Below are 54,728 nucleotides of genomic sequence, written 5' to 3' on the forward strand. Positions count from 1 at the left end.
GTCGTCGCCGAAGCGAGGCGGCAGCCGAAGGTGAGGGGGCGGCTCCGGACACGCGCCTCGTCCTGAACCGCCCCCTCACCGCCGCTCCGGCTTCGCCTGCGCTTCCCGCACGGACGACGAGGTCCGTGCGGGCCTCTCCCCGCAAGCGGGGCGAAGGGACCCGCGCTTCGTCCGCAGATGTGTGAGCGTCGTAGCCCGTGCAGGAGAGGGGGCAGCAGAGAGGCGTGGATCCGGCCGCAGCTTGCGACCGCAAAAACCCTATTCCGCCGCCTCGACGAACACCGTTCCGGCCCGCGGCAGGTCGAGGGTCTCCCAGGTCTCGGCCAGCGCCGCGGCGAGGCGGGCGATGTGGGCCGCGTCGTGGAACGGCGACGGCGTGATCCGCAGGCGCTCGGTGCCGCGCGGGACCGTCGGGTAGTTGATCGGCTGGATGTAGATGGCGTGGCGTTCCAGCAGGTGGTCGGCCGCCGCCTTGCACAGTTCCGCATCCCCGACCATCACCGGAACGATGTGGGTCTCGGTCTCCAGCACCGGCAGGCCGGCTTCGGTCAGCGCCGCCTTGGTGGCGGCGGCCTGCGCTTGGTGCGCCTCGCGCTCGGCTTGCGAGCGCTTCAGGTAGCGCACCGAGGCCCGGGCGGCCGCGGCCACCGCCGGCGGCAGGGCCGTGGTGAAGATGAAGCCCGGGGCGAAGCTGCGCACCGCGTCGCAGATCGCCGCCGAGGCGGTGATGTAGCCGCCGACGCAGCCGAAGCCCTTGGCGAGCGTCCCCTCGATCACGTCGACCCGGTGCATCACGCCGTCGCGCTCAGAGATGCCGCCGCCGCGGGGCCCGTAGAGGCCGACCGCGTGGACCTCGTCGAGATAGGTCATGGCCCCGTAGCTGTCGGCGAGGTCGCAGATCTTGCCGATCGGCGCGATGTCGCCGTCCATCGAGTAGACCGACTCGAACACGATCAGCTTCGGCCGGTCGCCGGCGGCGCGGAGCAGCTCCTCCAGGTGCTGGAGGTCGTTGTGGCGAAAAATCTTCTTGTCGCAGCCGGAATGGCGGACGCCCTCGATCATCGAGTTGTGGTTGAAGGCGTCGGATAGGATCAGGCAGTTCGGGATCAGCTTGGCGATGGTCGAGATGCCGGCCTGGTTCGAGACGTAGCCCGAGGTGAAGACGAGGCCGGCCTCCTTGCCGTGCAGGTCGGCGAGCTCGCGCTCCAGATCCACCAGCGGCGAGTTGTTGCCGGCGATGTTGCGCGTGCCGCCCGCCCCGACGCCGCAGCGCGCGGCGGTGTCGGTCATCGCGGAGACCACCTCCTTGTGCTGACCCATGCCGAGATAGTCGTTGGAGCACCACACGGTGATCTCGGTGGTCTTGCCGTCGGGCTTACGCCACTTGGCCGTGGGGAAGCGGCCGGAGATGCGCTCGATATCGGCGAAGACGCGGTAGCGCCGCTCGCCGTGGAGCTGGTCCAGGGCGCCCCGGAAGTACCGCTCATAGCCAGAACCGGCGCGCGTCGAACCCGCTTGGGCGGGCATCGTGCTGGGCATCCGGGTGACGGTCATCGAGCGTCCTTCGCGTGTGCGGCCGTGCGGGCGGTGCCATCGCGGCACCCAAGTCCCGCGATCGAGGTCCGGCCTCGGTCCAGTCCTTCGCGTGAGGGGCGGAAGATACGCGCGGATCTGGAACTGGTTCAAGGTAAGGTTCCGACATCGCTGCCCTGCGCCCGTTGAGAGGCGGGGACGAACTCGCTAGCCTCGCGGGCGGCTTCAACCCACCCGAACACGGCGCCAGATCCTTGAGCACCCGCCCGTCTTCATGCCGAATGGCCTGCCCTGGTGCGGGATCGCGTGTCTCAAGCCTGCGGCGACGAAGGGCCGCGCGATGAGCGAGAGCAAGGATGCGCGCGCCGAGCGCCTGAAGGCGGCGCTCCGGGAGAATCTGCGGCGCCGCAAGGCGCAGGGGCGCGGGCGCGCCGAGACCGGGTCGTCACCGGACGCCGACAGGTCCGGCCCGGACGAGCGCGATTCCGGCGGTCCAGATTCCGACAAATCCGGTCTATAGGGGACGGCCAAGCCTGGGCGCCGCGGCGTCCACCAGGAGAACGGCCGGCCGCGCGCCAGGGAGGTGCGCCGCCCGAGGACACATGATGGACCGCATTCACATCACCGGCGGCGCGCCCCTCAACGGCGTGATCCCGATCTCGGGCGCCAAGAACGCGGCGCTGCCGCTGATGATCGCGAGCCTGCTCACCGGCGAGACGCTGGAGCTGATCAACGTCCCCCGGCTCGCCGACATCTCTGCCCTGACCCGGATCCTCGGCAATCACGGCGTCGACCACATGGTCGTCGGCAAGCGCCCCGGACAGACCACCGAGACCGGCCAGACCATCCGGCTGACCGCCTCGAACGTCATCGACACCACCGCCCCCTACGACCTGGTCTCGACCATGCGGGCGAGTTTCTGGGTGGTGGCGCCCCTGCTCGCCCGGTTCGGCGAAGCCAAGGTCTCGCTGCCGGGCGGCTGCGCCATCGGGACCCGGCCGGTGGACCTGCTGATTATGGCCCTGGAGCGGCTCGGGGCCGAGATCGAGATCGATGCCGGCTACGTGGTCGCCAAGACCAAGAACGGCCTGCGCGGGGCCGAGATCAATTTCCCCAAGGTCACGGTCGGCGGCACGCATGTGGCCCTGATGGCGGCCTCGCTCGCCTACGGCACCACGGTGATCGAGAACGCCGCCCGCGAGCCCGAGGTGGTCGACCTCGCCGAATGCCTGAACAAGATGGGCGCCAAGATCCGCGGCGCCGGCACGCCCCGGATCGAGATCGAGGGCGTCGCCCGGCTGAACGGCGCCCGCCACGCGGTGCTGCCCGACCGCATCGAGACCGGCACCTACGCCATGGCGGTGGCGATGACCGGCGGCGACGTGATCCTCAAGGATACCCGGGCCGAGCTGCTGCATTCGGCGCTCGACGTGCTGTCGACCACGGGGGCCGAGATCAGCCAGGTCGAGGGCGGGATCCGCGTGCGCCGCAACGGCGCCGGCATCGCGGCCGTCGACGTGACCACCGACCCGTTCCCGGGCTTCCCCACCGACCTGCAGGCGCAGTTCATGGCGCTGATGACCCTGGCCAAGGGCCAGTCGCATATCCGCGAGACGATCTTCGAGAACCGGTTCATGCACGTGCAGGAGCTGGCTCGCCTCGGCGCGAAGATCCGGCTCGAGGGCGACCTCGCCATCGTCGAGGGCGTCGAGCGGCTCAAGGGCGCGCCCGTGATGGCGACCGACCTGCGCGCCTCGGTCTCCCTGGTGATCGCCGGCCTCGCCGCCGAGGGCGAGACCCAGATCAACCGGGTCTACCACCTCGACCGCGGCTTCGAGGCGCTGGAAGCGAAGCTCGGGCGCTGCGGCGCGCAGATCGAGCGGGTGCGAGCATAAGTCTGGGCCTGATGCGGGGTCGCCGCTCCTAGGGTGATTGCATACCTGTGGAAGTTCCGAACCGATTGAGGAATAGGACTTCCGTCCGCAGTGACGCTGCGCACGTGTAGCGAATCGCTTGTTCCCAATCTGGAAACATACTATGCAGGATGGATGCGGATCATCGCATTCAGCACGCTGCGCGCCTTCGCAGCTTTGCATCCGCAGGCGCAGCCGGCGTTGTTGCGCTGGCATCGCATAATCAAGGACTTGGTCCCAAATGCCATGTCCGACATTCAGGGGGTCTTTCCAAAAGCGAAAGTGCTGAATGGTGATCGTGTACGTTTCGAGATCGCGGGCGGTCAGTATCGCCTGATCGCAGCCTTCGATTTTGAGAAACAGATCGCCTTCGTGAAGTTTCTCGGCACGCACCAACAGTACGACTCAGTCGATGCCCTCACCGTCTCACAGTTCTAGGAGACCGCCCGTGGAGATCAGGCCGATCCGCTCGGAAGCGGACCACCGGGACGCGTTGCAGGAAATCGAGCGCCTTTGGGGCTCCCCACGGGGAACGCCGGCCGGCGACAAGCTCGATGTGCTCGCCACGCTCGTGGAAGACTACGAAGAGCGGACCTTCCCGATCGCGGCGGCCGATCCGGTCGAGATCCTGCACGCCGCCATCACCGATATGGGCCGCTCGCAGGCGGAGCTGGCGCGTCTTCTCGGCTCGCGCGCACGGGCCTCGGAGATCTTGAGCCGGAAACGGCCCCTGAACCTCGCGCAGATCCGCGCCATCAGCGAGGCCTGGCACCTGCCGATCGCGCTGCTGGCGGCGCCGTATCGTCTCGAACACGACGCCGCCTGAGCCGCCTCAGCCCCCGATCTGCCCGCGCTTGTAGCCGAAGCCCGGTATCTCGCAGCCGCAGGGCGCGTTGTACGGGGCGGGCCGCGTCGGGCAATCGCCCCGGGCCGTGACGCAGAGGCTGCCGCTGCGCCAGCGCCGGTCGTAGCGCGGTCGATCATAATCGTCGTCCGGGGGCGGCGGAGGCGGAGGCGGGCGCCGACGCGGGCGGTCGTAATCGTCATAGAGCGGCGGCGGCGGGGGCGGAGGCCGGCGGGGCCAATCGTCCTCCGGTGGCGGCGGGGGCGGGGGGCGCCGGCGGCGATCGTACTCGTAGCGATCCGGCCCGGGGCGGCCGAACACGTAGACATCCACGTCCGGGCCGACCTGCGCGCGCACCGGGGCGGCGACCAGCGGCGCCAGGGTCAGGGCGGCCAGGGCCGCGAGCGGGATCCGTTTCACCATTGTCGTCCTGCCTCGAATCGTCGTCTCGGTCGTCCGGCCGGCCTTCCTGACGGCACCCGGCCGGCCTAGCTTGAGTCGGATGAACCATCGCTGAGACCGCCGTCCCGGCCCCGGCCGTTGCCCGAGCGGGGTCGGGCCGCTACCTACGGCGTGCCGCGAGGCCGCCGCCGTCGCTGTCCGCCCGCGCCCCGTTATCCCCGAGGATCCTTTCATGGAGCTGCTCAAGCTCGCCGCCCTCGATACCGAGGACCTGACCGTGATCTCCGCGCATCTCCAGGACGCGATCCTGCGGCCGGAGGATCTGACCTACCTGGCGGGTGAGCATCGCTTCCTGATGGTCGTGCGGCGCTTCGACTGGACGCCGGACGTCCCGCCGCGTCGGCGCCTGGCAGGGGTGCACTTTGAGCGCGTCCTGCGCGTGAAGTCCCGCGGCCTGGCCCCGGGGGACGCGATGCCGATGAGCCTGCTCGCCCTCACCTTCGAGGCGACCGACCCGCCCTCCGGCCATATCGACATGGTGTTCTCCGGCGGCGCGGCGGTCCGGCTGGAGGTCGAGTGCATCGAGGTCCGGATGAAGGATCTCGGCCCGGTCTGGGAGGCGGTCGCCCGCCCCGGCCACGAACTCGATGGAACGACCGCGCCCGGCCCGGCGGCCTGAGACAGACGAAAGACACCCGATGGTCCGGCTCGACAGCCAAGCTCCGAATTTCGCCGCCGATTTCGCGCGGCTGCTCACCGCGAAACGCGAGATCGCCGAGGATGTCGACGAGGCGGTGCGCGGCATCATCGCTGAGGTCGTCGCCCGCGGTGACGCGGCCCTCGTCGAATTCACCCGCCGCTTCGACCGGCTGGGCGCAGACTTTTCCGCCGACGCCCTGCGGATCACCGAGGCCGAGATCGACGCGGCCGTGGCGGCCTGCCCGGCCGAGGCCCTCGGCGCCCTGCGCCTCGCGGCGGAGCGGATCGAAGCGTTCCACGCGCAGCAGAAGCCGCACGACCACCGGGCGACCGACGCGCTCGGCGTCACCGCCGGCTGGCGCTGGACGGCGCTGGAATCGGTCGGCCTCTACGTGCCGGGCGGCACGGCGAGCTACCCCTCCTCGGTTCTGATGAACGCGGTGCCGGCCCGGGTGGCGGGGGTGCCGCGGATCGTCATGGTGGTGCCGACGCCGGACAATACCCTCAACCCGCTGGTCCTGGCCGCCGCCCGGCTCTCCGGGGTCCACGAGGTCTACCGGGTCGGCGGCGCTCAGGCGGTCGCGGCGCTGGCCTACGGCACCGCCAGCATCGCGCCGGTCGCCAAGATCGTCGGCCCGGGCAATGCCTGGGTGGCGGCGGCCAAGCGCCGGGTGTTCGGGCAAGTCGGGATCGACATGATCGCCGGCCCTTCCGAGGTGCTGATCCTCGCCGACGGCCACGCCAACCCCGACTGGATCGCCGCCGACCTCCTGGCCCAGGCCGAGCACGACACCGCCGCCCAGGCGGTGCTGATCACCGACAGCGCCGAACTGGCCGAGGCCGCGGAAGCCGCCGTCGAGCGGGCGCTCACCACCCTGCCCCGGGCCGAGATCGCCCGGGCGAGCTGGCGCGATTACGGCGCGATCATCCGGGTGCGGGATTTCGACGAAGCGGTGCCGCTGGTCGACCGGCTCGCCCCCGAACACCTTGAGATCGAGACCCAGGATGCCGAAGCGCTCGCGGGCAAGATCCGCAATGCCGGCGCGATCTTCTTGGGGTCGCACACGCCGGAGGCGATCGGCGATTACGTCGGCGGCCCGAACCACGTGCTGCCCACCGCCCGCTCGGCGCGGTTCTCCTCCGGCCTCGGCGTCCTCGATTTCATGAAGCGGACGACGATCCTCGCCTGTACCCCGGAGAGCTTGCGGACGCTCGGCCCGGCGGCGATAACGCTCGGCCGGTCGGAGGGTCTGGAGGGCCACGCCCGCTCCGTCGCGATCCGGTTGAACCTGTGAGGTCTTGGGGATGGCCGAGAAGCAGCGCGGGCCGAACCGCCTCGCCAAGGTAAGCCTGGACGAGGCGTCCATCGCCCGCGGCAACCCGGATCAGGAACACGAGCGGGCGATCGCGCTGTTCGACATCCTGGAGGACAATTCCTTCACGATCCCGGGCCGGGAAGGGCCCTACATGCTGACGCTCGGCCTCGTCGAGAACAAGCTGTCCTTCGCGATCAGCACCGTGGACGGCGAGCCGGTGATGACGCACCTTTTGTCGCTGACGCCGTTCCGACGGGTGATCCGCGACTACGAGATGATCTGCGAGAGCTACTACAACGCGATCCGCACCGCCTCGCCGTCGCAGATCGAGGCGATCGACATGGGCCGGCGCGGCCTGCACAACGAAGCCTCCGACACGCTCAAGCAGCGCCTCGACGGCAAGGTCGATCTCGACCACGACACGGCGCGCCGCCTGTTCACCCTGATCTTCGCCCTGCACTGGAAAGGCTAGGGCGCCTTCCGGCCCCGAGCGGCGATGGCTGAGCCTTTCCCCGAGACCACCCCGAAGAAGCGGCGGGTCCAGTCGGTCCTGTTCATGTGCAACTTCAACGCCGTGCGCTCGGCCGCGGCCGAGGCGATCGCGCGCGCCTATTTCGGCAAGTCGACCTACGTGCAATCGGCCGGCGTGCGCTCGGGCGAGCCCACCGACCCGTTCATGGTCGCGGCGCTCGACGAGGTCGGCATCGACGCGACTCGGCACCGCCCCCGCACCATCGAGCAGCTGGAGGATTGGGAGGGGCTGAACTTCGACCTGATCATCACCCTCTCGCCGGAGGCCCATCACCGCGCCCTCGCCCTGACCCACACGATCGCGGCCGATGTCGAGTACTGGCCGACGCCGGACCCGACCCTGCTGCAGGACGCCTCCCGCGAGCAGCGGCTCGACGCCTACCGGGACGTGCGCGACGGGCTCACCCGGCGGATCAAGGCGCGGCTGAAGACGTAGCGTCGACGCGCTCGACCCGCGACAGCAGGCAGCCCGGCCGCGCCGTGTGGACGTTGACGAAGGCCGTGCGCGGATCGTCGAGGGCACGCAGCAGCGCCGCATCGACCTCCGCGCCGGGACAGACATGGCCGAGGTCGTACAGGCACAGATCCTCCGCGTCATAGGCCCGGACCGATACGAGGGTGTTGGCGCGGATGATCGGGGCGACGACGTCCGCCGCGGCGAAGCCCGGACAGGTTTGCGCGTGCAGAAAAATCGGGCTCGGAGTCCAGTAGATGCCGCGCGGGCGCCCGAGATCGTAGGATCCGAGCAGCATCGGCTCCCCCGGCTCGGCGCAGCACAGGCAGCGCCGGCATGGAAACCCGCTCGCGCTCGTCGCCGTGACCCGCCGCACCGGATTGTCGAAATCGTCGCGACCGCTGCGGCGGAAACGCTCCGCGACGGCGTCGTCGATCGGAATGCAGCGGTATCGGGTCATGTCGCTCTCCCTGTCCCCGGCACCGTGGCCGTTTATCGGGGGAAAGGCGTCCTGTTCCTTGCTGTCGCGTCTCGCCGCGCGCATCGAAGGTCCTGGGATCCACGGCCCCCGATGGTCCCGACACTTCACCACCGAATGTTACCGCGGCGGACACATCGGTTCGACGCAATCTTCCGCGCACCTCAGATCTTGCTATAGATTACGTATCAAGAAATTTCTCAGGGGAAAATGCTATGCCGAAGTCGCGATTTATTACAACAATCACCGGCGCGATCGTCTTATATTGCACCTCCGCATACGCGCAATGGAGTCCGATCGGCGGCCTATTGAATGTTCCGGTCACACGGGATTGCTCGGAGACGTCGGGAAATATTGCGTCCGCCAAGACCGACAGCCTGTTCCTATGCCCGGCTCGAGCAGAGATAGTCGATTCCCAAGTCAATGATGCCAGTCATTTTTATATCGTCCACGAATACGGCCTTCTCGCCATCCGAACGACATCGGATCGACTGGCGGATTGCTGGGCAGCACATCAACTCGCCGGTGCGCCCAATGGACGACATTACGTCAAGCAATGGATTACGCACTGGACCAGTTACGGCGTCACCCGCCCGAATTTTGGAACACCCGCACAGCGGATCGCCAATGTCCGGGCGTGCTGCGCGTGCGGAATATGAACCCTAAAGTCTTTATGGGATTGTGCCTGCGCCTCGGCACCTCACCCCCTGCTGCCGACCAGCCAGGCTCTGATGCGGCCGGCGAGCATCGGGCGGGCGCGGGCGATGTCGTCGTCGTCGAGAAGTGGGGAACGCGCCAGGGCCGCGAGATAGGCGTCCTCGGCGCCGCGGCAGGCTCGGAACGCGGCATCCGCGGCGAGATCAGGATCCGTGAGCGCGGCTTGAATCCGGAAGTTGCGGCTGAGGCAATCGCGCCAGCCGCCATGGCGCATCTCGGTTTCGCTGTCAGCGCGAACCGGCCCTGAGACGAGCAGCGTCGCCGCGAGAAGCAGGAGCGATGTGAAAGACGCAGGGGGCATGGATCGGGCACTCGGTCCGGGGACAGGGTGACGCCGACAGGGTTAGCGAAGCGTTAAGGTCCGCAGCGGAACGGACGCAGGATTGCCCGGACAGATGACCAGGCCGCGAGCCCCCTGCCCGTTCGATCCGCGAAGCCGGCAGGGCGGGCGCGATCAGCGGTTGGCGGTGGTGACCGGGGAGGTGACGCCGCCGAGCGACACCCAGGCCGTCGCATCCTGACTCTCGCGCTTGATGAACACGTAGCCGGTCTTGTGCCAGGGCACGATCGCGTTGGTCTTGTTGTCGAGGACCATGTCGCCGCGGTCGGTGATCAGGGTCAGGACCGCGTGGCCCTCGCCCTTCTCGTCGATCACCACGGTCATGCGCATCGCCCGCCGGGGCAGGCCGGCCTCGGCCAGCAGGTGCCGCTTGAGCAGCTGGAAATCCTCGCAGTCGCCGATGCCGTCCTCGGCGAGGTCCCAGCGGTCGGCGACGTGGAGGTGCTCCATGTCGGTCTGCGGCTCGACCGACTTGTTCACCCGGCGGTTGACCGAGACGATCGTCGCCCAGGTCGCCGGGGTCAGGCTGATGCGGGCCGGCTCGCTCCGGTCGACGGCGCATTCCGCCGCGTAGGACTGGCAGAACGTCACCCAGGCCGCGATCGGCCGCGCCGCGCCCTGCGGCTCGGCTCCGACCTGCAGGGACGGCAGGCTCGCGAAGGTCTGCGCCTGCACCGCTCCGGTGCCGAGCCCGGCGAAGCACAGAGCCGCCCAGGCCAACCCGGCCAGAACGCGACGGCGGCGGGAGACCCGACGCGGTGCGGCGCCAGCGACCGAACCCTGCACCTTGGAAGCCGCGAACCGCATCGCCGTGACCCAACCGTTAAGCTCTCGTTAACGAAAGCTCTCACGCCGGGGGGCCGGCGGCAATCGGCGGATTAACAAAAGGTTAATGCTGTGCGCAACGCGGATGACGTAGGAATATCTCGGCCTGTGGCGCCGACGCCTCCCAGTAAGCCCGAACCACGCGAAAACGTGAAGATTTCCAACGGTCTTGGGAAACGGTGATCGCCGTTGATCACCGCCGCCACCGCAGAACCAAAATCCGTGGGCGGCTGGAGGAACGCTCATGCCATGCACAGCCGATGTGCGCGGGGGGTTCGCCCGCGCGGCACGCGTGATCGGACTCCTGACCGCCGGTCCGGCCTCGGCCGCGAACCCGGACCCGTCACCGGCCCCGCAAGCGAGCCCCGGCGATCTCCAGAGTGATGGCCCGACGCAGCCGGCCAAGATGCAGGACGGTCAATACACCGATGCGAACGGCGATCCGACCTATCATGTCACCGAGGGCGGCAAGAAGGTCGACTGGTACACGATGTCCGGATGCCTCCGGTACAACGCCAACTGCATCGTCTGCCACGGCCCGGACGGCATGGGCTCGACCTACGTGCCCTCTCTGGTCGATGCCCTCAAGGGCATGGATTACGCCCATTTTTCCGGCGTCGTGAGCGGCGGCAAGAAGGACGTGAATGCGTCCCAGGAGCTGGTCATGCCGGCCTTCGGGGATAACCGGAACGTCATGTGCTACCTGCCGGACATCTACACCTACCTGCGCGCCCGCTCGGACGGGGCGCTCGGCCGGAACCGTCCGGCCGAGCACGAGCCGAAACCCGCCGCCTTCGCCAAGGCGGAAGATGCCTGCATGAAGTGAGGCGCGACGCCGTTCGGCGCTCCCCGGCACCGCGATCCGGCGGGGCGACGCCCCGTTGCGCCGCTCGGTTGCGCACGACATACTCTCGGCAAGACTCTTGAAGAGCGAGCAAAAAACTCGCCGCGGGGGGCGCTAGGGGGTGAACCGTGGCTCGAGGGACGGGAGGCCGCCGCCATCTGTGCGGTATCTGGACGGCCTGGACGGGGGCGGCTTCCGCCTCCGACGCGGTCTCCGACATCGCGCGGGCGATCGGCGCCCCGGCCCTGTCCCAGATCGTCGCGTTCTTCTCCGCCGACTATGATCCCGAGATCCTGGCCGTTGCCATGGACGCGCAATTCCCCGGCGTCCCGGTGGCCGGCTGCTCGATGTCGGGGGGCATCGCCCCGGCCGGCGGGCTCGACCGCGGCCTCGTCGTCATCGCCTTCCCGGCCGAGCGCTTCCGCATCGTCTCAACGGTGCTCGACGCCATCGACCATCTCGACGTCGAGCGCACCGCCTCGGCCGTGCGGGCCCTGCGCCGGACCCTCGACCCGGCGGGTCCCTGCCGCGAGGCCGATGCGCCTTCCGCCGACCGCCGCTTTGCCCTGTCGCTGATCGACGGCCTCGCCAACGCCGAGGAGACCGTGGTCTCGGCGATCGCCTGGGCCCTCGACGGCATCCCGATCGTCGGCGGCTCGGCGGGCGACGACCTGCGTTTCCGGGACGCGGTGCTGCTGCATGGCGGCCGGATCCACCGCAAGGCGGCGGTGCTGGTCCTGGTCGAGACCGACTTCCCGTTCGAGATCTTCAAGAGCGACAATTTCGAGCCGACGCAAACCAAGTTCGTGGTCACCGCTTCGGACGGTGAGCGCCGCACCGTCCACGAGCTCAACGCCGAGCCGGCGGCGCGGGAATATGCCATGGCGATCGGCCTCGACCCCGAGGGTCTGTCGCCGATGAGCTTTGCCGCCTCCCCGCTCGCCGTGAAGGTCGGCGGCGAGTATTTCTGTCGCTCGATCCGCCGCATGAACGAGGACGGGTCACTCAGCTTCTTCTGCGCCATCGACGAGGGCGTGGTGCTGACGCTCGCCGAACCGCGCGACATCGTCGCCTCCACCCGGGACGAGCTGGCCCGCCTCGACACGGTGGTGGGCGGCGTCGACCTGATCATCGGCTTCGAATGCGTGCTGCGCCGGCTCGATGCCGAGAGCCGGCAGGTGGGCCACGGCATCGCCGACCTGTACCGCCGCTACAACGTCGTCGGCTTCGAGACCTTCGGCGAGCAGTACCGGGCCATGCACCTGAACCAGACGTTCACCGGCATCGCCATCGGCAAGGGGCTTTCCGGGCGTGAAGAGACCGGCGACGCCCCGGCCGCATCATGACCCTGCACCCGAGCGGGCTCGAGACCGACGAATCCCTGCGCCGGCGGATCGAGAAGCTGGAGCGGATCAACGCCGCGCTGATGTCCCATGTCGAGCGCAGCATGGACCAGCGCGGCAGCGCCTACTCGCTGTTCCAAACCGCGATCATGCTGGAGGGCCGCGTCCGCACCCGCACCGAGGAGCTGACCGGGCTGATGCACCGCCTGGAGCGCTCCAACGAGGCGCTGGCGGCGGCGAAAGAAGAGGCCGAGACCGCAAACCGCTCCAAGACCCGGTTCCTGGCGGCGGCGAGCCACGACCTGTTGCAGCCCGTGAACGCCGCCCGCCTGTCGATCTCGGCGCTCGAAGACCTTCCCCTGCCACCCGAGGCGCGCACCATCGCGGGCCAGGTCGAGCGCGGCCTGCAGACGATCGAGGACCTGATCAAGACGCTCCTGGACATCTCCAAGCTCGATGCCGGCATCGTCCGGCCGCAGCTGCAGCCGGTGTTTCTGCCCGACCTGCTGGCGGAGCTGGCGGAGAGCTTCAAGCCGTTCGCCGAGCGGAAGGGCCTGCGGCTGGCTGTGCGCTGCCCGGACCTCACCGTCACCAGCGACGTGATGCTGCTCCAGCGCATCCTCCAGAACCTGGTCTCGAATGCCATTCGCTACACGACGACCGGCGGCATCGTGCTGGCGGCGCGGCGACGGGCCGGCGGGGTCCGGGTCGACGTGACCGATACCGGCTGCGGCATCGCCGCCGAGGAGCGCGACCTCGTGTTCGAAGAATTCTTCCGCGGCGGCGCCCGGACCGGCAGCGCGGAGGAGCCGGGCCTCGGCCTCGGCCTGTCGATCGTCCGCCGCATGGCCCAGGCGCTGGACCACCCCCTGATCCTGGCCTCCCGGCCCGGCCACGGCACCCGCGTGACCCTGGGCCTGCCGCTGAGCGAGGTCCCGGCCGCCACGGCGCCCCCCGCCCCCGTGGCGACCCGGCTCTCGGGCGCCCATGTCCTGGTGGTCGAGAACGATGCCGCGACCGCCGACGCCCTGGCGCGCCTGCTGCAGAACTGGGATGCCCGGGTCTCGACGTTCCGCGATCTCGCCGGCGTGCGCGGGGCGCTGGAGGCCGGGGCTGCGCCGCCCGACATCCTGGTGCTCGACTACCATCTCGACGACGGCGCCTGCGGCCTCGACGTGGCCGCCTATCTCCGCGGCCGGTCCGCGACCCCGCTCCCGGTGATCGTCACCACCGCCGACCATTCCGAGGCGATCGAGGCGCGGGTGGCGGCGGCCGGCGCCGAACTGGTCCACAAGCCGATCAAGCCGGCCCAGCTCCGCTCGCTGCTGACGTACATGCTGGCCTGACGAACAATCTCGTCCGCGCCGTGACATAGAACACGCCGCGCCCCTCGACGCTGTGCCGCGCCTGCGCGAGAGGAAGCCGGCCTCCGCGGCGCGTCCTGCGCCCGGATCGTCCCACGCAATCGACGTCGCCGGCCCTCCGGGACGCCGCAGGAGCGCGCGCATGGCGCAGGTCCCGGCCGGTACAGGCGCCCCCGCCCAGCATGACGGCTTGCCGCCGCGGGAGCGCGTCCTGGCGATGGCGGCGATCGGGCTTGCCATGACCATGGCGGTGCTCGACGGGGCGATCGTCAACGTGGCCCTGCCCGTGATGGCGAAGGACCTGGCGGTGAAGCCGGCCGACGCGATCTTCGTGGTCAACGCCTATCAGGTCGCCGTGACGGCGAGCCTGCTGCCGTTCGCGTCCCTCGGCGACATCTTCGGCTTTCGGCGGGTCTACCTGCCGGGCCTCGCCGTGTTCGTGGCCGCGTCGCTGGCCTGCGCGGTCGCGCCGAGCCTGCCCCTGCTGATCGTCGGGCGCATCGTCCAGGGGCTCGCCGGCGCGGCGATCATGAGCGTCAATATCGGCTTCGTGCGCTTCATCTACCCCCACCGCATGATCGGCCAGGGCGTCGCCAACGTGGCCCTGGTGGTGGCCGTGGCCTCGGCCGCCGGCCCGACCGTGGCGGCCGCGATCCTGTCGGTGGCGACCTGGCCCTGGCTGTTCCTGGTCAACATCCCGGTGGGGCTGCTCGCCCTGGCGGTGGCCTCGCGCACCCTGCCGGCGACACCGGCGAGCAGACGCCGCTTCGACTGGGTGAGCGCCGTGCTCAACGCGCTGACCTTCGGCCTGCTGATCATCGGCATCGACGGGCTGGGCGATCCGGAGGGCCAGGCCATAGCCGCCGCCGAGCTGGTGGCCGCCCTGGTGATCGGCGCGGTGTTCGTGCGCCGCCAGATCCGGCTGCCGGCGCCGCTGCTGCCGGTGGATCTCCTGCGGATCCCCGCCTTCGCCCTGTCGATGGCGACTTCGGTGGCCTCGTTCTGCGCCCAGATGGTGTCCTACGTCGCGCTGCCGTTCTACTTCCAGGACGTGCTGCATCTCTCCGGCACCCAGACCGGCTTCCTGCTCACCCCCTGGCCGATCGCCGTGGCCGCCATGGCTCCGGTCTCGGGGCGGCTCGCCGACCGCTACCCGCCGGGGCTGCTCGGCGGCATCGGGCTGGCGATGCTGGCCGCCGGCCTCGTCGGCGTGACGCTGCTGCCGGCGGCGCCCGCCACCCTCGACATCGTCTGGCGGCTGACCCTGTGCGGGCTCGGCTTCGGGCTGTTCCAGTCGCCCAACAACAAGGTGATCGTCACCTCGGCGCCGCGGGAGCGCGCGGGCGGCGCCAGCGGGATGCAATCGACCGCCCGGCTCACCGGCCAGTCCCTGGGCGCGGCCCTCGTGGCGGTGATCTTCGGGCTGACTCACGAGCTTGGGCCTGAGCGGGCCGTGACCCTGTCGCTCTCCTGCGCGGTGGCGCTCGCCGCGATCGGCGGCTGCGCCAGCGTCCTGCGGCGGGGTAAGGGCGGTTAGGCGGGCCGGGCATGCCACCGACCGGCACGGCACGCGTTGGCGAAGATCCACGCCGTCTCGTCCAACCCCGGAGCCTCCGCCCATGGACCTCGACCTCACCGGCAAGAAGGCCCTCGTCACCGGCTCGACCGGCGGCATCGGCTACGCCATCGCCAAGGAACTCTGCGATCTCGGCGCAGAGGTCGGCATCAACGGCCGCACTGCGGAGCGGGTCGAGGCGGCGCTGACCAAGCTCCGCGGCGAGGCCAAGGCCGGCCGCGCCTTCGCGGCACCGGGCGACGTCGCCACCGCCGAAGGGATCGATGCCCTCGTCCGGGCGCTGCCGTCGGTCGACATCCTGGTCAACAACACCGGGATCTTCGAGCCGAAACCGTTCTTCGAGATCCCGGATGCGGACTGGCAGCGCTTCTACGACGTGAACGTCATGAGCGGCGTGCGCCTGTCGCGCGCCTACGCGCCGGCCATGGCCGAGCGCGGCTGGGGCCGGGTCATCTTCATCTCCAGCGAGTCCGGCATCAACACGCCGACCGAGATGGTCCATTACGGAATGACCAAGACCGCGCAGCTCGCGATCTCCCGCGGCCTCGCTCAGACGGTCGCCGGCACCGGCGTGACGGTCAACAGCGTGCTGCCCGGGCCGACCCTGTCGGAGGGCGTGGCAGAATTCATGAAGCAGATGGCCGGAGGTGCGGCCGATGCCGACCTCGACGCGATGGGCCGGGCCTTCGTGGCCGAGCATCGCCCGTCGTCGCTGATCAAGCGTCTCGCGACGGTGGAGGAGGTGGCAAACCTCGTCGCCTATCTCTGCAGCCCAGCAGCGAGCGCCACGACGGGCGCTGCGCTGCGGGTGGATGGCGGTGTCCTGCAGGGTCTCGCGTAGACCACCTCGATTGAAACGGTCCTTGGCACAGGGCCATCGAGCCCCGGTTGATCGAGAGCCACCGGTCCGGCCGAGGGGCCGGACACGGGCTTAGACAATCAAGACTTCAGGTGCGCCGCGAGATGCTTGTTCATCTCGAACATCGAGCACTTGTCCTTGCCGAAGACCTTCTTAAGCTTGTCGTCGGCGAGGATCTCGCGCTTGTTCTCGGGGTTCTGCAGGTTGTGCTTCTTGATGTATTCCCACACCTTGCTGACCACCTCGCCGCGGGCCAGCGCAGCAGTGCCGACAATCGCGCCGAGCTCGGCAGACGGCTTCAGCGGCTGCTGCAGAGCGTTCGGCTTGGCGCCGGCGGTCTTCGCGGCGGCGGGCTTGGCAGCCTTCGCGGGAGCGGCCTTGGCAGCCTTCGGCTCATCAGCCTTGGTGGTCTTGGCCGCCTTCGGCGCAGCCTTCTCGGTCTTCGTGGCCATAAACTTCCTCCGGTTCTCGGGCCGCAGGCCGGGGCATGAGCGCCCCACGGCCGAGCCAGCATAGCAGCAACTAAGCGGTGCTGCCGCCGTTCCAAGGGGAAATCGCCTTCGGAGGGGCATCATCCACAGGGCAGGCGCGGAAATCCACACCGGAACCGGCCGATTTGCACCGCGGCGAAGATGATTTCGTCAGAATCCGCCGGTCGAAACCTGCTCTTAACGATCCGGCGCCAGCAATACAGTCATGTTTACCCCGGTTCTCACGCTCGCGCTGCTGCTCGCCACCGGGCTCGTGCTCTGTCTTGGTCTGGGTGTCCGGTCCGAACCGGCCGCGCCCGGCCTGGAGCCGGGCCGCCACTTGGTCTGAGCACCGAAGCCGCTATCCGCTCCGGCGGGATTGCCGCACCGCGCCGCCCGGTGCATCTGCCGGCGCCATGATCGATCCCATCACACCCATCACCCTGGAAAGCACCGCCCACGTCGTGCAGGTGGCGCTGAGCCCGGTCTTCCTGCTGTCCGGCCTCGCGACGCTGCTCAACGTCTTCGGCGCCCGGCTCGCCCGGGTCGCCGATCAGGCCGAGCGGGTCTCGACGCGGCTGGCCGGCGCCGGCGAGGCCGAGCGGATCATCCTGGGCCAGCGCCTCGACCGTCTGCACACCCGCTCGCTGGCGCTGGACGCGGCGGTGTTCCTGGCCGCGCTCGGAGGCGTCGCGACCTGCGGCTCCGTGCTGACCCTGTTCGTCGGGGCCCTGCGCGACAGCACGGTGGCCAGCCTGCTGTTCGGCCTGTTCGGCGCCGCGATCCTGTGCACGCTGTGCGCGCTGTGCGCCTTCGGGTTCGAGATGCTGCTGGCCAGCCGGTCGGTCCGGGACCGGATCAACCAGCGCCGGGCCAATGCCGGGATGCTCGCGGATCTGTGATCGACCGGAACCCGTTCCTGCCCGGGCGTTTAGTCAGCAGGGCCGGATCCAAGTCCGGCCCCGTCCGCGTAACCCGGGAGTCATCATGCCGACGGATCTGCCCACCGAGCGTCCCGTGAGAAAGACGGGCTCCCTGGAGCTCGATCCCACCGGCGAGGGCATCGCCATCGACGAGACCGCCCGCCTGATCGCGTCCAACAAGGTCGAGGGCACGGCGGTCTACGACCGTGAGGGGAAGCACCTCGGGGCCGTGTACAACTTCATGGTCGATAAGGTGACCGGACAGGTCGCCTACGCGGTCCTGGCCTTCGGGGGCTTTCTGGGGCTCGGCGAGAACCATCACCCCTTGCCGTGGAAGGCGCTGACCTACAGCACCGAACTCGGCGGCTACGTGGTCGACATCGATCCCGGCAATCTCGCCGGCGCCCCGAGCCACGGCCCAGGCGAGGACGCCTTCGCCGATCCGAACTATCGCGGGAAGATCGAGGATTATTACGGGGTGCGCGCGCCAACGGCGTGAGCTTTGTGCGCGGGCGACACACGTCTTCTCCCTGCGGCTACCGCCTGCACAGATCTGGAGCGCTGTCGCTCTTACAGGTCGCTACGAGCCCCCTCTCCCGTGCGGGAGAGGGTTGGGGTGAGGGACCAGGTCTTTCCGGAGAGGTCGCATCCCTCACCCTGTCCCTCTCCCGCACAGGAGAGGGGACCCGCGCCCGTCACGAGTAACGCTGTGGCCTGCTCGGCGAGAGAACCCCGCATGAGGCCCGTAGCTTCGTGGGAAAGCGCGGCCCGTCCGTGCACCGCGCCCCCTTCCGGATGCTGCCCTTAGAACTTCCCGCCCAGCCCGACGCTGCCGCCGGGCGAGAGCATCGGACCCATCGCGTTGCTGCCGCCGCTGCTCGCGGCGTTGCCGCCCTCGATATCCTCGCGCCGGATCCGACGCTCGCCGGCGCTGGCCGATTGCGTCGCGCCGCCGGCGCTCCGCGGGATCGCGAGCTGCTTGGTCGGGGTCGTCTGGAGCGGCTGCCCCTCGGCATCGACCGCTACGTTCTTGGCCTCGCGGTTGGGCAGGGAGCCGCGCAGCGACGGCGGCAGGCCGACCTCCGTCTCCGGCATCACGCCACCCCCGCCGCCGAGCGCCTGACAGCCGGCCACCAGGCCGGCCAGGGCGGCGCCGAGCGCGAGGCCGCGCGCTGCGGCGCATCCCGACGAGGTGAGGGTCGACATCGTGTGGTCCTCGCAACAGGCCGCGGTGGTCTCCACGGCTCACATGGCTTTCTGACCCGCTGTCTACGCTGGGGTTGCGGCGAAAACCAGACACCCGTGGGGCGGTGCGAACCGGAGGTTGCCGCACGACAGCGGCGCGGAACTTGCGGACCGGCTGCGACGATCCATAACTTCGCCCAGGTCCTTCGGCAGAGATCTGTCCGCAGGCGGGGTCACGCCGGCGGCGGGCCCGAACCCGGCCGATACGGTCGCGGTCGTGCCGGCCCGCCGGCGGGGCCCGGCCCTTCCTCAGAGGACGCAGCGTGTTCAGAACCAACCGGATGATCGCGGCCATGACGATCGCCCTGTGGGCGTCGGGAGCCGTGGCGCAAGCCCCGTCCACCGGGGGCGACGGCGCATCCGGCCAGGCTCCGCCCCCGAGCCCGCCCGCCGCCCAACCGGTCCCGGGCGCGACCACGGGAACGGCGCCCGCGGCGCCACCAGCCCCCGCCACGCAGGCGGCCCCGACGAACACCGCGCAACAGCCGCAGCAGGGGACGCCGGCAACGGTCCTCGACACCCAGGATTACGAGAGCCTGCTCGGGCGCAGCGTGCGCAGCGCCGGCGGCGACGAGCTGGGGCGCGTCATCGACATCATCATCGACAAGGACGGGCATCCCCGGGCCGCGATCATCGATTTCGGCGGCTTCCTCGGCGTCGGCACCCGCAAGATCGCCGTGGATTGGCGCGCCCTGCGCTTCACCGCCGACGGCAACAAGGAGCGCAAGCTGTCGGTCGCGCTGAGCCGCAACCAGGTTCGCGTGTCGCCCGAATACAAGGCCGGCGAGCCGATCGTCGTGCTCGGCCCGGCGAGCCCCGCCGCCGCCGCACCCGAGGGCGACCAGGCGACGACCGCGCCGCCGCCTGCCGGCCCCGCCGTGCCGGCTCCCGCCCCGACGGCGCCCGCTGCCGCGACCGCGCCTGCTGCCCCGCCGCCGGCTGCGCCGGTTCCCGTCCCCCCTCCGGAAAAGGCCCCGGATAAGTGACGGTGGCCCGATTGAAGGCAAGACCCGCCGTTTCCCCCCGCGAGCGCGAGGTCTCCCGACAAGACCCCCGGTCGCGGCCCGTCCGCCTGAAGGATCCTTCGGCCGAGGTCGCGCGCGAGCCGGCGCGGGCCGCCGCGGAGGCCGTGCCGGTGGACCGAACGCTGTCGGCGGTGAGCCGCCACGGGCTCGACGCCTTCGCGTTCTTCGTGGCCAACCTGCAGACCGGGTTCGGGCCGTTCCTGGCCGTCTACTTCTCGCAGGCCAAGTGGACGCAATCCGATATCGGCTTCGCCCTGACGGTCGGGAGCCTCGTCGCCCTGCTTGGGCAGGTCCCGGGGGGCGCTTTCGTCGACGTGGTGCGCTCGAAGCGCTTCGCCGCCGCAGTGGCGGTGATCGGCATCTCGGGCAGCGCCTTCGCCCTGGCGGTCTGGCCGAGCTTCCCGGTGGTCCTTCTGGCGATGGCGGTCCATTCGGGGGCGAGCTGCGTCCTGACCCCGGCGATCGCGGCGATCAGCATCGGGCTGGTCGGGCGGGCGCGGGCGGGCGAGCGCCTCGGCCGCAACGCGAGCTTCGCGGCGCTCGGCAACGCGCTCGGCGCCGCCGGCATGGGCGCCATCGGCTATTATCTCTCGAACGGCGCCGTATTCTACCTGACCGCGGCCCTGGTGGTGCCGACGATCATCGCGCTCAGCCGCATCCGCGCCCAGGAGATCGACGCCAACGTGTTCAAGGAGCCGGCCGCCCCGGCGCAGGCGCCGGCCGCCTCCGGCAAGGACGGGATCCGGGCGCTGCTGACCAACCGCGGGCTCCTGTGCTTCTCGGCCTGCATGGTCCTGTTCTTCCTCGCCAACGCCGCGATGCTGCCGCTGGTGGGCAGCGTCCTGACCCTGCGGGCGAGCGAGACCGCCACCGCCCTGGTCGCCGCCTGCATCATGGTCCCGCAGGCGGTGCTCGCCGTGAGCGCCCCCGCGGTCGGCCGGGCGGCGGAGCGGTTCGGCCGCTACCCGGTGCTGCTCCTCGGCTTCGGTGCCCTGCCGGTGCGCGGCCTGATGCTCGCCTACACGACCAACCCCTACGGCCTGGTCGCCATCCAGGTGCTGGACGGGATCTCCGCCTCGGTGCTCGGCGTCATGGTCCCGCTCGTGGTCTCGGATCTCACCCGGGGGACGGGACGTTTCAACCTGGCGCTCGGCGCGGTCGGCACCGCGATGGGCGTGGGCGCCGCCCTCTCGACCTCGCTCGCCGGGATCATGGCCGACCGTCTGGGCAGCCACAGCGCCTTCCTGGGGCTGGCCTTCATGGGATTTGCCGCCTTCATGCTGGTGGCGCTGATCATGCCCGAGACCCGCCAGCCCCCGGAGGCGGCGTGACCCGCGGCACCGGATTCGCTTGCGTGTATCCGCGCCGCTCAAGCGGCGTTCAGGTTTGATCGATAAAAGCGCGCGGGAGGTGCGGGCCGGTGCAACATATGGCAACGCTGTCGCGTTGCCGCTGCGGGTCTGTCTGCGCCCGCGTTGCACTCCGCCTCAGCCCGCACCCGCCAGTGCCGCGTGAATACGGAATGGTCACCGCGATGGAAGAGCTGCACCAATACGCTGAGAGGCCCTTCGCCTTCGTCGGGCGATACCTCCGGCGCCGCTGGGTGCCCCACCTGGTGATCTTGATCTCTGTGCTCGGCGCGGTCGGGTTCTCGGTCTCGACCGACTACGCCCTGAAGGGCGTCGTCGATGCGCTGACCAAGGGGCCGGGACCGGGCAACACCCTGGTCTGGGGGGCGCTCGCCGTCCTGATCGGCTTCATCGCGGCCGACAACATGCTCTGGCGCGTGGCGGCGCTGACCGGGGCCTTCACCTTCGTGGGCGTCACCGGCGACATCCGCCGGGACCTGTTCCGGCACATGACCGGCCATTCCCCGACCTTCTTCTCCGACCGGCAACCGGGCACCCTAGCGTCGCGCATCACGGCGACCTCGAACGCGATCTTCACGGTCGAGAACATGTTCGTGTTCAACGTGATGCCGCCCACCGTCGCGGCCTTCGGGTCGATCGCCTACATCGCCACGGTCAACACCACCATGGCGGCGATCCTGGCCGGCGTGTTCGCCGCCGTCGTCGTGCTGATGTTCAAGATGGCCGCGGCCGGAAAGCCGCTGCACCACGACTTCGCCGCCAAGGCGGCCTCGGTGGACGGCGAGATGGTCGATCTCGTCGGCAACATGTCGCTGGTGCGCGCCTTCTCGGGCTTCAAGCGCGAGGGCCAGCGCTTCGAGGGCACCATCGCCACCGAGATGCGCGCCCGGCGCTCGTCGCTGCTCTATCTGGAGAAGCTGCGCATCGTGCACGCGGTGCTGACAGTCTTGGCGGTCTTCGGCCTGCTCTACTGGGCGATCCAGATGTGGGAAGCCGGCCAGGCGACCAACGGCCAGGTGGTGCTGGTCTGCACGCTCGGCATCCGCATCCTGGCGGCCACCCGCGACCTCGCGGTGGCCCTGGTCGACGCGACCCAGCACACCGCCCGCCTCGCCGAGGCCCTGCACACCCTGCTTCAGCCCCACGACCTCGTCGACCATCCGGAGGCGAAGCCGCTGACCGGCCAGGGCGCGAAGATCGAGTTCGACCACGTCGCCTTCAACTATCCGGACGGGCGCCCGGTCTTCACCGATTTCGACCTGGCGATCGAGCCGGGCCAGAAGGTCGGCCTCGTCGGCAAGTCCGGCGGCGGCAAGTCGACCCTGTTCTCGCTGCTGCAGCGCTTCTACGACGTGAAGAGCGGCGAGATCCGCATCAACGGCCAGAACATCGAGCGCGTCACCCAGGAATCCCTGCGCGAGGCGATCACGGTCGTCCCGCAGGACGTGTCGATGTTCCACCGCTCCTTGCGCGAGAACATCCGCTACGGCCGGCCCGACGCCACCGATGAGGAGGTCTGGCAGGCCGCCGAGGCGGCGCGCTGCACCGAGTTCATCCAGGCCCTGCCGGAGGGGTTCGACACCATGGTCGGCGACCGCGGCGTCAAGCTCTCGGGCGGCCAGCGCCAGCGCATCGCCATCGCCCGCGCGATCCTGAAGAATTCGCCGATCCTGCTGCTCGACGAGGCGACCTCGGCGCTCGACGCGGAATCCGAGCAGGCGATCCGTCAGGCGCTGGCCAACCTGATGAAGGGCCGGACCGTCATCGCCATCGCCCACCGCCTCTCGACGCTCCAGGACTTCGACCGGATCGTCGTGCTGGAGGGCGGCCGCATCATCCAGGACGGTTCGCCCGACAACCTGACCCATCTCGACGGCTTCTTCCGCGAGCTGATGAAGAAGGAATCGATGTCGATGTCCCTGGCCGCCGCCTGAGCGGCGAGCCCGGCCGTGCCCGACATCGACAGCGTCGTCCGGGAGATCTCGGAGGAGATGGCGCAGCGCTCCGACCGGGGCGCGGTGGCCGACTACATCCCCGAACTGGCCCGGGTCGATCCGAACCAGTTCGGCATCGCGGTGATCGATGCCGACGGCCGGGTCACGGCCGGCGGCGACAGCGAGACGCCGTTCTCGATCCAGAGCGTCTCGAAGGTGTTCACCCTCACCCTGGCGCTCGGCATGGCCGGCGACCGGCTGTGGAAGCGGGTTGGGCGCGAGCCCTCAGGCAACCCGTTCAACTCGATCGTGCAGCTGGAGCGCGAGCGCGGGGTGCCGCGCAACCCGTTCATCAATGCCGGCGCCATCGCGGTGACCGACCTGATCCTCTCCGGCCACGAGCCCCGGGAGGCGCTGGGCGAGATCCTGCGCTTCATGCAGTTCCTGGCCCAGGACCCGACCATCACCATCGACGAGCGGGTGGCGGCCTCGGAGAAGCGCACGGGTTTTCGCAACACCGCGCTCGCCAACTACATGAAGTCCTTCGGCGTCATCGAGAACCCGGTGGATTACACGCTGGGCGTCTACTTCCACCACTGCGCCATCGCGATGAGCTGCCGGCAGCTCGCCACGGCCGGGCGGTTCCTGGCCCATAACGGCCGCAACCCCTCGACCGGCCACAACGTCGTCTCGGCCGAGCGGGCACGCCGCATCAACGCGATCATGCTGACCTGCGGCCACTACGACGGCTCGGGCGAGTTCGCCTACCGGGTCGGCCTGCCGGGCAAGAGCGGCGTCGGCGGCGCCATCCTGGCGGTGGCGCCCGGCAAGGCCTCGATCGCGGTCTGGTCGCCGGGCCTGGACGCGGCTGGCAATTCCCATCTCGGCCGCGTCGCCCTGGAGCGCCTGACCCAACGGATGGGCTGGTCGGTGTTCGGGGCTTGAGGCGCGTTCGGCTTCAGAGCGCCACCGTCTCTGCGAGATCCACGCGGACGCCCACTGCAAGCCGAAGGGCCTATCCCGCCAATCCCCCTCATCCTGAGGTGCCGCGAAGCGGCCTCGAAGGAGCCCTCCAGCCGGCACCGCGATCCCTGGATGCCTCCTTCGAGGCCTTCGCTTCGCTTCGGCACCTCAGGATGAGGGTGTTGGGTCGGAGGGGCGCCGGTCAGGCCCAGACGCGCCCTCGGACGGGTCCTGTCTTGCGAGGAAGCCGTTGCGCAGCAGCGCCTTTCCGGCCTCGACGTCTCCTGCATGGAAGAGGTCGATCGCCTCGGCCAGGAGCGCCGCTCGGAAAGCCGGGTCGCGCCCGGCCCGCGCTCTCGCCGCCTCCTCGAAACTCCGATGCAACGTCGTCCGGCGAACGGCCTCCGCCCAAGATCTTCGAGGATCGCGTCGTATGCTATCCGGGATGCCCTTCGCCAGCCGAACCGGCCAATCCCGGCGCAGCTCGGACACGCTCGCCCTGCCGGTGCACCAACGAACCCTTGCAGGCGTGACAGTTCCAAGGCAGTGGCGAGCGCATAAGCGACAATGCTCGGTATGGGAGGCGCGCGCGGATGGCGACGACACGGATCGCGCAGCCTGACGGACCCGCCCTGGACCCCGGTGCCATCCTGGCCCGCCTCGACCGGCTGCCGCCGACTCGCACGATCTGGCGCTTCGTGGCTTTGCTCGGCCTCGGCTTCTTCTTCGAGCTCTACGACCTGCTGTTCACCGGCTACGTCGCCCCGGGCCTCGTGAAGGCCGGGATCCTCACGCCGACCACCCCCGGGCTGTTCGGCGCGAGCGGCGTCGCGAGCTTCGTGGCCGCCCTGTTCACCGGGCTGTTCATCGGCACCCTGGTCTGCGGCTGGCTGGCCGACCGGTTCGGCCGCCGGGCGATCTTCACGTGGTCGCTCCTGTCCTACACCGCCGCCAACGTGGTCATGGCCTGCCAGACCGAGGCGTTCGGGCTCAATCTCTGGCGGCTGATCGCCGGGATCGGGCTCGGCCTGGAGATGGTGACCATCGGCAGCTACCTGTCGGAGCTGGTGCCGAAGGGGATCCGCGGCCGCGCTTTCGCCCTGTGCCAGGGTATCGGCTTCACCGCCGTGCCGGTGGTGGCCTTCCTGTCCTACCTGCTGATCCCGACGGCGCCGCTGGGGATCGACGGTTGGCGCTGGGTCGTGCTGATCGGCGCCACCGCGGCGATCGGGGTCTGGTGGCTGCGCGCCGGCCTGCCGGAGAGCCCGCGCTGGCTGGTCGAGCGCGGGCGGCTGGCAGAAGCCGACGCGGTCCTGCGGCGCCTCGAAGGCCAGGTCGCCGCCGAGTACGGCCGCCCCCTGCCGACGCCCGCTACCCCCGAACCCGTGCAGCGGCGTGATGCCTACGGCGACTTGTGGGTGCCGCCCTATCGGCGCCGGGCGCTGATGATGGCCGGGTTCAACGTCTTCCAGACGGTGGGCTTCTACGGCTTCGCCAACTGGGTGCCGACGCTGCTGGTGGCGCAGGGCATCACCATCACGTCGAGCCTCGCCTATACGGCGCTGATCGCGCTCGCCGCACCGGTGGGGCCGCTGATCGGGCTTGCCATCGCCGACCGGTTCGAGCGCAAGCACGTCATCGTGGCTGCGGCACTGGTCTACATCGCCTGCGGGCTGGCCTTCGCGCAGACCCGGGACGTGTCGGTGATCGTCGCGCTCGGGATCGGCCTGACGCTGGCCTCCAACGTGATGTCCTACAGCTTCCACGCCTACCAGGCCGAGCTGTTCCCCACCGGCATCCGGGCCCGGGCGGTGGGCTTCGTCTATTCCTGGAGCCGCTTCTCGGCGATTTTTACGGGGTTCGTCATCGCCTTCGTGCTGCGCGAGGCCGGCACCCCGGGCGTGTTTTTGTTCATCTCCGCGGCGATGCTGGCCGCGGGGCTGCTGGTCGGGCTGCTGGGGCCTCGCACCCGCGATGTGGCTTTGGAGAAGATCGCGGGGTGAGGCTCGCCTCCGTGCAAGCCCGAATCGTGCTAGCCTCACGGCATGGTCGCACAGCCGAAGCCCCGGATGACGGTCGACGAGTTCCTGGTCTGGGCCGAGGACCAGCCGGGACGCTACGAGCTGGTCGAAGGCCAAGTTGTCGCGATGTCGCCGGAGCGGGTTCGGCATGCGGAGGTCAAGGCCTCGGCTTATCTCGCCCTCCGATCCGCTCTGAGCCGGACGCGGCTTCCCTGTCGCGCGCTGCCGGACGGGATGAGCGTGCGCATTGACGACACGACGGTCTTCGAGCCCGACGCCCTCGTCTATTGCGGCGCGCGTGCGGACCCGGACGCGATCGAGATCCGCAATCCTATCCTCGTGATCGAGGTGCTGTCGCCCAGCACGGTCACAGTCGATTCCGGCCGCAAGCTCTCCGGCTATTTCAGCGTCGCCAGCGTCGCGCATTATCTGATGATCGACCCGGTCAAGCGCCTGGTGATCCACCATGCGCGCGGCGCCGATGGCCTGATCGCGACCCGGATCGCCAGCGAGGGCGCCCTCGACCTGAGCCCGCCCGGCCTGAGCCTGTCCGTCGCCGAGCTGTTCGCCGATCTCCCGCCCCCAGGAGATCCCGCGGCTTGATCCGATCCGAGGCGGATGTCACAGCGGCGCAACCGCGAATCAGGACGCCCGGATGACCACACCCCTCGATCTCCTCGTGCTCGGCAACGCCATCGTCGACGTGATCGCCCGCACGGACGACGCCTTCCTGGCCGCGCAAGGCGTCACCAAGGGCGCGATGCAGCTGATCGACGAGGAGCGCGCGGAGGCTTTGTTCGCCGCGATGGGCCCCGCCACGATCGTCTCGGGGGGCTCGGGGGCCAACACCGCAGTTGGCGCGGCCTTGCTCGGCGCCAAGACCAGCTTCGTCGGCAAGGTCCGCAACGACGAGCTCGGCGGCCTGTTCGGCCACGACCTGAAGGCCACCGGCGTCGGCTTCTCGGTGCCGCCGGCGAGCGAGGGGCCGGCCACGGCCCGCTGCTTCGTGCTGGTGACGCCGGACGGCGAGCGCACCATGAACACCTATCTCGGCGCCTGCCAGGGGCTGAACCCCGAGGACGTGGACCGGGCGCTCGTGGCCTCGGCCCGGGTGGTCTACCTCGAAGGCTATCTGTGGGATCCGCCCGCTGCCAAGGACGCGTTCCGCAAGGCCGTCCAGATCGCCCACCAGGCCGGCAACGCGGTGGCGCTGACCCTGTCGGACGCGTTCTGCGTCGGCCGCTACCGGGACGAGTTCCTGGGGCTCGTGCGCGACGGCAGCGTCGACATCCTGTTCGCCAATATCGGCGAGCTCCAGAGCCTCTACCAGACCGACGACCCCGAGGCCGCCGTGGCCGCGCTCCGCGACGAGCGCAACGCCCGTGGCCGGCATCTGCTCGGCCTGGTCACCCGCTCGTCGGACGGCGCCCTGGTGGTGCAGGGCGGCGAGGTCCGGTCGGTCGAGGCGAGCCCGGTGCGCGAGGTGCTGGACACGACCGGGGCCGGCGACCTGTTCGCCGCGGGGTTCCTGGCCGGTCATGCCCGCGGGCTCGACAACGTCACCAGCGCCCGCCTCGGGACGCTGGCGGCCGCCGAGGTCATCCAGCATATCGGCGCGCGCCCCCAGGCCGACCTCGTCGGTCTGGCCAAGGAGCGCAAGCTGCTCTGAGCGGACCCGTTCAAGCCGCCCGCACCGTCGCGAGGAAGTGGGTCACCTCGGTCCGGAGATGCTCGGACCGGAGCGACAGCTCGGAGGCCGAGGTGAGCACCTGACTGGCCGCCGCCCCGGTCTCGTTGGCGGCGCCTGCGACCCCGGAGATGCTGCTCGTCACCTCGCCGGCGCTCGAGGCCGCCTCGGTGACGTTGCGGGCGATCTCCTGGGTCGCGGCCCCCTGCTCCTCGACGGCGGCGGCGATCAAGGTCGCCACCGCGCTGATCTCCTGGATCCGCCCGCCGATGCGGCCGATCGCCGTGACCGCGTCGTCGGTCGAGGCCTGGATCCGCCCAATATGGCCGCTGATCTCGTCGGTGGCCTTGGCGGTCTGGCTCGCCAGCTCCTTCACCTCCGCGGCCACCACGGCGAAGCCCCGCCCGGCCTCGCCGGCGCGCGCCGCCTCGATGGTCGCGTTGAGCGCCAGCAGGTTGGTCTGGCCGGCGATGGTGGTGATCATCGTCACCACGTCGCCGATCCGGGCCGCCGCGCCGCTCAGCTCCTGCACCAGATGGGCGGTCGAGGCGGCATCCTCGACGGCGGCCTGGGTCAGCGCCGCCGCGTTCGAGACCTGGCGGCCTATCTCCTGGACTGAGCTTTCCAGTTCCTCCGCAGCCGAGGCGGCGGTGTTGACGTTGGCGGCGGCGAGCTCGGCCGCGCTCGCCACCCGCAGGGACTGGCTGGCGGCGCCGGAAGCCGTGCTGGTCATGGTGGTGGCCGTGGCCTGCAACGCCGCGGCGGCCCCCGAGACCGTCCCGATGATGCCGCCCACGGCGCCCTCGAAGGCGTCGGCGATCTGGCGCATGCCGGTCTTGCGCTGCTCCTCGGCGGCCTGCCGCGCCTGAGCGGTCTCCGCCTCCAGGGCGTGCGCCCGGATCAGGCCGTCCTTGAAGACCTGCACGGACGCCGCCATGGCGCCGATCTCGTCCTGCCGTTCGGCATAGGGAACGGCGACGGACAGGTCCTGCGCGGCCAGCCGGGTCATGATGTCCGTCATGGTGCGGATCGGGCGGGCGACGCCCCGCAGGATCAGCCAGAAGGCTCCGGCCGTCGCGGCCAAACCCGCGATCAGAACGGCGACCGTCACCGTCCAGGCGGTGGTGTAGGCGTCCTCGGCGCGCTTCGTCGCGGTCTGCGTGCCCTCGGCATTGACCTTGGCGAGATCCGCCAACGCTCCGAAGGCGCCCACCAGAGGGCCGCGGGCCGGCGCGATGGCGTCGCGGGCTGCGGTGCGGTCACCGCGCTTGAGCGCGGCGACGATGGCCTCCCGGGACGCCAGATAGGCCTGCCACCGCGCCTCGAACGCGTTCCACAGGCCGGTCTCGCGCGGCGATCCGATATGCGACCGATACCGCTGGAATTTCTCCGGGATGGCCGCATCCATCTCGGTAAATTCCGCGTCCAGGTCGCGGTTTTCGGCGCTGTCCTCGGCGATGACCTTGCGGATCGTCGTGGTGTGGTACCGCAGCGCCAGGAACTGCAGCTCGTCCAGCTCGTGATTCTTCACGTTCCAGACGTCCCGCATCTCCCGGGCCGAATCATGCACGTCTTTGATACTTACAATATTGCATAATGAATTTACGACCAGAAGAACAAGACCGATACACGAAACCAGGAACAACCGGACCGTTATGCTGCGACCGAACCGCATCTCACTCTCCACCCCCGCGTCACTGCGTAAGATATTACCGCGCCAGCGTGACAAGATGGATTTAAAGACAGCGCTTTGATTTAAAAAATCGGTGACCGACAGACGGCATGACGAACAAATTCCCTCGCAGGCTCGCTTTATAGCCTGACACGATTCCCTTGAGCCCAATTGGAAGTAGAGAACCGGCGATCGCCGCGACGGCCTGCCGGATCACGGCCGCAGCAGCACCTTCCCCACCGCCGCCCGGCGGGTCAGCAGGCCGAAGGCCTCTGGGAAATCGGCGAGCTCGTAGGTGCCGTGGACCTGCGCGGTGAGCTTGCCCTCGGCGACCCAGGCGAGCAGCCGGCGCTGGTCGGCCCGGTGCGCCTCCGGCTCGCGGTCGAGGAAGGCGCCCCAGTGGACGCCCTGCACGTCGAGCTCCTTCAGGAGCATCAGGTTGAGCGGCAGGCGCGGGATGCCGCCGGCCGCGAAACCGATGACGAGGTAGCGGCCGCGCCAGGCCAGCGCCCGCAGGGCCGGCTCGGCGTAGTCGCCGCCGACCGCGTCGTAGACCACGTCGACCCCGCCGCCGCTGATCCGGCGCAGTTCGTCCTTCAGGGTCGTGGGATCGTAGACCAGGGTGGCCTCGGCGCCGTGGGCGCGGGCGACCGCGAGTTTTTCCTCCGAGGAGGCGCAGGCGATCACCCGGGCCCCCATCAGGCGGCCGAGCTCCACCGCGGCGAGGCCGACGCCGCCGGAGGCGCCCAGCACGGCGAGCCACTCGCCCGGCTTCACCTGCGCCCGGTTGGCCAGCGCGTGCAGCGAGGTGCCGTAGGTGATGGTGAGCCCCGCGGCCTGCGCGTCCGGCACGGCCTCCGGCACAGGCGTGAGTTTCGCCGCGTCGATGGCGATCAGCTCTGCGCAGCAGCCATGGCCGGCATGGACGATCACCCGATCGCCCACGGCGACGCCCGAGGCCCCCTCCCCCAGCGCCTCGACCACGCCGACGCCCTCGCCGCCCGGCGAGAACGGCAGCGGCGGCTTCACCTGGTAGCGGCCGGCGACGATCAGCGTGTCGAAGAAATTGAGGGCGGCGAGCCGGATCCGCACCAGGGCCTGCCCGGGGCCCGGCACCGGATCGGGACGCTCCACGATCGCCAGATGCTCCGGCCCATCGAGCTTCGTGCACAGCAGCGCCCGCATCCTGTCCTCCCGGTTGGTTCGTTTCGTCTGTTCAGGCTAAGACGGGTCGCGCGGTCAAGCCGTTCCGATCATCTCGCGGATGCGCGCGCCCAGCACCTCGACCACGAACGGTTTTGTGATCACCTGCATGCCGGGGTCGAGCTGGCCGTTGCCCAGCACCGCGTTCTCCGCGTAGCCGGTGATGAACAGCACCTTGAGGCCGGGGCGCGTGGCCCGCCCGGCCTCGGCCATCTGCCGGCCGTTCATGCCGCCGGGCAGCCCGACATCGCTGACCAGCAGGTCGATGCGCACGTCGGATTGCAGCACCTTGAGGCCGGCGACGCTGTCGGCCGCCTCGATCGCCGTGTAGCCCAGATCCTCCAGCACCTCGGTGACCAGCATGCGCACGGTCGGCTCGTCGTCGACCACCAGCACGGTCTCCCCCGGCGCTGCCCGGGCCGGCGCCCCCGGGATGGCGTGTGGATCCTCCTCCGCCACGTCGCCGCGGTGGCGGGGCAGGTAGAGGCAGACATGGGTGCCCCGGCCGACCTCCGAGACGATCCGCACCTCGCCACCCGATTGCTGGGCGAAGCCGTAGATCATCGACAGGCCGAGGCCGGTGCCCTGGCCGATCGGCTTCGTGGTGAAGAACGGCTCGAACACCTTCGCGACGATCTCCGGCGGCATGCCGGTGCCGGTATCGATGACGCGCAGCACGAGATACTGCCCCGGCGGCATGTCCAGGCGGCGGGCTTCGCGCGCGTCGAAGGTGGCGTTGACGGTCTCGATCGTGATCCGGCCGCCCTCCGGCATCGCGTCCCGGGCGTTGATGCACAGGTTGAGCAGCGCGTTCTCGAGCTGCGGCGGGTCGACCAGGGCCGGCCACAGGCCGGCATCGGCGGCCACCGCGACGGTGACGGCGGGGCCGACCGTGCGCCGGATCAGCTCCTCCAGGCCGGCCACCAGCCGGTTCACGTCGGTGGGTTTCGGGTCGAGGGTCTGCCGGCGGGAGAAGGCGAGCAGGCGGTGCGTGAGGGCGGCGGCGCGCTTCGACGCGCCCTGGGCGGCATTGATGTAGCGATCCACATCCATGACGCGGCCTTGGGCCAGCCGGGTCTGGATCAGCTCCAGCGAGCCCGAGATGCCGGCCAGCAGGTTGTTGAAGTCGTGCGCGATGCCGCCAGTGAGCTGGCCGACCGCCTCCATCTTCTGCGACTGGCGCAGGGCCTCCTCGGCGGCCGCCAGGGCGTCGGCGCGCTCGCGCTCCCCGGTGAAGTCGCGCCCGACCGCGTTGATCACCCCGTCCCCGGGCCGGGCCGCCCAGGTGATCCAGCGGTAGCTGCCGTCCCAGTGGCGGTAGCGGTTGTCGAAGCGCGCGAGGCTCCCGCCCTCGGACAGCTGCCGTGCGCCCTCGCCGGTGCGATCGAGATCGTCCGGATGGACGAAGTCGATCAGGTTGGTGCCGACGAGCGCGTCGGCGCGCCAGCCCAGCACCTCCGTCCAGGCCGGGTTCACCGCGGTGATCGTCCCGTCGAACAGGCAGCGCAGCATCATGTCGGAGGAGAGGGTCCACAGGGCGTTGCGGTCGGCGGTGCGCTCCTCGACCTGCCGGGCCAGGGAGGCGTTGAGGTCGCGCAGCTCCGCGAGCGCCGTCTCCAGCCGGGCTTGGCTCTCCGCGAGGGCGGCATCGGCCAGGACGCGGCCGGTGGTCTCGTTGGTGAGGATGAACAGCCCGACGACCTTGCCGTCCGCGTCGAGCACGCGCGAATACGAGAAGGTCCACCACGTGTCCTGCGCGCCCCGGTCGGTGTCGAGCCGCCACGGCAGGTCGATGAACCGTTCGGGCCGGCCATCCATGGCGGCCTCGATGATCGGCTTGGCCTGTGCCCAGCCATCGGCCCAGACCTCATCGAACCGCGCGCCCATGGCCCAGGGCAGCCGCGGCCCGAGCAGGGGAACGTAGGTGTCGTTGAAGAAGAAATGCAGATCCGGCCCCCAGGCCAGGATCATCGATTCCGGCGAGTTGAGCACCAGCGACAGGGCGGCGCGAAACTCCGCCGGCCAGGCTTTTGGGGGGCCGAGGGGATGGCCGGACCAGTCCCGCGCAAGAATCAGCCGCGCGGCCTCGCCGCCGCCGGAGAGGAAGGCCAGGGAGTCGGTCACGGGGCGATTGTGATCTGCATCATGGCTAATGCCGCGTATGACCGTCTTCGACCGTACTTCCAAGGCCGCGCAGCCTAAATAGAAGATCGCTCGCCATGCCCCATGCTCAGCGCTTCCGCCTGATCGAAGACGATGGCGCGGCCCGCGCAGCCGCGGAACAGTTGTTCGCGGTCGTCCGCCGCACACTTGAGCCGGTCCTGCCGGCCGCGACGGAGATCCTGCACGTCGGCGCCACGGCCATACCGGGCTGCTTGACCAAAGGGGATCTCGATATCGTGGTCCGGGTCGAGGGCCAGGACTTCGCCGCCGCGGAAAGCTGCCTCGCGGCACGCTTCGCGCGCAACGACGGTTCAGTCCGCACCGATGACTTCGCAGCCTTCGAGGATGCCGGCCGGATGCCGCATCTCGGGATCCAGCTCACCGTCAAAGGCGGGCCCTTAGACGTCTTCCACCGTTTCGCCGCGGCCCTGCGCGCTGATCCCGAACTGGTGGCCCGCTACAATGCGCTGAAGCGCGCCCACCATGATCACCCGATGACGCTGTACCGGGCCGCCAAGGACGCGTTCATCAGCGACGTCCTGCGATGCTGCCCGTAGCCGCCGCATTCGCGGCGCGACGAGGGGTTGAGCCCCCGGATCGCGCCGGCGAACGCTGTCAATGCGCCTCTTGCCAATTCCCCGCCGCCTTGGCCTCCACCACCAGCGGCACCCGCAGCGTCAGAGCCGGCGCCGGGGCCTCCTCCATCACGCTGGAAATAATCGGGATCGCGCGCTCGACCTCATCCTCGGCGGCCTCGAAGACCAGCTCGTCGTGCACCTGCAGCAGCATGCTGACGTTGAGTTTTTGGGCGGTGAGCGCCCCCTCGATCCGGGACATGGCCCGGCGGATGATGTCGGCGGCCGAGCCCTGGATCGGGGCGTTGATCGCCTGGCGCTCGACGCTGGCGCGCTCGGAGGGGTTGTTGGAGCGGATCTGCGGATAGTGGCAGACCCGGCCGAACAGCGTCGTGACGTAGCCCTTGTCCCGGCAGATCTTTTTGGTGGTGTCGATGTAGTCGCGGATGCCCGGGAACTGCTCGAAATACTGCTTGATGAACGCCGACGCCTCCTCCCGGCCGATGCCGAGCCGGTCGGCCAGCCCGAAGGCCGAGATGCCGTAGATGATGCCGAAATTGATGGTCTTGGCCCGGCGCCGCAGGTCCGGGGTCATGTCCTTGAGCGACACGCCGAACATCGCCGAGGCGGTCGCCGCATGGATGTCGATGCCGTCCTCGAACGCTTTGCGCAGCTCCGGGATGTCGGCCATGTGGGCGAGGAGCCGCAATTCGATCTGCGAGTAATCCGCTGAGATCAGCCGGTTGCCCGGCGCGGCCACGAAGGCGCGGCGGATGCGGCGGCCCTCCTCGGTGCGGATCGGGATATTTTGGAGGTTCGGCTCGGAGGAGGACAGGCGGCCCGTCGTGGTCGCCGCCAGCGAGAACGAGGTGTGGACCCGGGCCGTCTCCCGGTCGGCATGGGTCTGGAGCGAATCCGTGTAGGTGGATTTCAGCTTCGAGAGCTGGCGCCACTCCAGGATTTTCTTGGGGAGGGGATGCCCGGCCTGGGCCAGTTCTTCGAGAAGGGTCGCGGGCGTCGCCCACTGGCCAGAGGGCGTCTTCTTCGCCCCCGGCAGGCCCATCTTCCCGAACAGGATGTCGCCGATCTGCTTGGGCGAGCCGACCGAAAATTTCTCGCCGGCATCCTCCTGGATCTCTTCCTCCAGGCGGACCAGGATCTGCGAGAAATCGCCCGAGAGCCGGCTCAGCATCTCGCGGTCGACCCGGATGCCGCGCTGCTCCATCCGGGCGATCACCGGCAGGAGCGGCCGCTCCAGGGTCTCGTAGACGGCCACGCGCCGCTCGGCGACGAGGCGCGGCTTCATCATCCGCCACAGGCGCAAAGTGACGTCCGCATCCTCGGCCGCGTAGGCCGTGGCCTTGTCGATGGCGACCCGGTCGAAGCTGACCTTGTTCCGGCCCGTACCGGCCACATCGGAGAACGTGATCGGCTGGTGGCCGAGATGGCGGCGGGCCAGCTCGTCCATGCCGTGGCCGCCCTTGCCGGCATCGAGCACGTAGGAGATCAGCATCGTGTCGTCGAACGGCGCGATCTCGATGCCGTAGCGGGCGAGCACGACCCAATCGTATTTCAGGTTCTGGCCGACCTTCAGCACCCCGGGATTCTCGAGGAGCGGCTTCAGCCGGGCGATGGCGGCGTCGAGGGGGATCTGGCCCGGCACCGGCTCGGCCACGTCGGAAGCCGCCGCGCCCTCGCCGAACAGGTCGGTGGAATCGGCCTGCACCTTCGCGGCCTGGATATGGGCCAGCGGGATGTAGCAGGCCCGGCCGGTGGCGGTGGCCAGGGAGACGCCGACCAGCCCGGCCTTGTGCGCGTCGAGGGCGTCGGTCTCGGTATCGACTGCGACCACCCCGGCCTCCTCGGCCTCGGCGATCCAGGCGTCGAGCTGCTCCAGGGACGCGACGGTCTCGTAGGCGGCGGTGTCGAACGGCGCCACCGCCTCCGCGGCGCGTGCGGCGACCACGTTGCCCGGCGTCGCCTCGATCGGCGCCCGGGGCTTGGCCGGCGCGTCCGGCAGGTCGAGATCGGCGAAGGGATCGACCTCACTGCCCTCGGGCGGGGCGGCGCCCGGGGGCCGCTCAGCGCCGGCCGCCGCGGTCTCCGGGTCCGGCGGCACGGAATCGCCAAAGAACGGCACTGCATCGCTGCCGCCGGCGCCGTTGCTGGAACCATGGGGCTTGGCGCCCGGCAGCAGCGCCGGATCCGGCTTCACCGCCTCGGGGTCGACATGCAGCATCTGAGCGATGCGGCGGGTCAGGGTGTTGAACTCCATCGCCTTCAGGAAGCCGACGAGCTTTTGCGGGTCGGGCTCGGGGACGCGCAGGTTGTCCAGGTCGACCGGGACCGGCACGTCCTCCACCAGAGCCACCAGCTTGCGCGACAGCTTGGCTTGATCGACATTGGCCAGCAGGGTCTCCCGGCGCTTGGGCTGCTTGATCTCGCCGGCCCGCTCCAGCAGCGCCTCGAGGCTGCCGAACTCCTTGATCAGGGCCGCGGCGGTCTTCAGGCCGATGCCGGGCACGCCGGGGACGTTGTCGGAGGTGTCGCCGATCAGCGCCAGCGCGTCGCCGATCTGGTTGGGCTGCAGCCCCTCCCACTTGGCGATGATCGCCTCGACATCGAGGTTGCGCTCGGGCCGGTAGCCGGCCTTGCCCTTGGCGCCGGATTCGAAATCGTAGAACCGGACCAGCGGCCCGACGAGCTGCATCAGGTCCTTGTCGGAGGAGACGATGATGACGCCGGCGCCCCTTGCCTCCGCCTGCCGGGTGTAGGTGGCGATCAGGTCGTCGGCCTCGTAGCGCTCCAGCTCCACCGCGTGCAGGCCGAAGGCCCGCACCGCGTCGCGCATCAGCGGCATCTGCCGCTTCAGGTCGTCGGGCGCGTCCGGGCGGTGGCCCTTGTAGTCCGGGAACATCTCCTTGCGGAACGAGCCCTCGGACTTGTCGAAGACGATGCCGAGATGGGTCGGCATCGTGCCGGCGGCCCCCTCCTGGATGAACTGCGCGATCTTGGTGCAGAACAGCCGCACGGCGCCGGTGGGCAAGCCGTCAGAGGGCCGCGAATTGTACTTCTGGTCCTGGTTGATCGACTGAAAATAGGCCCGGAAGATGAACGAGGAGCCATCGACCAGGATCACCTGATCGCCCGGGCCGACTTTTTTGGGACTTGCGGCGGCGGTCTCGACGGTCATGGGCGCTCGACAGTCATGGGCGAAGGCGTCTCGGGGCGATCAGGGCTCGGGCGCGCGGTCCAGCTCGGCCCGGCAGGCCGCAACGAGGTCGGCCAAGCGCTCGTGAACGGTCCGCCAGACGTTGTCCAGCATGACCCGGTGATAGCCGTGACGGTAGACGTTGCCCGCGTCTGCGATGTCGCGCCACGGCACGTTCGGGTGCCGCGCCCGCATCTCGTCCGTCAGACGGCGGCTCGCTTCCGAGATGATTTCCAGGCAGCGAACCACGGCATAGTTGGTTCGCAGATCCGCCTCGAACGCCTCGAAAGTCATCCCCGCAACGAAATGCTCGGCGGACCGGGCGTTGACGATGATGTCCTCGCACGCGTCCAGCGCCCGCTCAGAAGGCTGAAACGGCATCGCGCTCGGCCCTCTTCCGGACGCGTTCCTTGAGGCCCTGGCGGTCCGCCACGTCGACCGGAACCGGGAACAGGTCGTCAATGAACCGGCACAGGCCCACATAGGTGAACAGGTCACGTACCCGCTCCGGGTCGATCTCGATCATCACATCGAGGTCGCTGTCAGACCGGGCCTCGCCGCGGGCGACGGAGCCGAACAGAGCCGCGTGTCGGACGCCGCGGCGGCGCAACTCCGCCTCGTTGGCACGCAGGATGGCGAGGGCGTCGTGGCTGTCCATGGCAGAGGGGCCGGGCGGATGCGATCGGCAGCAGGTTAACAGAAACTGGGCGATAGGGCGCCAGCCCCGATATCCGCATACACACCAGGTTGGCGAGGCACAGCAGCGATGGTCGATCACGCGGCCAATTCGCGCCCGATCTCCTCCACCCGGCGCAGGTCGTCCACGAAGGCCGCGTAGGCCTCCGCCTTGGCCTCGTCGGGCAGGCGCAGCAGGTAGGACGGGTGGACGGTGATGAAGCCCTGGAAGCGGTTGTCGAGCCGATCGAACCGGAACGGGCCGCGCCCCCGCGTGATCGGAACCGCCTTGCCGGTGAGCGCCAGCACGGCGGTGGCGCCGAGCGCGACCACAAGCTTCGGGGCCACGAAGTCGAGCTCCCGGTCGAGCCACCAGCGGTAGTGGCTGACCTCCCCGGCCGTGGGCTTCTGGTGGATGCGGCGCTTGCCGCGCTCCTCGAACTTGAAATGCTTGACCGCGTTCGTGAGGTAGCTCGCCCCCCGGTCGATCCCGGCCTCCGCCATGGCCCGCGAGAGCAATTGCCCCGCCGGCCCGACGAAGGGTCGGCCCTGCCGGTCCTCCTGGTCGCCCGGCTGCTCGCCGACGAAGGCGATGGTCGCGCCGACCGGCCCCTCGCCGAGCACGGCCTGCGTGGCGCCCGGGACCAGCGGCTCGGTCCGCTTGATGATCGCGTTCAGCTCGTCGAGGGTCTTCGGATCCTGGTCGGCCATGGCGGCGACGGCGCGGGCGGGTTCGCGGCGTGTGGGCAAGGTCGGCTCCCTCTCGATCATGGCTTCGGTCCGCCCCGCCGCCGCCCGGACGAGGGCGGGGATCGCGGCGGTCTCGGGCATGTTGCGCCAGTATTTTTTGGGCATCTCCGCCCGCATCGCCCGGAGATTGGTGCGGGCCGGGTTGAACGTGCTCTCGTAGTAGGTCTGCCAGCCGGCCTCGAAGCCGTCGCCCTCGGGCAGCGCCGCCCGGTCCCCGGGTGGGCCGTAGGTCAAGGTGTCCGTATCCCAATGCGCCGAGCCGTCGGGCGTCAGGATCGACCAGCGCATGCCGCGAAAGCGCGCGACGAAGAACGGCGCGGCCGCCTCCAGGATGTGATGGTCGGGCTCGAACCACGCCACGAAATGCTCGCCGCCCGAATCCTCGGCGCGGCGGAAGCGCAGGAACGCGTGCATCTTGTGCAGGTCGCGCCCGATCGCCTTCGCCATCCGGTGCAGGCGATGGACCAGCGGATCGCTGCCGACCTCCATCAGGTGCCGCTCGCCCTGGCAGACCCGCCAGATCAGGGCGTAGAGCAGGCCGTAGCGCTCGGGATCGCGGTGCGGGATCACCTGGGGGATCAGGCCGGCGACGGCTTTGGGCAGGGCGAGCGGTGCGCTTGCAGCCTGAACCGACTCGGCGCCGAACAGACCGGGCGAATCCGTCACCGACCACGCCACCGCCTCGGGGGGGACGCCCTGCGCGACGAGGCGGCGCGCGGCATCGCGGAAGCCGGTGAGATCGGCACCCGGACGCAGGAGGATGCTCTGCGGCCGACGCGCATCCCCTCCCCCCATTGCGTGGGAGGGTGGGCCTCGCGTCAGCGAGGGTCGGGAGAGGGGCAGCGCGACGTTCGTGGATGGGGCAATCGTAGCGCACTGTCTGGAATCGTCGCTCCCCTCTCCCGACCCGCTTCGCGGGCCACCCTCCCCCGCAGAGGGGGGAGGGAAAATCGCGGTTCCGGCCTTCATCAAAACAGGCTCAGCTGCCGCGCTGGCTCGACCAGGCGTTCGCGCAAGTCGAGCCGGTCGGTGAGCCCGACCGGGCGGTGATCGGCGGCGATCAGGAACGGGCGCGCCCGCTTCAGCCCCGAGGTCAGCCGGGCGACGTCGTCGAGGCGCAGGGTCGCGTGGCGGCGCGCCGTGATGATCTTATCGACCGCCTTGGCCCCGAGGCCCGGCACCCGCAGCAGCCATTCCCGGTCGGCCTTGTTCACGTCCACGGGAAACTTTTCGCGGTGCTTGAGCGCCCAGGCGAGCTTGGGGTCGATGTCGAGGGCGAGCATGCCACCCTCAGAGGCGTCGGCGACTTCGTCGGGGGTGAATTCGTAGTACCGCAACAGCCAATCGGCCTGGTATAGCCGGTGCTCGCGCTGGAGGGGCGGCGGCTTCGGCGGCAGGATCGCCGAGCCGTCCGGGATCGGGCTGAAGGCCGAGTAATAGACCCGCTTCAGGCCGACGCTGCCGTAGAGATGCGCGCTCTTGCGGATCAGGGCCTCGTCGGTGGTGGCATCGGCCCCGACGATCACCTGGGTCGAGTGCCCCGCCGGGGAGAAGCGCCGCTTCTCGGCTTTGGCCTCGACGATGCGCTCGCCGATCTGCGCCATGGCGTTCTGGATCGCGGCGCCGTCCTTCTCGGGGGCGAGGCGCTCCAGGCTCGCCTCGGTGGGCAATTCGACGTTGATCGAGAGCCGGTCGGCGTAGAGGCCGGCCTCCTCGATCAGCCAGGGGCTCGCCTCGGGGATCGACTTGAGATGGATGTAGCCGGCAAAGCCATGGTCGCGCCGGAGCGACTTCGCCACCCGGGTCAGCAGCTCCATGGTGTGGTCGGGCGACTTGATGATGCCGGACGACAGGAACAGGCCCTCGATGTAGTTGCGCCGGTAGAAGTTGAGGGTGAGGTTCACGACCTCCTCGACGGTAAACTTCGCCCGCCGCACGTTCGAGGATCGCCGGTTGATGCAATAGGCGCAGTCGAACAGGCACCAGTTGGTCAACAGGATCTTCAGCAGCGAGACGCAGCGCCCGTCCGGCGTGTAGGCGTGGCAGATGCCCGCCCCGGTGGTTGAGCCCAGCCCATCCTTGCCGGCCGCGCGCTTCGGCGCCGCCGAGGAGGCGCAGGAGGCATCGTACTTGGCGGCATCGGCCAGGATGCGCAGTTTCTTGGCCAGGGTTTCATCCATCGAACAGACAATGAACGACACGCCCGAAGAGGCAAGACCGACCCGCGCCCGGCCCCCGTCCGCGATGCCGCACCCCGGGGTAAACAGTACTTCGCGCACGATTCCGCCAAGGAGGCGCCCATGCAGGACACAGCGCAATCACCGGATCGCCCAGATCCCGGCTACACGCAGGACGATTGGGATGCGGTCTGCGACAATCCCGTGATGACCGACGCGGAACTGGCCGAACTGCGACCGGCGAGTGCGGTGCCGGAGGTCTTCCGTCTGCTGCCGAAGCGCGGACGGCCGAGCGCCGAAGCGGCCGAAGGCTCGGGCCTGATCGATCACTCCACCTCGTCCGGGTCGGCATCGACCACCCGGCGGGCGAGGTCATAGGAAAAGCCGGCCCGGGCCAGGGCGCCGAGGTCGCGGTCGCGGTAGAGCTCCCGCGTGTCGGGCCGGCGATGCGTGCCGAGGCGTCGCCGCTTGGCGTAGGCGCGGGCCGCCTGCAACTCGATATCGGCGGCCTCCGCCTCAGGGATCGCCTCGCGCTCGGCCCGCATCGTGGCCTCGACCACGTCGCGGGGCACCCCCTTGGCGGCGAGCTTCGCCGCGGCGCCCCGGCTCGACGTGCCGCGCCGGCGCAGCGTGGCGAGCCGGGTATCGGCGAAGCGGACATCGTCCACCAGGCCGGCCGAGACCGCCCGCGCCACGGTGGCGGCGATCATCTCGGCGAAGGCGGACGGATCCTCGCCGCGCAGACGGGCGCGCTTGTCGACGCGCCGGCTCAGGGTCCGGCGCAGCATCTCGGTCGAGGCGCTGTAGCGCTCCAGGTAGTAGAGCGCGACACGCTGCAGCCAGGCCGCGCTGACCGGGCCGGGCGGCCGACGCTCCGTAGTGCGGGTTCCTGGCCCGGATTCTGCAACGTTTGGTGGTTTCACCGGTTCTTCACGATCTCGACAGGTTTGCGTTCCATGACGTGGGGATGGAACGCGCGCAACGCGACAGGCTCGGCCATGGTCCGGAGCATAGTCCTTCGCCCGATCTCACCCACGGCCCGTGGCGGCGACGCCTGCGCGTCGCGGCGACGATCCTGATGCGCCGCGAGTGGCTCCTCGTTCTGGTCGCCCTCGGGCTGGCCGCGGTCGCGGCCGGCATCGTCTATCTGTCGCGCCCGACCACCCTCACGGTGGCGGTCGGCCCCCAGGACGGGGCCGAGGCCACCCTGATCGAGGCCTATGCCAACGCCCTCGACCGGAGCCGCGAGGATGTCCGGCTCCGGGTCGTCCGCTTCAGCGACGTGCGCGACAGCGCCCTGGCGCTCCAGCGGAACCGCGCCGACCTCGCGGTGGTGCGGCCCGACGTGTTCCTGCCCGAGAACGGCCTGACCCTGGCAATCCTGCACGACGAGGCCCTGGTGATCGCGGCGCCGGAGGGGGCCGAGATCGAGGACGTTCCGGCGCTCGCGCGCAAGCGCCTCGGCATCGTCGTGCGCCACGGCGCCGATCTGCCGTTCCTGACGAACCTGCTCTCCTTCTACGATCTTTTGCCGGACAGCCCGGCTGAAGATCAGCCGGAGGGAAGCCACGCGGCCGGTGAGACGGAGATCGCGGCCGGCCACGTGCAGGTGGTGCCGCTGAAGATCGGCGACGTCACGGCGGCGCTTGCCGAAAAGCGCGTCGACGCGGTGGCGGTGATCGCGAGCCCCGCCTCGAAGACCGCCGGCGCGGTGGTGCGCGCCATCGAGCTGGGCTCCCCCGACCGCAAGATCGGCTTCGTGTCGATCCCGGACGGGGACGCGATCCTGCAGCGCTTTCCGGAATTGCAGGCGGTGACGATCCCGGCCGGGACCTTCGGCGGCCGCCCGAAGCGCCCGGACGAAGATGTCCGCACCGTCGGGGCGTCCTATCGCCTGATGGCGCGGGGCTCGGTCAGCCGGGTCGCGATCGCCTCGGCAACGCAGCACCTGTTCGAGTGGCGCTCGCGGCTCGCCGCGGCGGCTCCCGCCGCCAAGCTGATGAAGGCGCCGGATTTCGACACCACGGTCGCGGCGACCTCGGCGCGCCTGCCGAACCATCCCGGCGCCGTCGACTATTTCGAGCGCGAGCAGCAGACCTTCCTCGATCGCTATGAGGATTACATCTACCTGCTCGCCTTCTTCGGCGGCACGATCGGCTCCGGCATCGCCTGGATCGGCCAGCGGCTGGCCCGCAAGCGCCGGGAGCGCATCGACATCGTGCTCGACCGCCTGCTCGACATCATGCGCGAGGTGCGGGCCGCCACCAGCACGGCCGAACTCGACGAAATCGCGATCGAGACCGACGGGCTCGTGGCCGATGTCGTCTGCTACGCCCGGGAGCGCAGCATCGACGCCCGGACGGTGAGCGCCCTGATCCTGGCGGTGGACGGCGTCCACGCCGCCATCGCCGATGCCAGGCGGCGGGCCGAGGGTTCTACCCCCGGCGTGACCACCCGATCGCGCACCGGCCGGCTCCTGGCCCTCAACCTGCCGGCCGCGGAGTGATGGCGCCCGTCCGCGCAGAAGCATCGGACCGTGGCCCAGGTGCCCTCCTGGCTACGAGCGGGCATCCGGGCCAGAGGAACCGCTGTGCGCGGCGCATCACCGCACGGCTGGCGGCGTAGGCATATCATGCTAACGGGAGGCATGTTCGATCCCGTCGCCGCCCTCGAAACGGTCCTTGAAAACCTCGACCGCGAAGCCCGCGAGCCGACCAAGCTCCGCGCTGCGCTCGTGCCCGAGCTGCGCCGGGTCATCGAGGAGGGCCACCGCGCCGCGGAGGCGCAACTGCTCGAGGACCGCAATGGCCTCCGTTGCGCACAGGCCCTGTCGGAGCTGACCGACGCCGTGGTGCGGACGATCCACGACGCCGTGGTGCGTCAGCTCTACCCCAACGACAACCCGTCGACCGGCGAGCAGCTCGCCGTGGTCGCCACCGGCGGCTACGGCCGGGGCACGATGGCGCCCGGCTCCGACATCGATCTGCTGTTCCTGCTGCCCTACAAGCAGACCGCCTGGTCCGAGAGCGTCGTCGAGGGGATGCTCTACGTCCTGTGGGATCTGAAGCTGAAGGTCGGCCACGCCACCCGCTCCGTGGAGGAATGCCTCCGCGAGGCCAAGGCCGACATGACGATCCGCACCGCGCTCCTGGAAGCGCGCTACCTGTTCGGCACGCGGATCCTGTTCGAGGAGCTGGTGACGCGCTTCGATGCCGAGCTGGTGGTCGGCTCGGCCGCCGAATTCGTGGACGCCAAGCTGCGCGAGCGCGACGCCCGGGTCTCGAAGGCCGGCTCCTCGCGCTATCTGGTCGAGCCCAACGTCAAGGACGGCAAGGGCGGCCTGCGCGACCTGAACACGCTGTTCTGGATCGCCAAATACACCTACCGGGTGCGCGACCAGATGGAACTCGTCGGCGCCGGCCTGTTCACGCAGGAGGAATACGCGCTGTTCGAGCGCTGCGACGAGTTCCTGTGGCGGGTCCGCTGCCACATGCACTTCGTCACCAAGCGGTCGGAGGAGCGGCTGTCCTTCGGCCTGCAGCCGCGGATCGCCGAGCGCTTCGGCTACGAGGCGCGCGGCGGCCTGTCCGGGGTCGAGCGCTTCATGAAGGCCTATTTCCGCGTCGCCAAGGATGTCGGCGACCTCACCGCCATCGTCTGCGCCGAGCTGGAGGCGCGCCATGCCAAGCGCACGCCGGTGCTTGACCGCTGGATCGGCCGGTTCCGCGACCGGTTCCGCGCCACCGCCATCGAGGCCGAGGACTTCTGGATCGACCACGGCCGGGTGAACCTGCGCGCCGAGGACGCGTTCGAGCGCGATCCGGTCAACCTGATCCGCCTGTTCTGGCTGGCCGACCGGCACAACCTGGCGATCCACCCGGACGCCAAGCGGCTGGCGAACCGGTCGCGACGCCTGATCACCCCGACCCTGCGGTCGGACACCGAGGCCAACCGGCTGTTCCTCGAGATCCTGACCTCGCGCAATGCCCCCGAGGAGGCCCTGCGCGAGATGAACGAGGCCGGCGTGCTCGGCCGCTTCATCCCGGATTTCGGCCGCATCGTCGCGATGATGCAGTTCAACATGTACCACCACTTCACGGTGGACGAGCACCTGCTGCGCACCGTCGGGGTGCTGGCGGCGATCGAGTCGGGCCGCGTCGACGAGGCCTATCCACTGGTCTCGCGCCTGATCCACACGGTCCACAACCGCACGGCGCTCTACGTGGCGATCCTGCTGCACGACATCGCCAAGGGCCGGCCCGAGGACCACTCGATCGCCGGGGCTGCGATCGCCGAAAGGCTCTGCCCGCGCTTCGGCCTCACCGAGGCCGAGACCGAGACCGTGACTTGGCTGGTCGAGCATCACCTGCTGATGTCGATGACCGCGCAGAGCCGCGACCTGTCTGACGCCAAGACGATCGAGCGCTTCGCCTCGGTGGTGCAGAGCCTGGAGCGGCTGAAGCTCCTGACCATCCTGACGGTCGCCGACATCACCGCGGTCGGCCCCGGGGTCTGGACCGCCTGGAAGGGCACCCTGGTCCGCACCCTCTACGACGAGACCGAGGTGTTCCTCTCGGGCGGCCATTCGGAGATCGCCCGCACCGACCGGGTACGCCTCGTCCAGATGAGCCTGCGCGAGCAGCTGCCCGGCTGGGGATCGGACGAGTTCGACGCCTATGCGGGGCGCCACGGCCAGGCGTATTGGCTGAAGGTCGACGGCACCCGCCAGCTCAAGAACGCGGTCTTCCTGCGCGACGTGCTCAGCGAGGGCCGCACCAGCGCCACCGACGTGGCCCTCGATCCGGTGCGCGGGGTGACCGAGATCACGATCTACTCGCCCGACCACCCCCGCCTGCTCGCGATCATCACCGGGGCCTGCGCGGCGGCCGGCAGCAACATCGTCGACGCGCAGATCTTCACCACGACCGACGGCTTCGCCCTCGATACGATCTTCATCTCCCGGGCCTTCGAGCGCGACGAGGACGAGCTGCGCCGGAGCAAGCGCATCACGGCCGCGATCGAGCGCTCCCTGAAGGGCGAGATTCGCATCGCTGACCTCGTGGCCGACAAGCACCCGCCGACCAGCGCCCGGGCCAAGACCTTCCTGGTGCCGCCGGATGTCGGGATCGACAACGCCCTGTCCTCCCGCGAGACCGTGGTGGAGGTGACCGGCCTCGACCGGCCGGGCCTGCTCTACGAGCTGACCACGGCGTTCGGGCGGCTGTCGCTCAACATCACCTCGGCGCATGTCGCCACCTTCGGCGAGCGCGCGGTGGACGTCTTCTACGTCACCGACCTCACTGGCACCCGGGTGACGCAGCCCGACCGGCAGGCGGCGATCCGCAAGGCGATGCTGGACGTGTTCGCAGGCGACGTCGCCGCCCTCCGGGCCGAGGGGCTGGAGGCCCTGGTCGCCGCGCCGCCGCCGCGCGAGGCGTGAGCGTACGGGTTGATTTCGGCCGCCCCGGGTCAGATATCAGCGCCGAATCTGATTGCCCCCACCTATCCCTACTGACGACTGAAACGCGATGACGAGCAACGACATGTCCCAGGATGACCAGCGCCAGACCACGGTCGAGGCCGGTTCCAGCGCGGCCCAGGAGACCGCGTCGGGCGGCAAGGCCGCCGAGACGCCGTCCGTCGATCCGGTCGCCGAGGCCCTGGCCCTGCTGACCGCCGAGCGCGACGAGCTGAAGGACCGGATGCTGCGCACGCTGGCCGAGATGGAGAACCTGCGCCGCCGGACCGAGCGGGAGATCGCGGATGCCCGCGCCTACGCGGTCACTAACTTCGCCCGCGACGTACTCAACGTGGCCGACAACATCCACCGCGCCCTCGACAGCGTCCCGGCCGACGCGAAGGCCGCCGCGGACGGCGCCTTCAAGGGCCTGATCGACGGGATCGAGCTGACCGAGCGCGACCTGGCCAAGACCCTGGAGCGCCACGGGGTGAAGCCGGTCGAGCCGCAGGGCCAGAAGTTCGATCCGAACCGGCACCAGGCCATGTTCGAGGTGCCGAACCCCGATGTCCCGGCCGGCACCGTCGTGCAGGTCGTGCAGACCGGCTACGTGATCGGCGAGCGCGTGCTGCGCCCGGCCCTGGTCGGCGTCGCCAAGGGCGGCCCCAAGGCGGCGGCGAGCCCGGCCGACGCCGCCTGATCCCGTCGACGCCTAATCAACGCGCCTGCGCGGAGGCGTCCTCGCAGGGCAGCGTCGTGGCGAAGTCGGAGATGAACCGCGCCGTCTGCCGGGTCTCGGCCGGCGCGCGCGGGTCTCGGGCGACCACGACCGCCTCGACCTGGAGGCGTCGGTTGCAGGCGCAAGCCGGCAGCCGGCCCGAGGCGGGATCGGGCCAGCAGGCATCGTGGTGCGCGCAGGCCCGGTCCAGGGCGTCGATCGGCGGATAGCCCGGGCCGCGGCTCCCGGGCCCGCAGAAATTGCCGTAGATCAGGAGGGCGCCCTGCCCGGATGGCCCGGGCGGCACAATCTCCTGCGCCGTCGCGGTGGAGACGCCGAATCCGAGGGCGAGCAGAGCCGCCGCGATGGGGTTGAGCCTGGAAGCGTTCATGGCCAATCCTGCGTCGGGGATCCTCCTGACGCCGCGGCGCTACCGACGCGGCATTCGGCGGCCACATCACCGGTGCGCCGCGGAGATCCCGACCGGCAGACGGATTCGCGAAGCCGAACGCCCTGCATAGCGACCGAACGCGACGATATCGTCAAGATCGGCAGTTACGAATATTGCACAGAGTCGGCACTCTTCATCGATCAGGATCGGCACGGGCCGCGAATTCTGTTTGCCGGCACGGTAATACGACGGGACGGTGGTTGTCCTCTGCCGCTCCGACCAACCTGCGACCGTGCCGTGGGTCAGAGGGCCAGGAGCAGCAGGCCGACGACCGTCACGGACAGGATCAGGCAGAGCGCGAGATCGAGGATCGGCGCGCCTCCGCAGGTGGGCGTCTGCCGGGTATCATCACCCACCGCCGGGACCATCGCGCTCACGACCGCGCCTCCGCTGCGATCAGAGTCAGCGCGGCGGTCCTGTCCGCGCGAGCGAGCGTGACGGGACCGGAGGCTGCCGCCGCCCCGTCTGGGGGGATGGCCGGGGCGGCGGCCTGCGACGCTCTCGTTTCGCCGGCACGGTGGACCGTGTCCGCGACGGTGATGCCGAGGGCGGGCAGTGCGAGGGCGGCGAGCACGCACAGGAGGCGCTTCAGCCGCGGCATGGGGTTGGTCTGCCGGGTCCGGCAGGGCGCAGTTGTGGGGAGCGTGAGGGGCGGCAGGGCTTCGACCACCAGTCTGCGCATGTCGGCTCGCATCGTCCCGGGCTCCGTCGTCGCTGTGGGAAATTTGACCACGCATCCGAGTTACGTGTGCAAAATTCCCACGTCAATCCGAAATCGCCGCTCCGGCGTGTGCATGCGCACGCCGTGGGATTGTCTCCCACGACACATTCGCTAACGATGCCGCCATGTCCGAGAGCACCGACACCAAACTGGAGGGCGCCGGCCTGCACGCGCCGCTCGCGCGGCTGCTGCGGCCGCTGGTCCGCCTGCTCGTGGCCCGCGGCATCACCTTTCCGGCGCTCACCGATCTGCTGCGCGAGCTCTACGTGAACGTAGCCGAGTACGACTTCGCCCTGCCCGGGAAGGAGCAGACCGACAGCCGCGTCTCCCTGCTAACCGGCATCCACCGCAAGGAGGTCCGGCGCCTGCGCGGGGCCGGGGCGCCGGTGAGCGTCGTGCCGGCCGTGGTCTCGCGCACAAGCCGGATCATCGCCCGCTGGATCGCCGACCCGGCGTTTACCGATCCGCAGGGCCAGCCCCTGCCGCTGCCGCGCACCGCCGATGCGGGCGCGCCGTCCTTCGAGGCCCTGGTCTCCGGGGTGACCCGCGACCTGCGCCCCCGGGCGGTGCTCGACGAGTGGCTCGACCGCGGGCTCGCCTTCCTGGACGCGCAGGATCGGATCGTGCTGGCGGAAGCCGCCTACGTGCCGCGCGGGGACGGTTCGGCCGAACCGCAGCTCTATTATTTCGGTCGCAACCTGCACGACCACATCGCGGCGAGCGTGGCCAACATCGTCGGCGACACGCCGCGCTTCCTGGAGCGCGCCGTGCATTACGATGGGCTGTCCAAGGAACTCGCGGCCAAGCTCGAAGCGCGGGCGCGCGAGATCGCCATGGAGGCCCTGCATCAGGCCAACCGGGAGGCGCATGCCGCCTGCCAGACCGATCCCGGCGGCGAATACCGCTGGAATTTCGGCCTCTACGTCTACGCCGAGGCCGCGCCGCCGGCCCGGCCCGCGGACGGGCGTTGAGAGGCCGGCCGGTGCGATCCTCTCCGAACCGCCGGTTCGTCCTGCGTCTGCTCGCGGGCGCCGCCACCCTGCTGCCGGGCATTGCCCGGCCGCAGGAGAGTCCCCCCGATCAGGGCATCGGCGGCACCGGCATGAAAATGATCGAGGAGCCGAAGGACGGCCCCCTCGGCGAGGGCGACCGCGGCATCGGCGGCACCGGGGTGATCGGCACGATCCGCCGGTTCGGCTCGATTTTCGTCAACGACCTGCGCATCGCCTATCCGCCAGAAGTCGCGGTGCAGATCGACGGGGAACCCGCCAAGGCGGCGGACCTGAAGATCGGGCAGGTCGTGCACGTGGTCGCCCGGCCGGAACGGGGCGGCCTCGGCACACGCCGCATCGACGTGACCAGCGAAGTGGTCGGGAAGGTCGAATCCACCGCCCCGGGGCGGATGATCGTGCTCGGCCAGCGGGTCGATACCGCCAGCCTCACGGGTGACTGGCAGGCGGGCAGCCGGGTGGCGGTGAGCGGCCTGCGCCGCCCCGACGGCGTGATCGTGGCGAGCCTGATCGAGACGCGGACCTCCGGGCCCGACCGCGTCGCCGGGCCGGTGCGTCGCGACGCGGGCGGCGGCCTCGCCATCGGCGGCCTGCGCCTGAAGGGCGCCGACGCCCTGCCCCCGGGCCAGCGCGCCTTGGTGACCGGCGTGACCGAGCTCGGAGTCCTCAGCGTGACCAACGCCGCCCAGGTCGGGCTGCCGTTCCCGCCGGGCCTCAAGCGGGTGTCGATCGAGGCCTATATCGGTCGCGCCGGCACCGGCCTCGATCTCGGCTCGGGGCTTGCCGTGTCGGGCTATGCGGGGCTGCGTGTGCCGCGCCAGGGCAGCGTGCGTGGCGTGCTCACCGCCGACATCGCGCCTAACGGCGTGCTCACCCTGGAGCGGCTCCGGGTCGAGGACCGGATCGCCCCGGAGCCGCCCCGGCCGGACGCGCCGCGGTTCGAGCGGGAGCGCGATCGCCTCGACCTGCAGAAGCTGCCCGACCTGCCGGAGATGCCCGGTCGCCTCGGCGCCGAGCCCGGCAACCGCCAGAGCCCCTTCGGCGGCCTCGGCGGCCCCCACGGCCCGACGATCGACACCCGCCCCGGCGCAGGCGGCATCCCGGGCGCGGACGGCCACGGCGGGTTCGGGGCGCCGCGCGGCGGTCCCTTCGGAGGCGCGCCGGGCGGCCCCGGCACGTTCCCGGGAGCACCGGCGGGCGGTCCCGGGGGCTTGGGTGGGCCTGGAGGCTTCGGTGGTCCTGGCGGCGGCCCCGGAGGCCCAGGCGGTTTCGGGGGGCCACCCGGTGGGGGCGGTCGGCGCTGAGGGCTTGCCGCCCGTGCGGTCTCACCCGGTCTCCGGTTAAGGAATTCGCGAGGACAGTGCAGGGCGCGCAACGGTGGCTAGCAGATGACACAGGCCCCTTTCCCGGACACCTGGAACGCTAGTGGAAGGTGATCCGGGATCCAGCGCAGAAAGCGCCGCGCAGCGGCACGATCGTTAAACAACGCGGACGCTGCGCGTCGTCTCATGCTGGGTCCCGGGTCGCATTCCGCTCGCGCTGCATGCGCCCGGGAAAGGGACGGTGCGAAACCGGCTAAGGGCCGCGACGTCAGGCTCTGTTTAGCCCTCCGCCTCCCGCGCGAGCAGATCGCGCTTGCGGGCGACGCCCCAGCGGTAGCCCGACAGGGAACCGTCCGAGCGGACCACCCGGTGGCACGGGATCGCCACCGCCAAGTGGTTGGCCCCGCAGGCCTGGGCGACGGCCCGCATCGCGGTGGGCGCCCCGATGGCGCGGGCGATGTCCGCGTAGGTCGCGGTCGCGCCGACCGGGATCGCCCGCAAAGCCGCCCAGACGCGCTGCTGGAACGCGGTGCCGCGGATGTCGAGGGGCAGGTCGAGGCCGGTGCCCGGCGCCTCGACGAGGCCGATGACCCGCGCCATCCAGGCCTCGAAATCCGGATCGCCGCCCTCGATCTCCGCCCCCGGGAACCGGTCCTGCAGGTCGCGGACCAGGGGCTCGGGCTCGTCGCCGAGCAGGATCGCGCAGAGCCCCGCCTCGGTGGCGGCCACCAGGATCGCGCCGAGCGTGCAGGCGCCGACGCCGAACCTCATGCGGATGCCGGTGCCGCCCTTGCGGTAGGCGGCCGGCGCCATGCCGAGGCGCCCGGTGGCCTCGGCGTAGAATTGGCTCGCGGTGGAGTAGCCGGCATCATACAGCGCCTCGGTCACGGTGGCCGCCTTGGCCAGGCCGGCGGCGACGGCCTCGGCCCGGCGGGCGGCGGCGTAGGCCTTCGGGGTGACACCGGTGGCGGCCTTGAACACCCGGTGGAAATGGTAGGCGCTCAGGCCCGCGGCCCGGGCGAGGACCGCGAGCGGCGGCATCGTCTCGGCGGTCTCGATCAGCCGGCAGGCCCGGGCGACCGCCTCGGACCGGCGCTCTGCGAGGCCGGGCTCGTTCGGCCGGCAGCGCCGGCAGGGCCGGAAGCCTGTTGCCTCGGCCTCCGCGCAGGTGGCGTGGAAGGTGACGTTCTCGGGCCGGGCCGCCCGGGAGGGGCAGCTCGGGCGGCAATACACGCCGGTGGTGCGGACCGCGTAGACGAAGCGGCCATCCGCCCGCGCGTCGCGGGTGACGAGCGCCGCCCAGCGCTCGGAATTTTCGGACTCGGCAGTCGAGACGGCGATCATGGCCGCACCACTATGCGGCGCGGCGGCCGCGTTGGGGAGGGGCTTGGCGGAGGCGGACATGACGGGACCTGCCGGGTGCGTATATCGAATGCTCGTCACCCTGCCGTCCGGCGGCCGAGGCTGCATCCCGCGCCTTGCTGCCGAATTCCCGATCCCTCCCCTGAGTGCGCCATGGCGTCGAGCAACACCGATCACATCCATGTCGGGCGGGACGGCTGGCTGTTCCTGAAGACCGGGACCAACGACATTCTGGGGCAGTTCGAGCGCCCGGAGGAGACCACCGACCTGATCTGGGCCTGGCGCAGCCTCGTGGCGACCCGCGAGCGGCGGTTGCGCGCCATGGGCATCCGCTACCGTCACGTGGTCGCGCCGGACAAGCTGCTGATCTACGACAATCACCTGGACGGCATCGCCATCGCGCCGACCGCATCCCCGGCCTACCGGCTGCTCCACGCCGAACCGCCGCTCGGCGGCCCGTGGCGGCGGGGCCTCACCGGCCTCTACGCGGATTGGCGGCGGCGCAAGCGCTGGCGGGAGACCTGCATCGATCTGGTCACGCCGATGCGCGCCGCCCGCGATGCGGCCGACCTCTATTGCCGGACCGACACGCACTGGAGCTTCGACGGCTGCTACCTGGCCTATGCCGAGATCTGCCGGGCCTTCGGGGCGGAGCCGCGGGCGGATCTCCGCGACCGGCCCTTCACGGAAGTCGACCATGACGGCGACCTCGGCAGCGCCTTCGACCCGCCCCGCCGGGCACCGTCACGGGCCTATCGGATCCAGCAGGATGCGGTGCGGACCTATGCCAGCCCGATCGTCGAAGCGCGCGAGAAGGCCGGCCTGCTGCACACGCTCCATGTCGGCGCCAACGTCGTCTACGGCAACGCCCAGGCGACCGACCCGCGCCGGCTGGCTTTGTTCGGCGACTCGTTCTCGCACGTCATGCCGTACATGCTGACGATCCTGCTCGCGGAGACGTTTCGCGAAGTGCACTTCGTCTGGAACACGGCGCTCGACTGGTCCTACATCGCCCGGGCGAAGCCGGACCTGGTCCTGACCGAGGTCGCCGAGCGCTTCATGGCCCAGCTGCCGGATGACGATTTCTCGCTCGACGCCTACGTGCAGGAGCGGTTCGGCGCCGAGCTGGCGGGCGCTTAGCCCTCCAGCTTCGCCATCAACGCATCGGACAGGGCGAAGTTGACGTAGACGTGCTGCACGTCGTCCTGATCCTCGATCACCTCGACCAGGCGGATCAGCTTCTCACCGGTCTCGTCGTCGACATCGATCGTGTTCTGGGCCTTCCAGACCAGGCCGGTGCGGGTCGGCTCGCCGAAGCGCGCTTCCAGGGCCTTGGCGACCTCGCCGTAGGAATCCTGCGCGCAGATGACCTCGTGGCCCTCCTCGCTGGAGCTGACATCGTCGGCCCCGGCCTCGATCGCCGCCTCCAGCATCGTGTCGGCATCGGCCACATTGGCCGGGAAGCCGATCACGCCGACCCGGTCGAACATGAACGCCACGGCGCCGGTCTCGGCGAGGCTGCCGCCGGACTTGGTGAAGGCCGAGCGCACGTCGGAGGCGGTGCGGTTGCGGTTGTCGGTCTGCGCCTCGACGATCAGCGCGGCGCCGCCGGGGCCGTAGCCCTCGTAGCGGATGTCCTCGTAGTTCTCGCCATCCGCCCCGGCCGCCTTCTTGATGGCGCGCTCGATATTATCCTTGGGCATGTTCTCGGCGCGGGCCGCGATGATCGCCGCGCGCAGGCGCGGGTTCATGGCTGGGTCCGGCGTGCCGAGCTTGGCCGCCACGGTGATCTCGCGGGCGAGCTTGCCGAACACCTTCGAGCGGACCGCATCCACCCGGCCCTTCCGGTGCATGATGTTCTTGAACTGCGAATGGCCTGCCATGGCGTGTGAGACTTTGTTCGTTGGCGAGGGCGGAGATCCGGGACCCCGCCGTCGCGGCTGTGAGGTCGCCGCGTTATAGGCCGCCGGCTTCCGACGAAGCAACGCGGCCGGGGATCGTCGCGACCGGGGAAAGATCGCCGGCGCCGGGCGTTGGCGAGGAACATGTCAGTTGGAAACCCGATGCCGAGCCGGACCGAACACGACACGCGCGTGACGACGGCCCCGGCCGCCGAGCGGCGCTGGCTCAAGCTCGGGATCGCCACGCTCCTCGGCGCGGTGGCCGGCTCGATGCTGTTCGCCACCGAGGCCCAGGGCCGGCCGGCAGCCCGGCGGCGCTAGCGCGTCGTGCCAGGTATCGGAACCGGCACGACGCGCTCGCTTTTTGATGTGCACCGTCTTCCTCCGAAAGCCGGCGGCCACCTTTCGGGACGATGCTCTAAGCGGCTTCACCCATCCGCCCGCATGATCCTCTGGTACTGGAGCCGTTCCAGATCGCGTTGCGACAACAACAGGGGCTGCCTGAGTCTTGATCGGTACCCGTCCAACCCCCCCTCATCCTGAGGGGGTTGGGGTGGAGGAGCGCCGATCAGGATCGGATCGACGTTTGTATCCGTTCAACGGGCCGCCTCTCCAAGGCGTCAGCGCACGCCCGCGTGCCAATCCCGGAGCGCGGCCAGCGTCACCACGTGGCCCGGCCATTCCAGGCCAGCGAGGTGCCGGTGGGGGCGATCCGGCTCGCCGAGATCCGAGACCGCCGAGAAGGCGCCATCGAGCCGGTGGCTGTCGGTGTAGCGGCTTCGTGTCGCCAGGACCGGCAGCCCGGCGGCGCGGGCCGAGGCGATGCCGGCCGCGGAATCCTCGAAGGCCACCGCCTCCGAGGCCGGCACCCCGAGCCGGTCCAAGGCCAGCAGGAACACGTCGGGGGCGGGCTTCTTGCGGTCCGCCTCGTCGCCGGCCGCGATCACCGCGAAGGGCACGTCCGAGGCCGGAAAGTTGGCCGCCAGCAACCGATCGACATTCGGCCGGCTGGTGGTGGTGGCGATGGCGAGCCGGAGCCCGGCAGCCCGGGCCTCGCCGATCAGCCGGGCGATCCCCGGGCGCAGGGGTAGGCCGATCTCGGCCATGAGGTCGCCATACGCGATCGTCTTGCGAGCATGGATCTCGGGGGCCTGCGCGTGGAAGGATGCGGCCTCGCCCGGGTGGCGCGTGTCGATGTAGTGGGTGAGCCGCTCCTTGCCGCCCATCACGGTGAGCAGGTCGGCGTAGAGCGCCGGGTCCCAGTGCCAGGGCAGGTCCAGGTCCGCGAAGGCGCGGTTGAACGCCTGCCGGTGCAGGTCCTCGGTCTCGGCGAGCGTGCCGTCGACGTCGAAGATCAGCGCCCTCAGCACGAGAGGTCGCGACCGGAGGCGCCCTCCGCGCCCGCCCGGATCGCCGCGATGCGCTCCGCATAGGCGTCGGGACCGCCGCTGAAGACCGCGTTGCCGGCCACGAACGTGTCGGCGCCGGCGCGGCTCGCCGCCTTCACGGTCTCGGCGTCGATGCCGCCATCGACCTGGATGCGGATGTCGCGGCCCGCCACCATGGCACGCACCCGCGCCACCGTCTCCATGCTGCTTTTGAGGAACTTCTGGCCGCCGAAGCCGGGATTGACGGTCATCACCAGCACCAGATCCACGATGTCGAGCACCGGCTCGACCATCG

At 70.2% G+C, this 54,728-nt stretch carries 56 protein-coding genes (1 of these 56 running past the window's edge); 33 read left to right on the forward strand and 23 right to left on the reverse strand.

Features of this window, described 5'->3' with window-relative positions:
- Positions 1-258: 258 nt before the first annotated feature.
- Entirely contained in the window at positions 259-1,527 is a 1,269-nt protein-coding gene (hemA, locus tag MKL20_RS20610) for a 5-aminolevulinate synthase (RefSeq protein WP_243963358.1), read from the reverse strand.
- A 346-nt stretch (positions 1,528-1,873) separates the two neighbouring features.
- Between hemA and MKL20_RS20615 the strand changes: the two genes are divergently transcribed.
- The 4 genes from MKL20_RS20615 to MKL20_RS20630 all read left to right on the forward strand — a co-directional run bounded on the left by MKL20_RS20615 (position 1,874) and on the right by MKL20_RS20630 (position 4,272).
- Positions 1,874-2,053, forward strand: coding sequence for a hypothetical protein (locus MKL20_RS20615; protein ID WP_243963359.1), 180 nt, complete (start codon positions 1,874-1,876; stop codon positions 2,051-2,053).
- An 85-nt stretch (positions 2,054-2,138) separates the two neighbouring features.
- Entirely contained in the window at positions 2,139-3,428 is a 1,290-nt protein-coding gene (gene murA, locus MKL20_RS20620; protein ID WP_243963552.1) for a UDP-N-acetylglucosamine 1-carboxyvinyltransferase, read from the forward strand.
- Positions 3,429-3,518: 90 nt separating this feature from the next.
- The gene (locus tag MKL20_RS20625) at positions 3,519-3,884 is read left to right on the forward strand and encodes a type II toxin-antitoxin system HigB family toxin (protein WP_244038237.1); all 366 of its coding nucleotides are present in this window, start codon (positions 3,519-3,521) and stop codon (positions 3,882-3,884) included.
- Between the two features lie 10 nt (positions 3,885-3,894).
- A complete protein-coding gene (locus tag MKL20_RS20630) occupies positions 3,895-4,272 on the forward strand; it encodes a type II toxin-antitoxin system HigA family antitoxin (RefSeq protein ID WP_244038238.1) in 378 nt (125 codons plus the stop codon).
- A 6-nt stretch (positions 4,273-4,278) separates the two neighbouring features.
- On the opposite strand, the gene MKL20_RS20635 is transcribed toward MKL20_RS20630, so the two are convergent.
- A complete protein-coding gene (locus tag MKL20_RS20635; protein ID WP_244038239.1) occupies positions 4,279-4,713 on the reverse strand; it encodes a hypothetical protein in 435 nt (144 codons plus the stop codon).
- A gap of 211 nt (positions 4,714-4,924) precedes the next feature.
- Here MKL20_RS20635 and MKL20_RS20640 point away from each other — a divergent pair, with 211 nt between their 5' ends.
- Genes MKL20_RS20640 through MKL20_RS20655 form a run of 4 tightly spaced genes read left to right on the forward strand, consistent with a single transcriptional unit; the run spans position 4,925 to position 7,674 of the window.
- Positions 4,925-5,371, forward strand: coding sequence for a DUF2948 family protein (locus tag MKL20_RS20640; RefSeq protein ID WP_244038240.1), 447 nt, complete (start codon positions 4,925-4,927; stop codon positions 5,369-5,371).
- Positions 5,372-5,390: 19 nt separating this feature from the next.
- Positions 5,391-6,686 (forward strand): histidinol dehydrogenase, encoded by a 1,296-nt coding sequence (hisD, locus tag MKL20_RS20645; protein ID WP_244038241.1) that lies wholly within the window; start codon positions 5,391-5,393, stop codon positions 6,684-6,686.
- Positions 6,687-6,696: 10 nt separating this feature from the next.
- Complete coding sequence (locus tag MKL20_RS20650; RefSeq protein WP_147854441.1) at positions 6,697-7,179, forward strand: UPF0262 family protein; 483 nt, start codon at positions 6,697-6,699, stop codon at positions 7,177-7,179.
- A 24-nt stretch (positions 7,180-7,203) separates the two neighbouring features.
- The gene (locus tag MKL20_RS20655; protein WP_244038242.1) at positions 7,204-7,674 is read left to right on the forward strand and encodes a low molecular weight phosphatase family protein; all 471 of its coding nucleotides are present in this window, start codon (positions 7,204-7,206) and stop codon (positions 7,672-7,674) included.
- Here MKL20_RS20655 and MKL20_RS20660 read toward each other — a convergent pair.
- Positions 7,652-8,152, reverse strand: coding sequence for a DUF1203 domain-containing protein (locus MKL20_RS20660; RefSeq protein WP_244038243.1), 501 nt, complete (start codon positions 8,150-8,152; stop codon positions 7,652-7,654). The two genes, MKL20_RS20655 and MKL20_RS20660, sit on opposite strands and share 23 nt — an antisense overlap.
- Positions 8,153-8,385: 233 nt before the next feature.
- On the opposite strand from MKL20_RS20660, the gene MKL20_RS20665 reads away from it, so the two are divergent.
- Entirely contained in the window at positions 8,386-8,829 is a 444-nt protein-coding gene (locus MKL20_RS20665) for a hypothetical protein (RefSeq protein ID WP_244038244.1), read from the forward strand.
- A gap of 41 nt (positions 8,830-8,870) precedes the next feature.
- Here MKL20_RS20665 and MKL20_RS20670 read toward each other — a convergent pair whose 3' ends face one another.
- On the reverse strand, positions 8,871-9,188 hold the full coding sequence (locus tag MKL20_RS20670; RefSeq protein WP_243963368.1) for a hypothetical protein: 318 nt from the start codon (positions 9,186-9,188) through the stop codon (positions 8,871-8,873).
- A gap of 153 nt (positions 9,189-9,341) precedes the next feature.
- On the reverse strand, positions 9,342-10,034 hold the full coding sequence (locus tag MKL20_RS20675) for a transglutaminase-like cysteine peptidase (protein WP_244038245.1): 693 nt from the start codon (positions 10,032-10,034) through the stop codon (positions 9,342-9,344).
- A gap of 262 nt (positions 10,035-10,296) precedes the next feature.
- On the opposite strand from MKL20_RS20675, the gene MKL20_RS20680 reads away from it, so the two are divergent.
- The 5 genes from MKL20_RS20680 (at position 10,297) to MKL20_RS20700 (ending at position 16,020) form a co-directional block, all read left to right on the forward strand.
- On the forward strand, positions 10,297-10,878 hold the full coding sequence (locus MKL20_RS20680) for a c-type cytochrome, methanol metabolism-related (RefSeq protein WP_409568177.1): 582 nt from the start codon (positions 10,297-10,299) through the stop codon (positions 10,876-10,878).
- 146 nt (positions 10,879-11,024) lie between these two features.
- Positions 11,025-12,242 (forward strand): FIST signal transduction protein, encoded by a 1,218-nt coding sequence (locus MKL20_RS20685; protein ID WP_244038247.1) that lies wholly within the window; start codon positions 11,025-11,027, stop codon positions 12,240-12,242.
- Positions 12,239-13,585, forward strand: a complete 1,347-nt coding sequence (locus MKL20_RS20690; RefSeq protein WP_244038248.1) for a hybrid sensor histidine kinase/response regulator — start codon at positions 12,239-12,241, stop codon at positions 13,583-13,585. The genes MKL20_RS20685 and MKL20_RS20690 overlap by 4 nt, the downstream gene beginning before the upstream one ends.
- 160 nt (positions 13,586-13,745) lie before the next feature.
- The gene (locus MKL20_RS20695; RefSeq protein WP_244038249.1) at positions 13,746-15,140 is read left to right on the forward strand and encodes an MFS transporter; all 1,395 of its coding nucleotides are present in this window, start codon (positions 13,746-13,748) and stop codon (positions 15,138-15,140) included.
- Between the two features lie 82 nt (positions 15,141-15,222).
- Positions 15,223-16,020, forward strand: coding sequence for an SDR family NAD(P)-dependent oxidoreductase (locus tag MKL20_RS20700; protein WP_244038250.1), 798 nt, complete (start codon positions 15,223-15,225; stop codon positions 16,018-16,020).
- A 98-nt stretch (positions 16,021-16,118) separates the two neighbouring features.
- Here MKL20_RS20700 and MKL20_RS20705 read toward each other — a convergent pair whose 3' ends face one another.
- A complete protein-coding gene (locus MKL20_RS20705; RefSeq protein ID WP_244038251.1) occupies positions 16,119-16,490 on the reverse strand; it encodes an SWIB/MDM2 domain-containing protein in 372 nt (123 codons plus the stop codon).
- Positions 16,491-16,734: 244 nt separating this feature from the next.
- Here MKL20_RS20705 and MKL20_RS33040 point away from each other — a divergent pair, with 244 nt between their 5' ends.
- The 3 genes from MKL20_RS33040 (at position 16,735) to MKL20_RS20715 (ending at position 17,930) form a co-directional block, all read left to right on the forward strand.
- Positions 16,735-16,857, forward strand: coding sequence for a hypothetical protein (locus MKL20_RS33040; RefSeq protein WP_279594894.1), 123 nt, complete (start codon positions 16,735-16,737; stop codon positions 16,855-16,857).
- 67 nt (positions 16,858-16,924) lie between these two features.
- On the forward strand, positions 16,925-17,410 hold the full coding sequence (locus tag MKL20_RS20710) for a DUF2721 domain-containing protein (protein ID WP_244038252.1): 486 nt from the start codon (positions 16,925-16,927) through the stop codon (positions 17,408-17,410).
- 85 nt (positions 17,411-17,495) lie between these two features.
- Positions 17,496-17,930, forward strand: a complete 435-nt coding sequence (locus MKL20_RS20715) for a PRC-barrel domain-containing protein (RefSeq protein WP_147857557.1) — start codon at positions 17,496-17,498, stop codon at positions 17,928-17,930.
- A gap of 305 nt (positions 17,931-18,235) precedes the next feature.
- Here MKL20_RS20715 and MKL20_RS20720 read toward each other — a convergent pair whose 3' ends face one another.
- Positions 18,236-18,637 (reverse strand): hypothetical protein, encoded by a 402-nt coding sequence (locus tag MKL20_RS20720; RefSeq protein ID WP_243963382.1) that lies wholly within the window; start codon positions 18,635-18,637, stop codon positions 18,236-18,238.
- A 320-nt stretch (positions 18,638-18,957) separates the two neighbouring features.
- Here MKL20_RS20720 and MKL20_RS20725 point away from each other — a divergent pair, with 320 nt between their 5' ends.
- The 7 genes from MKL20_RS20725 (at position 18,958) to MKL20_RS20755 (ending at position 27,658) form a co-directional block, all read left to right on the forward strand.
- A complete protein-coding gene (locus MKL20_RS20725) occupies positions 18,958-19,662 on the forward strand; it encodes a PRC-barrel domain-containing protein (protein ID WP_244038316.1) in 705 nt (234 codons plus the stop codon).
- Positions 19,659-21,032, forward strand: coding sequence for an MFS transporter (locus MKL20_RS20730; RefSeq protein ID WP_244038253.1), 1,374 nt, complete (start codon positions 19,659-19,661; stop codon positions 21,030-21,032). The genes MKL20_RS20725 and MKL20_RS20730 overlap by 4 nt, the downstream gene beginning before the upstream one ends.
- 203 nt (positions 21,033-21,235) lie before the next feature.
- A complete protein-coding gene (locus MKL20_RS20735) occupies positions 21,236-23,005 on the forward strand; it encodes an ABC transporter ATP-binding protein (protein ID WP_243963386.1) in 1,770 nt (589 codons plus the stop codon).
- Positions 23,006-23,020: 15 nt separating this feature from the next.
- Positions 23,021-23,950, forward strand: coding sequence for a glutaminase (locus MKL20_RS20740; RefSeq protein WP_244038254.1), 930 nt, complete (start codon positions 23,021-23,023; stop codon positions 23,948-23,950).
- A 611-nt stretch (positions 23,951-24,561) separates the two neighbouring features.
- Complete coding sequence (locus MKL20_RS20745) at positions 24,562-25,971, forward strand: MFS transporter (protein WP_244038255.1); 1,410 nt, start codon at positions 24,562-24,564, stop codon at positions 25,969-25,971.
- Between the two features lie 66 nt (positions 25,972-26,037).
- Positions 26,038-26,592, forward strand: a complete 555-nt coding sequence (locus tag MKL20_RS20750; protein ID WP_244038256.1) for a Uma2 family endonuclease — start codon at positions 26,038-26,040, stop codon at positions 26,590-26,592.
- Between the two features lie 52 nt (positions 26,593-26,644).
- Positions 26,645-27,658 carry an adenosine kinase gene (locus tag MKL20_RS20755; RefSeq protein WP_244038257.1) on the forward strand — a complete coding sequence of 338 codons (1,014 nt, stop codon included), beginning with the start codon at positions 26,645-26,647 and terminating at the stop codon, positions 27,656-27,658.
- A gap of 10 nt (positions 27,659-27,668) precedes the next feature.
- On the opposite strand, the gene MKL20_RS20760 is transcribed toward MKL20_RS20755, so the two are convergent.
- From MKL20_RS20760 to MKL20_RS20770, 3 genes are all read right to left on the reverse strand, one after another.
- Complete coding sequence (locus MKL20_RS20760; protein WP_244038258.1) at positions 27,669-29,351, reverse strand: methyl-accepting chemotaxis protein; 1,683 nt, start codon at positions 29,349-29,351, stop codon at positions 27,669-27,671.
- A 210-nt stretch (positions 29,352-29,561) separates the two neighbouring features.
- On the reverse strand, positions 29,562-30,533 hold the full coding sequence (locus MKL20_RS20765) for an NADPH:quinone oxidoreductase family protein (RefSeq protein WP_244038259.1): 972 nt from the start codon (positions 30,531-30,533) through the stop codon (positions 29,562-29,564).
- Between the two features lie 54 nt (positions 30,534-30,587).
- Positions 30,588-32,675, reverse strand: a complete 2,088-nt coding sequence (locus tag MKL20_RS20770) for an ATP-binding protein (protein WP_244038260.1) — start codon at positions 32,673-32,675, stop codon at positions 30,588-30,590.
- Positions 32,676-32,770: 95 nt separating this feature from the next.
- Here MKL20_RS20770 and MKL20_RS20775 point away from each other — a divergent pair, with 95 nt between their 5' ends.
- Positions 32,771-33,271, forward strand: a complete 501-nt coding sequence (locus MKL20_RS20775) for a GrpB family protein (RefSeq protein ID WP_244038261.1) — start codon at positions 32,771-32,773, stop codon at positions 33,269-33,271.
- A gap of 58 nt (positions 33,272-33,329) precedes the next feature.
- On the opposite strand, the gene polA is transcribed toward MKL20_RS20775, so the two are convergent.
- The 5 genes from polA to MKL20_RS20800 all read right to left on the reverse strand — a co-directional run bounded on the left by polA (position 33,330) and on the right by MKL20_RS20800 (position 40,105).
- Entirely contained in the window at positions 33,330-36,482 is a 3,153-nt protein-coding gene (gene polA, locus MKL20_RS20780) for a DNA polymerase I (RefSeq protein WP_244038262.1), read from the reverse strand.
- 39 nt (positions 36,483-36,521) lie between these two features.
- Positions 36,522-36,881, reverse strand: a complete 360-nt coding sequence (locus MKL20_RS20785; protein WP_244038263.1) for a DUF86 domain-containing protein — start codon at positions 36,879-36,881, stop codon at positions 36,522-36,524.
- Entirely contained in the window at positions 36,862-37,158 is a 297-nt protein-coding gene (locus MKL20_RS20790) for a nucleotidyltransferase family protein (RefSeq protein WP_244038264.1), read from the reverse strand. The genes MKL20_RS20785 and MKL20_RS20790 overlap by 20 nt, the downstream gene beginning before the upstream one ends.
- A 116-nt stretch (positions 37,159-37,274) precedes the next feature.
- Positions 37,275-38,720 (reverse strand): UdgX family uracil-DNA binding protein, encoded by a 1,446-nt coding sequence (locus MKL20_RS20795; RefSeq protein ID WP_244038265.1) that lies wholly within the window; start codon positions 38,718-38,720, stop codon positions 37,275-37,277.
- A 173-nt stretch (positions 38,721-38,893) separates the two neighbouring features.
- Positions 38,894-40,105, reverse strand: a complete 1,212-nt coding sequence (locus MKL20_RS20800; RefSeq protein ID WP_244038266.1) for a putative DNA modification/repair radical SAM protein — start codon at positions 40,103-40,105, stop codon at positions 38,894-38,896.
- A gap of 120 nt (positions 40,106-40,225) precedes the next feature.
- Here MKL20_RS20800 and MKL20_RS20805 point away from each other — a divergent pair, with 120 nt between their 5' ends.
- Positions 40,226-40,480 carry a hypothetical protein gene (locus tag MKL20_RS20805; RefSeq protein WP_244038267.1) on the forward strand — a complete coding sequence of 85 codons (255 nt, stop codon included), beginning with the start codon at positions 40,226-40,228 and terminating at the stop codon, positions 40,478-40,480.
- On the opposite strand, the gene MKL20_RS20810 is transcribed toward MKL20_RS20805, so the two are convergent.
- Complete coding sequence (locus MKL20_RS20810; protein ID WP_244038268.1) at positions 40,429-41,025, reverse strand: RecX family transcriptional regulator; 597 nt, start codon at positions 41,023-41,025, stop codon at positions 40,429-40,431. The two genes, MKL20_RS20805 and MKL20_RS20810, sit on opposite strands and share 52 nt — an antisense overlap.
- A 155-nt stretch (positions 41,026-41,180) precedes the next feature.
- Between MKL20_RS20810 and MKL20_RS20815 the strand changes: the two genes are divergently transcribed.
- From MKL20_RS20815 to grpE, 3 genes are all read left to right on the forward strand, one after another.
- Positions 41,181-42,608: a TAXI family TRAP transporter solute-binding subunit gene (locus tag MKL20_RS20815; protein WP_244038317.1), complete on the forward strand. Its 1,428-nt coding sequence runs from the start codon at positions 41,181-41,183 to the stop codon at positions 42,606-42,608.
- A 141-nt stretch (positions 42,609-42,749) separates the two neighbouring features.
- The gene (locus tag MKL20_RS20820) at positions 42,750-45,542 is read left to right on the forward strand and encodes a [protein-PII] uridylyltransferase (protein WP_243963406.1); all 2,793 of its coding nucleotides are present in this window, start codon (positions 42,750-42,752) and stop codon (positions 45,540-45,542) included.
- Positions 45,543-45,645: 103 nt separating this feature from the next.
- Positions 45,646-46,260: a nucleotide exchange factor GrpE gene (gene grpE / locus MKL20_RS20825; protein ID WP_243963408.1), complete on the forward strand. Its 615-nt coding sequence runs from the start codon at positions 45,646-45,648 to the stop codon at positions 46,258-46,260.
- Positions 46,261-46,276: 16 nt separating this feature from the next.
- On the opposite strand, the gene MKL20_RS20830 is transcribed toward grpE, so the two are convergent.
- The 3 genes from MKL20_RS20830 to MKL20_RS20835 form a co-directional block, all read right to left on the reverse strand.
- Positions 46,277-46,669, reverse strand: a complete 393-nt coding sequence (locus tag MKL20_RS20830) for a hypothetical protein (RefSeq protein WP_244038269.1) — start codon at positions 46,667-46,669, stop codon at positions 46,277-46,279.
- Between the two features lie 302 nt (positions 46,670-46,971).
- Positions 46,972-47,106, reverse strand: a complete 135-nt coding sequence (locus MKL20_RS33045) for a hypothetical protein (protein WP_279594895.1) — start codon at positions 47,104-47,106, stop codon at positions 46,972-46,974.
- Positions 47,103-47,411, reverse strand: coding sequence for a hypothetical protein (locus MKL20_RS20835; protein WP_244038270.1), 309 nt, complete (start codon positions 47,409-47,411; stop codon positions 47,103-47,105). The genes MKL20_RS33045 and MKL20_RS20835 overlap by 4 nt, the downstream gene beginning before the upstream one ends.
- Positions 47,412-47,575: 164 nt before the next feature.
- Between MKL20_RS20835 and MKL20_RS20840 the strand changes: the two genes are divergently transcribed.
- Positions 47,576-48,421 (forward strand): DUF6502 family protein, encoded by an 846-nt coding sequence (locus MKL20_RS20840; protein ID WP_244038271.1) that lies wholly within the window; start codon positions 47,576-47,578, stop codon positions 48,419-48,421.
- A gap of 11 nt (positions 48,422-48,432) precedes the next feature.
- A complete protein-coding gene (locus MKL20_RS20845) occupies positions 48,433-49,764 on the forward strand; it encodes a DUF5666 domain-containing protein (RefSeq protein WP_244038272.1) in 1,332 nt (443 codons plus the stop codon).
- A gap of 297 nt (positions 49,765-50,061) precedes the next feature.
- Here the strand turns inward: MKL20_RS20845 and ada are convergent, their stop codons facing one another.
- Positions 50,062-51,126 carry a bifunctional DNA-binding transcriptional regulator/O6-methylguanine-DNA methyltransferase Ada gene (ada, locus tag MKL20_RS20850; RefSeq protein WP_244038318.1) on the reverse strand — a complete coding sequence of 355 codons (1,065 nt, stop codon included), beginning with the start codon at positions 51,124-51,126 and terminating at the stop codon, positions 50,062-50,064.
- A gap of 171 nt (positions 51,127-51,297) precedes the next feature.
- Between ada and MKL20_RS20855 the strand changes: the two genes are divergently transcribed.
- On the forward strand, positions 51,298-52,284 hold the full coding sequence (locus tag MKL20_RS20855; protein ID WP_244038273.1) for an alginate O-acetyltransferase AlgX-related protein: 987 nt from the start codon (positions 51,298-51,300) through the stop codon (positions 52,282-52,284).
- On the opposite strand, the gene MKL20_RS20860 is transcribed toward MKL20_RS20855, so the two are convergent.
- Positions 52,281-53,027 carry a YebC/PmpR family DNA-binding transcriptional regulator gene (locus tag MKL20_RS20860; RefSeq protein WP_244038274.1) on the reverse strand — a complete coding sequence of 249 codons (747 nt, stop codon included), beginning with the start codon at positions 53,025-53,027 and terminating at the stop codon, positions 52,281-52,283. The genes MKL20_RS20855 and MKL20_RS20860 overlap by 4 nt on opposite strands.
- 180 nt (positions 53,028-53,207) lie before the next feature.
- On the opposite strand from MKL20_RS20860, the gene MKL20_RS20865 reads away from it, so the two are divergent.
- On the forward strand, positions 53,208-53,366 hold the full coding sequence (locus MKL20_RS20865) for a hypothetical protein (RefSeq protein ID WP_244038275.1): 159 nt from the start codon (positions 53,208-53,210) through the stop codon (positions 53,364-53,366).
- Positions 53,367-53,665: 299 nt separating this feature from the next.
- Here the strand turns inward: MKL20_RS20865 and MKL20_RS20870 are convergent, their stop codons facing one another.
- Both MKL20_RS20870 and rpe read right to left on the reverse strand, forming a co-directional pair.
- Positions 53,666-54,415, reverse strand: a complete 750-nt coding sequence (locus MKL20_RS20870; RefSeq protein ID WP_244038276.1) for an HAD-IA family hydrolase — start codon at positions 54,413-54,415, stop codon at positions 53,666-53,668.
- A protein-coding gene (rpe, locus tag MKL20_RS20875) for a ribulose-phosphate 3-epimerase (RefSeq protein WP_244038277.1) crosses the window boundary here: on the reverse strand, positions 54,409-54,728 show its 3' portion. 367 nt of this gene lie beyond the right edge of the window; only the last 320 of its 687 coding nucleotides appear in the window; the start codon falls outside the window, past its right edge; its stop codon occupies positions 54,409-54,411. Before rpe ends, MKL20_RS20870 begins: the two co-directional genes overlap by 7 nt.

Origin of the sequence: Methylobacterium sp. E-066, assembly GCF_022829635.1 — a bacterium.
GTDB lineage: Bacteria > Pseudomonadota > Alphaproteobacteria > Rhizobiales > Beijerinckiaceae > Methylobacterium.

Excerpts from the sequence above, each read along its gene's own strand:
- hemA (WP_243963358.1), bottom strand. The coding sequence starts at position 1,527 with ATGCCCGCCCAAGCGGGTTCGACGCGCGCCGGTTCTGGCTATGAGCGG.
- MKL20_RS20615 (WP_243963359.1), top strand. The coding sequence starts at position 1,874 with ATGAGCGAGAGCAAGGATGCGCGCGCCGAGCGCCTGAAGGCGGCGCTC.
- murA (WP_243963552.1), top strand. The coding sequence starts at position 2,139 with ATGGACCGCATTCACATCACCGGCGGCGCGCCCCTCAACGGCGTGATC.
- MKL20_RS20635 (WP_244038239.1), bottom strand. The coding sequence starts at position 4,713 with ATGGTGAAACGGATCCCGCTCGCGGCCCTGGCCGCCCTGACCCTGGCG.
- MKL20_RS20640 (WP_244038240.1), top strand. The coding sequence starts at position 4,925 with ATGGAGCTGCTCAAGCTCGCCGCCCTCGATACCGAGGACCTGACCGTG.
- hisD (WP_244038241.1), top strand. The coding sequence starts at position 5,391 with ATGGTCCGGCTCGACAGCCAAGCTCCGAATTTCGCCGCCGATTTCGCG.
- MKL20_RS20650 (WP_147854441.1), top strand. The coding sequence starts at position 6,697 with ATGGCCGAGAAGCAGCGCGGGCCGAACCGCCTCGCCAAGGTAAGCCTG.
- MKL20_RS20655 (WP_244038242.1), top strand. The coding sequence starts at position 7,204 with ATGGCTGAGCCTTTCCCCGAGACCACCCCGAAGAAGCGGCGGGTCCAG.
- MKL20_RS20660 (WP_244038243.1), bottom strand. The coding sequence starts at position 8,152 with ATGACCCGATACCGCTGCATTCCGATCGACGACGCCGTCGCGGAGCGT.
- MKL20_RS20665 (WP_244038244.1), top strand. The coding sequence starts at position 8,386 with ATGCCGAAGTCGCGATTTATTACAACAATCACCGGCGCGATCGTCTTA.
- MKL20_RS20670 (WP_243963368.1), bottom strand. The coding sequence starts at position 9,188 with ATGCCCCCTGCGTCTTTCACATCGCTCCTGCTTCTCGCGGCGACGCTG.
- MKL20_RS20675 (WP_244038245.1), bottom strand. The coding sequence starts at position 10,034 with ATGCGGTTCGCGGCTTCCAAGGTGCAGGGTTCGGTCGCTGGCGCCGCA.
- MKL20_RS20680 (WP_409568177.1), top strand. The coding sequence starts at position 10,297 with ATGCCATGCACAGCCGATGTGCGCGGGGGGTTCGCCCGCGCGGCACGC.
- MKL20_RS20690 (WP_244038248.1), top strand. The coding sequence starts at position 12,239 with ATGACCCTGCACCCGAGCGGGCTCGAGACCGACGAATCCCTGCGCCGG.
- MKL20_RS20695 (WP_244038249.1), top strand. The coding sequence starts at position 13,746 with ATGGCGCAGGTCCCGGCCGGTACAGGCGCCCCCGCCCAGCATGACGGC.
- MKL20_RS20700 (WP_244038250.1), top strand. The coding sequence starts at position 15,223 with ATGGACCTCGACCTCACCGGCAAGAAGGCCCTCGTCACCGGCTCGACC.
- MKL20_RS20705 (WP_244038251.1), bottom strand. The coding sequence starts at position 16,490 with ATGGCCACGAAGACCGAGAAGGCTGCGCCGAAGGCGGCCAAGACCACC.
- MKL20_RS33040 (WP_279594894.1), top strand. The coding sequence starts at position 16,735 with ATGTTTACCCCGGTTCTCACGCTCGCGCTGCTGCTCGCCACCGGGCTC.
- MKL20_RS20710 (WP_244038252.1), top strand. The coding sequence starts at position 16,925 with ATGATCGATCCCATCACACCCATCACCCTGGAAAGCACCGCCCACGTC.
- MKL20_RS20715 (WP_147857557.1), top strand. The coding sequence starts at position 17,496 with ATGCCGACGGATCTGCCCACCGAGCGTCCCGTGAGAAAGACGGGCTCC.
- MKL20_RS20720 (WP_243963382.1), bottom strand. The coding sequence starts at position 18,637 with ATGTCGACCCTCACCTCGTCGGGATGCGCCGCAGCGCGCGGCCTCGCG.
- MKL20_RS20725 (WP_244038316.1), top strand. The coding sequence starts at position 18,958 with ATGATCGCGGCCATGACGATCGCCCTGTGGGCGTCGGGAGCCGTGGCG.
- MKL20_RS20735 (WP_243963386.1), top strand. The coding sequence starts at position 21,236 with ATGGAAGAGCTGCACCAATACGCTGAGAGGCCCTTCGCCTTCGTCGGG.
- MKL20_RS20745 (WP_244038255.1), top strand. The coding sequence starts at position 24,562 with ATGGCGACGACACGGATCGCGCAGCCTGACGGACCCGCCCTGGACCCC.
- MKL20_RS20750 (WP_244038256.1), top strand. The coding sequence starts at position 26,038 with ATGACGGTCGACGAGTTCCTGGTCTGGGCCGAGGACCAGCCGGGACGC.
- MKL20_RS20755 (WP_244038257.1), top strand. The coding sequence starts at position 26,645 with ATGACCACACCCCTCGATCTCCTCGTGCTCGGCAACGCCATCGTCGAC.
- MKL20_RS20760 (WP_244038258.1), bottom strand. The coding sequence starts at position 29,351 with ATGCGGTTCGGTCGCAGCATAACGGTCCGGTTGTTCCTGGTTTCGTGT.
- MKL20_RS20765 (WP_244038259.1), bottom strand. The coding sequence starts at position 30,533 with ATGCGGGCGCTGCTGTGCACGAAGCTCGATGGGCCGGAGCATCTGGCG.
- MKL20_RS20775 (WP_244038261.1), top strand. The coding sequence starts at position 32,771 with ATGCCCCATGCTCAGCGCTTCCGCCTGATCGAAGACGATGGCGCGGCC.
- polA (WP_244038262.1), bottom strand. The coding sequence starts at position 36,482 with ATGACCGTCGAGACCGCCGCCGCAAGTCCCAAAAAAGTCGGCCCGGGC.
- MKL20_RS20785 (WP_244038263.1), bottom strand. The coding sequence starts at position 36,881 with ATGCCGTTTCAGCCTTCTGAGCGGGCGCTGGACGCGTGCGAGGACATC.
- MKL20_RS20790 (WP_244038264.1), bottom strand. The coding sequence starts at position 37,158 with ATGGACAGCCACGACGCCCTCGCCATCCTGCGTGCCAACGAGGCGGAG.
- MKL20_RS20795 (WP_244038265.1), bottom strand. The coding sequence starts at position 38,720 with ATGGGGGGAGGGGATGCGCGTCGGCCGCAGAGCATCCTCCTGCGTCCG.
- MKL20_RS20800 (WP_244038266.1), bottom strand. The coding sequence starts at position 40,105 with ATGGATGAAACCCTGGCCAAGAAACTGCGCATCCTGGCCGATGCCGCC.
- MKL20_RS20805 (WP_244038267.1), top strand. The coding sequence starts at position 40,226 with ATGCAGGACACAGCGCAATCACCGGATCGCCCAGATCCCGGCTACACG.
- MKL20_RS20815 (WP_244038317.1), top strand. The coding sequence starts at position 41,181 with ATGCGCCGCGAGTGGCTCCTCGTTCTGGTCGCCCTCGGGCTGGCCGCG.
- MKL20_RS20820 (WP_243963406.1), top strand. The coding sequence starts at position 42,750 with ATGTTCGATCCCGTCGCCGCCCTCGAAACGGTCCTTGAAAACCTCGAC.
- grpE (WP_243963408.1), top strand. The coding sequence starts at position 45,646 with ATGTCCCAGGATGACCAGCGCCAGACCACGGTCGAGGCCGGTTCCAGC.
- MKL20_RS20830 (WP_244038269.1), bottom strand. The coding sequence starts at position 46,669 with ATGAACGCTTCCAGGCTCAACCCCATCGCGGCGGCTCTGCTCGCCCTC.
- MKL20_RS20835 (WP_244038270.1), bottom strand. The coding sequence starts at position 47,411 with ATGCGCAGACTGGTGGTCGAAGCCCTGCCGCCCCTCACGCTCCCCACA.
- MKL20_RS20840 (WP_244038271.1), top strand. The coding sequence starts at position 47,576 with ATGTCCGAGAGCACCGACACCAAACTGGAGGGCGCCGGCCTGCACGCG.
- ada (WP_244038318.1), bottom strand. The coding sequence starts at position 51,126 with ATGATCGCCGTCTCGACTGCCGAGTCCGAAAATTCCGAGCGCTGGGCG.
- MKL20_RS20855 (WP_244038273.1), top strand. The coding sequence starts at position 51,298 with ATGGCGTCGAGCAACACCGATCACATCCATGTCGGGCGGGACGGCTGG.
- MKL20_RS20860 (WP_244038274.1), bottom strand. The coding sequence starts at position 53,027 with ATGGCAGGCCATTCGCAGTTCAAGAACATCATGCACCGGAAGGGCCGG.
- MKL20_RS20865 (WP_244038275.1), top strand. The coding sequence starts at position 53,208 with ATGCCGAGCCGGACCGAACACGACACGCGCGTGACGACGGCCCCGGCC.